Here is a 52439-nt window from a genome sequence, read left to right as displayed (position 1 = left end):
TGAATGGTATGAATGGCACTCCCCCTGCTACCCCGGCAGGTACGGACAGGTTTTCAAAACTCTGCCTATCTTCGGAAGACCGGGGTACTCATCCTAAGCGCATTTCTTTTCCATACCCTCCTGTGTCAGTACCCACAGAAAAACACTCCGTTTCTTTCCGCTTTAAAGGCCGGAAAACGGTCATTTAAGGGATTGTGTATATGCCGAACCGGGTCCGGTATGCGGTTTACCTGTTCCCTTTTGCCGCTTACCGGCTTGCTTATGAAATCACATACAACTGCTTAAGCGGCTTACCGGGTTATATTTACGGCTTAAGGGAACGGGTGTGAAATCCTAAGAGATCCGGTTTGCGGCATACACAGTTCCGTTGACTGTTTACCGGGTTGCCTGTGAAATCATACGCAATTGCTCAGGCGGCTAACCGGGTTTCGTTTGCGGCTAAAGGAAATGGGTACGCGGCCTAAGGGATTTCGTTTGCGGCATACACAGTTGCGTCGACCGTTTACCCCCTAGCTTGTGAAATCACACGCAATTGCTTAAGCAACTAACCGGGTTGTGTTTACGGCTTAGGGTAATGGATATGAAATCGTAGGGGATCCTGTTTACAACAAACGCAGTTCCGTTGACCGCTTACCGGGTTGCTTGTGATATCATAAGCAATTGCTTAAGCAGTTTACCAGGTTACCTTTACCGCTTAAGGGGATGGGGACGAAATCATAAGGGATCCTGTTTGCTGCATACGTAATTATTTATGCCGCAAACGTAACCTGGTTCAGTGTATACACAATCCCTTAAATGGCAAAAACCGGCCCCGGATTATCCGGTCGGGGATACGATATGCCGGTCCCGTGACAGAGGCAGGCCCTTCTTTACAGGGAGGTTACCCGTCCTGAACTTGCCGGGAAGCCGGCAGTGATACCGTCTGTTTGACAGTTATGTTCCTACCGGTATCGCACTGGCAGAAATGCTTTTGGTTGTAACCCCGGGGTTTTACCGAACGCGGACTGCGAAGCCAGAGATATTCGCAATACCAGAAGGAGCGCACACCGTATCCGGATTTTCACAGTGATAATAGCCTGTTGCTCAACAGTAATAATACATGATAACCGGAGAGTGGATCGTTTAACTTACGAAACAGTACTAACTCCGGATACCTTGCTACCGGACAAAGTAGCTGTAAAAAGAACTGCTTGGAAATACAGACTACCATTATCTCAAAGAACACAAGTGTAAATATATGAAAATCAAACTCCCATAAGTGGGCGCCAGTGAACAACCCCTAAGCTAATCAACTCCGGTACTAAAAAAACTCAATCCTTTCCCCGGTTGAAAAGAAATCCCAGGGGTAGAATTAAAAAAAGAAAGAAAAACTTGCCGGTCACCACGCCAATAATGGTCAGGGCGGCGGCTATAAGCATGATGATCTGAGATGTTTTTTTGTTTTTGAACATGATAAAGCGGTCAATTAGATGTAATGTACGGGGCCGTCTTCTCCGTTTCAAAAGTATTGCTTTTTGCAGGAGAACCCAAGCGAGGGGCACATACATTTTGACGATCTTTCTCCACGGGTATCTACCAATAAAAACCCTCCGGGATTATTATATCCGGGAGGGTTACTTTATAAAACCATGCTTTATTTAATTCCTGCTACGCGACGTTGTGGTTTGTCTGCCGGTGCTACCGGAAGTCCGTGTTGCAGTATTGCTCTGTCTGCTGGCCGGAGTGCTGGTTTGTACTCTGGTCGTATTTTGTGAAGCAGCATTGGCATTGCTTCGGGATGTGGCATTGTTTCTGCTTGCATTGCTGTTTACACTGTTTGTCGTGCGGCTCTGCCGTGCAGTGGTACCGATACTTCCCGATGTGCTTGGGGAAGTACTGTTCCTTCTTTCGGTAGCAGCAGTTGTACTGCTACGGTTTGTACTGTTCCCGGTCGTAACGGAACTGTTGCGCTTTGTGGTAGGCGCAGTGTTATTTTCCATACTGCTCCTGCTTGCTTCGGCACCGGTAGCAGAGCTTCGTCTCGCAGTGCTGCTATTGGTATTTGCAATGGTAGAAGTTCTCCTTGCGGTGGAAGCATTGTTCCTCAAAACGGCATCATCTCTTTTGTAAGTAGTGCTATTAGTACTGCTTCTTCTCTCCGTATTGCTATACGAGTTGTTTATAGCAACCCTTCCGTTCTGATAGTGCACCCTGCTCCCCGGCAGGTAAAAATCCCTTCGGCTGTTGGAATAAGATCTGCTGTTTGTATAATGGGACTTATGATAGGTGTAATTATATCGTACCGGGGCGTAATATCTTCGGTACGGAGTGGTGTAAACCACACTATATGTATAGTACGGAATCGTATAATAGGTATGCCATGGCCTGTAAACATACGTTCTGTTAAGCGCGTTGATATATCCGGTATAATGTGTATAGTGACCAAAATTGTCATAATGCACCACCAGTCCGCCTATCTGAGTGAGATAACGGTCGTTATAACGGATAAATACATTCCCGGCCCTCATAATACGACCATAATCGTCATAGTAAACAGGAACATTTTCTATCTGGATCACGGCTCCGTAGTGGTCATATTGAACATACGGATCGTAATTATAGCCCGAATTAAAATTTATGGCTACACCGGGAGAACCAATACTTATCTGTGTACCTCCGCCACCCAGGTAGGTAAAATCGAATTGTCCGTCAGGAAAGACGGAAAACTCTACATTACCCTCTACGAAAATAAAGGGGGCGCCGGTATACGAACGATAATTATCTAAGGTTTCCGCTGATGCTTTTACGCCCGTACCCAGGAGCATAGAAGCCAATAGTATAAATATATTTTTCATAACGTCCATTTTTAAAGGATTAGTAATTGTTTGTTGTGGCCACAATTACTTTATAGCAATAGTATACCAAACGTTGTGCCAAAAATAATGGCGTTGTGTAACTGTTTGATATTCAGGTTTTACTTTTTAAACCGTAGAGATATACATTTAAGGGGCGTTCTCCGGATTACTTCTTTTTACATAGAGAAGAAGGGAAAGTAACCCGTTCCTGTTTTAATCCTAAATTTCATGTCTTTATCAGAAGACAGTGCTGTTTCATGAAAATAAATTCTCTCAAAAACATAATAATTCAATAAATAATAGAAAAAAATATGTAATCGGTAATTATTGTATTGTTTTTTATTTACATTTGTATAATGTTCATATGTATGAACATATTGAAATCAACCTATAACTTATTCACAATGACACCATATAAAATCAGGCTTTGGAGTATCGGTTTCTTTTTCTGTCTGGTTCATTTCGCAAAGGGACAGACGGGAAACATAGCGGGTGAGGCAAAAATATCCGCTTCTACCGCTTTATCCGAAACGTTCCTTCCCGAAAATGTAGCGGACGGGATCATTGGAATTCCGGGAGCAGGAGAGTGGGCTTGTGAAGGTGTTACTACGGATTGGGGTTATATACGTTTTCCGTGGATAGAACTTCGGTGGGACAAACCCAGGAAAATCAATCGTATCGTTTTATATGACCGTCCTTCCGAAAGCGAATTTACTGCCGGGGGCAAACTGGTTTTCAGCGACGGAAGCCTTATTTGGGTCAACCGAATGCCGGATAACGGGGAAGGCAAAGAAATAAAGTTCGATACCAAAACCGTGGACTGGGTGAAATTCCAGGTCACGGACGGTAACGGCAAAGATCTCGGACTGTCTGAAATGGAGGTGTTCGCAGCCCCGGAAGATAATAATGATTTTGTCTCATGGGTAGATCCTTATATAGAGACCAATCGCGGACGGTACCTGTTTTTTATTACCGGCTCCAGACCCTTCGGTATGGTAGGGGCAGCTCCTTTAACCCGGAACAAGAATCAAAACGGAGGTGGCTATAACTATAATGACGAATATATCCTGGGGTTTGAACAGATACACAGCTGGATGCTGGGCGGCCTGGAGATTATGCCGGCCCCGGCGGTTATAGATCCTACCAAAGGGCAGGAGGGGTGGAAGTCGGCATTCCGTCATGAAGATGAAATCGTGCAGCCCGGATACCAGCGGGTCTATTTACGCGATCACCACATATGGACTGAACTGACCGCTACCGAACGGGTGAGTTTTTACCGTTTTCGTTTTACCCGGGATATGGAAGCCCAGGTATTGACCAATCTGGGCGGATATGTCAGTAATGTACAGATGGAAAATGCCCGTGTCTCGCGTGTGTCAGATACGGGAATAGAAGGATATTTCAGCACCACAGAACGCTTCTGGGGCGGACCGAAAGATGTTAAGGTGTTTTTTGTGGCCGAATTCGATAAACCTTTTCAAAGGTTGGATGGCTGGACAGGTACAAACCGTATCAAAGATATTCGGGAGATAGAAGGGGACAGTACCGGGATTACGGCGATCTATGACGCTGTTGCCGGGGACGAGCTGCAAATGAAAATCGCTATTTCCTATACCAGTGTAGAGAACGCCAGGAATAACCTGAATACGGAATGTCCGCATTGGGACTTCGATAAGGTTCACAGCGAATCCGCCAAAGTATGGAACGATTGGCTGGGGAAGATCGAGGTAAAAGGAGGAAGCAGGGAACAAAAGGTTAAATTTTATACCGATCTGTGGCATGTGCTTCTCGGCAGGCAAAAGATCAATGATGTCTCCGGCGATTATCCCGATCGTACTTCCGGAACCCGCGAAGGCACCTTTACGGATGCTGAATTCAGAATAAAGACGTTGCCGAAGGATAAAAACGGGAGCCTTAAATTTAATATGTACAATTCCGATGCCTGGTGGCTTACACAATGGAATTTAAATGTGCTGTGGGGGCTTGCGTGGCCTGAGGTCATGGATGAAATGTCCGCTTCCATGGTACAATATGCCGTCAACGGGGGCCTTCTCCCCCGGGGCCCTTCCGGTGGCGGTTATTCCTATATCATGACCGGGTCTCCCGCGACCAACCTCATTGCCGCAACTTTCCAGAAAGGCTTACTTACCAAAATAGATAAACAAACGGCTTATGATAAGGTAAAAGAAAACCTCCTGCCCGGCGGGATGCTCGGAGATGCCGACGATATCCGGTTTTACACGGAAAATGGCTACTGGCCCGAAAATGCAGGCATTACCCTGGAAGCGACTTTTCAGGATTATGCCCTGTCACAGATGGCAAAAGCGCTTGGGAAGAAAAAGGATTACAACTTCTTCAGCCAAAGAGCAGCCGGATGGAAAACCCTTTTTAAACCGGAGCAGAAACTCATTTTTCCCAAAGACCGGGATGGAAATTTTATGCATAACGATCCCCTTTCCGGCGAAGGCTGGATAGAAGCCAATGCCTGGCAGGCTACCTGGTCGGTATCGCACCAGATCGATGAACTGGCTTCGCTTATGGGCGGAGAAGATGTTCTGTGCGAAAAGCTCAATCACGCTTTTGAAATGGCAGAAGATGATGATTTTGTCTTTGCTTACAATGATGGTTATGTGAGTTATGCCAACCAGCCCGGTTGTTCCAATGCCCATGTTTTTAATCATGCCGGGAAACCGTGGCTTACCCAATACTGGGTACGGAAGGTCAAGGAACAGGCATACGGAGGTACTACACCGGACCTGGGTTATGGCGGCCACGATGAAGACCAGGGACAAATGGGAGGCGTCAGCGCCCTGATGGCCATAGGGCTTTTCAGCCTGGACGGCAATGTTTCCGAAAACCCGGTGTACGATATCACCAGTCCCGTTTTTGATGAAGTGGTGATTAAACTCGATACGGATTACTACAGCGGAACCGAATTCAGGATCATTACCCATAATAACAGTGCGGATAATATGTATATCCAAAAAGCCCTTTTGAACGGAAAAGAACATACGAAGTTCCGGTTTCCGCACCAGGTTTTTCAAAAGGGAGGAAGCCTCGAACTTTACCTCGGACCAGAACCTAACATGCAATGGGGAACTAAGGATTAAAACCGAAAATTAGTATCAACCAAAAATCTGTTTCTTATGGAAATATACCGATTAATAAGGGCATGTGTCCTGTATCTGCCCCTGCTTTGTTTCGGATTATCCCTGCAGGCCTATGCTTTTCCGCAGCAGGAAAAGACAGTGGTCACCGGAACGGTCCGGTCTGCCGAAGGAGAGGTCCTGGCAGGGAGTAATATTGTGGTAAAGGGAACGAATACCGGTACCATTGCGGACTTTGACGGGAACTTTGAAATCGAAGTTCCCGACAGTAATGCCATATTGGTATTCAGTTATGTAGGATTTGCTTCCAGAGAAGTGAAAGTGGGGATGCAGACCACAATTCAGGTGGAACTGGAACCCGACATGGGAAAACTCTCTGAAGTTATTGTCATCGGGTATGGTAGTCAGCGGAAATCGGACGTTACCGGAGCGGTTTCGTCTATAAGCGCCAAAGAACTCCAGGCGGTCCCGGCTTCCAGTTTCGAACAGGCCCTGCAGGGCAGGGCTGCCGGCGTACAGGTAACCCAGGCCTCCGGAGTACCCGGGGGAGGGACCAACATCCGGATACGGGGAACGAGCTCCGTAAATGCCAGTAGCGAACCATTATACGTTATAGACGGAATGCTCGTAAACAGTGATGCCAACGAAACGTCGGCCGGTAGCAGAGGGCCGGGGACGAGTCCGCTTTCTTCTATTAATCCCAATGATATAGAATCAATCGAAATACTGAAAGACGCTTCCGCAACAGCCATTTACGGTTCCAGGGGAGCCAACGGGGTCGTATTGATAACGACCAAAAAAGGAAAAGAAGGGAGAGAAACCATAAGTTTTAATGCCTATCACGGCGTACAGCAAGTGGCTAATAAGCTCAATCTCCTCAACGCGCGGGAATATGCGGAACTTGTCAATGAAGCGGAGATGAATACCGGCAGAAATCCCGTTTACGTAAATCCGGCATCACTTGGAAAAGGCACCGACTGGCAGGACGAACTTTTCAGGGCTGCACAGATATCCGATTACCAGCTCAGTTTTTCGGGAGGAGATGCCAAGACCAGGTATGCGCTTTCCGGGGGATTATTTACACAAGACGGTATAGTCACAGGCTCCGATTTCCAAAGATATTCTTTCCGGGTAAACCTGGAACGGAATGTAACGGACAAACTGAAAGTAGGGAACAACCTTTCCTATGCGAGAATTACATCCAACGGGGTGCTTACGGGACCCGGGCAGATCGTACCCGGGGTAATTGCCAATGCCTTGCAGATCAATCCCGTATTGCCGGTATACAACCCGAATGAACCGGGTGGATATACCTTTGAACACGACCGCAAGGATGCCGTGGCCAACCCGGTGGCAGAAGCCAGGGAATACGAGTCGAAAACCGTAACTTCCAGGCTTTTGGGAAATGTGTTTGCCGAATATGCCCTGACGGAAAACCTCGATTTCCGGACCAGTTTCGGTATAGACCTGTTACACACCAAAAACAGCGCTTTCGGACCTAACTTTCTGAAACGTACGGAGAGCAGCCGTGGTGAAGCCTCGATCTCTACCCTGGATGCACTTACCTGGCTGAATGAAAATACGCTTACTTATAACAAAACCTTTGAAGGCGGGGATAACCTTACGGCTCTTTTAGGGTTTACATTGCAGGAATTTCAAAACGAGTCCCTTACCAGCATAGCTTTCGGTTTTCCCGATGGCCGTACAGGGTATCACAACCTTTCCGCAGCAGAAAACCCGCAGCCACCTGTCAATAGCGAATCCCGATGGGCATTGGTGTCTTATCTCGCACGGGTAAACTACGTTATGGATAATAAATATCTCTTCACTCTTTCCGGAAGGGTAGACGGATCGTCCAAATTCGCAAAGGGAAACCAATATGGTTTCTTTCCCTCCGGGGCATTTGCATGGCGGGTGATCAATGAAGATTTTATGAAAGACTCGCAGCTTTTCAGCGATCTGAAGTTGCGGTTGAGTTACGGGGTTATCGGCAACCAGTCCATAGGACCGTATAATTCGCTTGCCCTGGTAGCCCCTTTCGGTGAAGGTGTTTTTAACAACGGTCCCGGAAGCCCTGATGTATTTTACGGGCAGGAGCCCAGCAGCTATCCCAATAGCGACCTGAAATGGGAAACCACACGGCAGGCCAACCTGGGACTCGATATGGCATTCTGGAACGGCAAGCTGCGGTTTACTGCCGAGGTATACGATAAGAAAACCTCCGACCTCTTACTGGGAACTCCCATTCCCTTTACCACCGGGTTTCAGAATACGTTGTTGAATGTAGGAAATGTACAGAACCGGGGTTTCGGGCTGGAAGTAGGCTCGGATATTCTTAACGGACCGTTCTCCTGGAATGCTTCCGGAAACTTTTCCGTCAACCGGAATAAAGTGACCAACCTGGCCAGGGAAGAAGATATCAATCTCCTGGTAGCCGGTAGTATATTGAGGGAAGGGAAACCCATAGGGACTTTCGAAGGCTATGTTTTTGACGGGATCTACCAGACCAATGAAGAAGCTGCGGCAGGTCCGGCTCTGCGCGGACAGACACCGGTTGCGGGAGATCGTAAATACAAAGACATAGGCGGCCCCGACGGTACTCCCGACGGATTTATAGACGAACACGACCGGGCTATCATAGGAACCGCTCAACCCGATTTTACCTGGGGACTGAACAATGAATTCTCCTTTAAGAATTTTAGTCTCAGTGTTTTTATACAGGGAAGCCAGGGAAATGATATGGCGAACATGAACCTGCTGAACCTGGAAAATATGAACGGCCAGCAGAATGTACTGGCAAAAGCGGGCAAAAACCGCTGGACACCGGATAATCCGGGTAATGTTTATCCCCGGGCATCCGGAAATGATTCCTTTAACAGCACTTTCTCTTCTGCTTTTGTAGAGGATGCTTCTTATGTAAGGGTCAAAAATGTAACGTTTGGGTATAATTTCTCCCAAAAATGGATGGAACATATCGGGGTGAGCACTTTGCGTATTTACGCCAGCGCGACCAACCTGTTCACCTGGACGAACTACAGCGGTTACGATCCGGAAGGTAATGCCTATGGCGGAACCACCAATATTGTTGGAGTAGATGACGGTAACTATCCCCAGACAAGAATGTACACCTTTGGAATTAACCTTGGATTTTAACATAAAAAGACATGATGATGAAATCAACAAATAATTTTCCGGTAAAGGTATGGAGCAGTGTACTGTGTGTATTTCTCCTTTTTTCCTGTAGTGACTTCCTGGAAGAAAATCCAAAAAACCAGGTAGGAACCAGTAATTATTATACCACAGAACAGGATGCCCTTGCGGCGGTAAACTCCATATACGCCAATCTCGGTTCTTACGATGCTTCCCGGGGTAATACCGCCGGGATATATCACAGTACCTTCTGGGTAACACAGGGACTGGCATCTGACGAAATGGACAACAACCAGTTGGGAGCACCGCAGTACGATCAGCTTGCCACTTTTACACATAATGCCGATAATGCTGCCCTGCAGGAAATATGGCAGGTACATTACAAGACCATTTATCTTGCCAATGTGGCTATAGACCGTATTCCGGCTATCGAAATGGACGAAACCCTTAAAAACCGTTTTATTAACGAAGCTAAATTCCTCCGGGGATTGCTCTATTTCAACCTGGTACGCATGTTCGGAGATATTCCCCTTGTTATTACCGAAGAAACGCCGCTAAACCCGGAAGCCGCTCCGGCAGATGAGGTCTATGCCCGGATAATTCAAGACCTTACCGATGCGGAAGCCCTGCCTCCGGATGGCGAAATACAGGAAGGACGAGCCACACAAGGAGCAGCACAAGCATTACTGGCAAAGGTATATGTGCGCACAGGAGAATATCAGCTTGCTTCGGAAAAAGCCCTTGATGTCATGGATTCCGGGTTGTATGGGCTTTGGGACCGTTTTAAGGATGCTTTTCGTATAGAGAACCGCGGGGGGAAGGAAGCCGTTTTCTCCGTAGGGTTCGGAGACGCGGGCGGAGCCATTTCTTTCTGGGAAGTGGGACAGTTCAACGTAAGACTGTTGCCGGCAGCCCTGAGCGCCGAAGTAGACGGGATTTCCAATACACAGGGCTGGCAGATAGCCAATGCGAATATGTATAACACTTTCGCCACTTCCGACGAACGTCGCGAGGATACATTTATGACCAGTTTTACTGCTTCCGATAATTCTACCGTAAACCTGGACCACGTGTACATCGATAAATACTGGGACGTGGACGCAGACCCGACCGCAGGGGGATCTTTCAATGATTTCCCCGTGATCCGTTATTCCGATGTGGTGCTTACCTATGCCGAAGCACAGGCCAGGCTCGGAAATTTTGATGTAGCCAATGATTACCTGAACGACATAAGGCAGAGAGCTGACCTGGGAGAAGCGGAAGCGGACAATATCGAAGGCTTTGTAGACCTGTTGGTAGAAGAAAGAGGTAAGGAGTTCACAGGCGAAGGGCAACGATGGTTTGATCTTACCAGGCTTGGCAGGCTCAGACAACGTGTGGAAGCCGTAAAAGGGATTTCGGTAGGAGAACAATATAACCGGTTCCCCATTCCGCAACGCGAAAGACTGGTAAATCCCAATTTACCACAAAACCCCGGCTTTTAGTACCGGTATGCCAACCTATTGTTCAACCAAAAATACTGTATATGAAAACCAGAATATATCACCTGATTTTTCCCGCGATCTTTGGATTGCTGGTAAGTTGTAACGAAGATGAGCAAGGCCCGGAAGATTATTACGATCAGGGAAACTTCCTGGTTAGCCTGGGAGCGGAAAAAACACCCGGACAAGGCCAGTACCGCAGCCGCCTGGAATCCGGGGATACCCTGAACCTGGCAGTGCTTGTGGAAGCACCCGAAGACCTGGAAAAACTCGAAATAACCAAGACGATAAACCTGCAGAAGGATACCGCATTCGGACAGGAAGGAGTATTGCGGGTGGATGCTTCCGGAAAAGAATTCAGTTATACGTTTATCTATATTCCCCCGGTGGAAGATGTGGATAAACTGGTAGGGTTTAGTTTTAAAGCTGCCACATCCGGAGGGAAGGAAAGAACCAGTGACCTTACTGCGAATGTAACCCTTAGTCCGCGGGATAACCTTCCGCGCCGCAGGTGGGAGTGGAAATCCATTCTGCATGTCAATAATGAAGACGATCCGAATTCTGAAGTAATAGAAGATTGTGAAAAAGACAATGCCTATCTTTTCAATGCGGATGGTAGCATGAGCCTGGAATACGGGACCGATACCGGCGCCGGGGCCTGCGCCTTTGACGGGCTGAATGTTTTCAGCGGCTGGTACATTACCGAAGACGAACAGCATTTTATCATGGAAAAATACAATGTTTTTACGCCCAATACCATTGTAGCCGATACGTTTGCAATAAAGACGCTTACCGTAGAAAAACTGGCTTTGGAACTTACGGTAGATCTGTCCGAACTGGGACTCCGGGAAGAAGAAGTTTTCCTGTATACGTTCGAAGCAGCCCAAAGGAATGAATCAACGACCTCGGGGCAAGCCCGCGAGGTATTCAAATGAACAAACCTTAGCCCATTTCGATGCAGAGTATTGGAGAATTAGACCCATTTAATGGGATTAAACCAAAAGATGACAACCAAAACAATGTGTATAATGAATCTTAAAAAAAGAAAATATATAAGCATTTTCGGCGGGATATTTACCGTTCTCTTTACTTCCTGTAAAGATGATACCCGGGATAAAAATACAGAAGATGATCCTTCTCCGGAAGAAATCACCTTTACCGTAGAACGGGCGCCGGAATGGACGGCGGTATTTAAAAGAGATTCCGGCTGGTTCGGCGGGGACGGTATTTTTGCCATACCTTATTCCGGGGAAGACAACAGTAAAGAAGCAGATAGTATTGTTTTTCTGTTCAGTGACACTATGGTCGGGGAAATCATCGGGGATTCCCTGGTGCCGGGTTACAGTATGGTGAATAATTCTATGGCGCTGTACCGCAAAGGAGATGTCCCGGCAAGCACATCGTTTTTCCTGGCTAAAGACAGCGAAGGAAAAGCTACGACCATGTTAGTGCCGGATACGGATAATGAAGAATACTACTGGCTGGGCGACGGTTTTGTAAACAGGAAAGCAGGAGGAAAGCTATATGTATTTGCCTATCGCATCCGCAATACCCATACGGACGACCTGTTGCCGTTCGAAGAAGTGGGGAACGACCTCCTGGTAATAGATGATAAAAGCAAAATACCTTTTCAAAAGCCCCGTTCCTCGGAGATACCCTTTTTTACTTCCGGGGATGATTCGGGTAAGATATCTTTCGGAGTGGGAATATATGATGGAGAGGAAGAAGAATATGTGTATGTATACGGTGTTCGGGGACAGCACAAAGAACTCGTATGCGCCCGGGTAAAATATGAGGAAATAGAAGATTTCAACGCCTGGGAATTCCGGAAGACAGACGGCTGGACCCAAGACAGGGAGCAAATGACTGCTCTTGCGGACAGCGTATCTAACGAGCTTAGCGTATCCCGGCTGCCCAACGGGCATTATGCCCTTATCTACCAGTACGGGGGAATTTTTCCGAATATATATATGCAAACCGGGGAAGCTCCCTATGGCCCGTTCGGAGAAGTAAAAGAAATATGGAATACTTCGGAGGACATAAGCGATCCGGACCTTTTTACATACAATGCCAAAGCTCACCCGGCAATTTCTGCGGAAGGAGAATTACTCGTAAGTTACAATGTCAACAGTTTTAAGTTTTTCGATGTTATCGGAGATAACCCACACCTGTACAGACCGAGGTTTATCCGTATTAAATTCGACTCCGGGAACTAAAATAAGATACATGAAGGATCAAAATAATAATGGGGGAACATCCCGAAGCTATATTATCCGCATAACCGTAGTGGCAGCCCTGGGCGGATTGTTATTCGGGTATGATACGGCGGTGATAGCAGGGGCGATCGGCTATCTCCAGGAGAAATTTTCCCTAAGTCCGGCCCTTGTGGGCTGGGCGGCCAGTAGCGCCATTTGGGGGTGTATCCTGGGTGCGGCAGTAGCCGGTTACGTCAGCGACCGTTTCGGCAGGAAGAAAGTACTTATTATCACCGGGCTGTTATTTTTTATTTCGGCCCTCGGATCTGCCGTTGCTTCGGACCTGAACGGTTTTATAATAGCGCGGCTTGTCGGCGGAATAGGAGTGGGGGCAGCTTCCATGTTGTCCCCGCTATACATTTCGGAAGTCGCCCCGGCAAAGTTCAGGGGGCGGTTAGTGAGTGTATATCAACTGGCCATTGTATTCGGTATCAATATTATTTACATTGTCAATTACCTGATCTCCGTTTCCGGAAGCAATGCGTGGAATGTGGAATACGGGTGGCGATACATGATAGGCTCGGAGGTTATACCGGCCATAATCTTTTTCGTACTGCTGTTCACCGTACCCGAAAGCCCGAGGTGGCTTATGAAAAAAGGTAAGGATACAAAGGCCGGAGAAATACTTTACCGGATAAACGGAGATAAGGCAGAAGCTATCCGGAAAGAGATCCGGAGCACCCTCAATATGGAATCTGGCAGGTGGAGCGACCTTTTCGGCAAAGGATTACGACTGGCCCTTATCGTTGGGGTCATCCTGGCCTTGTTTTCACAAATTACGGGGATCAATGCCGTTATCTATTTCGCTCCCGAGATATTCAAAAGCATAGGTTTTGCAGTGGAATCGGCATTTTACCAGACTATTTTTATCGGGATAATCAACACGGCTTTCACTTTTGTCGCCCTGTGGCTTATTGACAAAACGGGACGTAAAAAACTGTTATTGTGGGGTGTGTCCGGAATGGTACTGTGCCTGTTTGCCATAGGTATTTGTTTTTATTTCGAAATCACCAAAGGCCCCTGGCTTATACTGTTTGTTCTGGGGTTTATAGCGTGTTTTGCATCTTCCCTGGGGCCTATCCCCTGGGTGATGATCGCCGAGATATTTCCCACTAAGATCAGGGGGATAGCCATGTCGTTCTGCACATTAATTCTGTGGATAGGCGTCATACTCATTACCCAGCTTACCCCGGTGATGCTGGACAGCCTGGGAGGAGCCTTTACTTTCTGGATATTTATGGTTAATTCCGTATTCCTGCTGCTCTTTACCTGGAAATTTGTCCCCGAGACCAAAGGGAAAAGCCTGGAACAGATAGAAAAAGGCTGGATCGAATCCGATGAAGAATAGTTTATGAAATGCCTATTAACATAAGTTTCATAATACCGTTCTGATTATTCTTAACAGAATAAGGCCCGACTTATGAAAAACGAATTAAAAAATTAACAGATGATAAGTGTGAATATCGGCATCGATATGGGAGGAACCCGTATAAAAATGGGACTGGCAGACGAAGAAGGGAATATCCGGGAAAGCCGGTCTTTCGATGCCAGATCAGGACGTAGTCTGTACCATGTGCTGAAAGACCTGTCAGTTCCGGTAAACGAACTTTGTAACAATAAGGAATACCGTGTAAAAGGTATAGGTATAGCCTTTCCCGGAATAGTGGATGCCGGGAAGAACACGGTACTGTCGGATTACGTAAAATACCCGGGTGCAGGGCAGACGGATTTTGAAAGCTGGGGAAAGGAAAACTGGGGATTACCCGTAGCCCTGGAAAACGATGCCCGTGCGGCCCTGTTGGGAGAATGGCAGTATGGTGCGGGAAAGGGGTGTGACAATCTCGTAATGATCACCCTGGGAACGGGGGTCGGATCGGCAGTACTCATAGAAGGAAGATTGTTGCGGGGCAAAAACTTTCTCGCGGGGAACCTGGGCGGACATATGAGTATAGATTATAACGGGCCGGAATGCAATTGCGGTAACATCGGATGCGTGGAAAGTATGGCGTCTACCTGGGCATTGAAAAAACACCTGGAAAAAAGTAAGGATTATGCAGGGAGCGCCCTGTACCATGAAGAAAACCCGGATTACGAAAGTATTTTCCGTTTTGCACGTTCCGGGGACAGGATGGCTATGGAGGTGCGGGACAAAAGTATAAAGGCATGGGGAACCGGTGTTGTAAATCTCATTCACGCTTACGATCCGGAAAAAATAATTATCGGGGGAGGTATTATGAAAAGTAAAGAAGATATACTTCCGGGAATAGAAAAAATAGTGGAAAAACACAGCTGGATACCATCGGGAAGTCTGCCTATAGTGGTTGCCAGCAAAAAAGAAACAGCAGGAATATTAGGAACAAGTTACATATTAAACAATGAAAGGAAAAAAAATAACATCTAATTACGACAAGTATCCCAGAATACGGGTTAGTGGAAGCAAATACGAATGTATACGTGGCTGGGAAGCTATATGCCGTACTATAAAAGACAAAGCAGGAGACAAGGGGAAGATCGTTATCGAAATCTACCAGGGTGTCGATACCGAAGAGATAAAGACAGCCCTTAAAAAAGTATTCGGTTCCTGCAAAATATACGACAGTACCGATGCGATGAAACCTGCCCCGGAAATTGAGAAAATGGTCTATCCCTATGTTACGGACGACAGGGTCTTCGGGTATATGACAGACCTGGACCTAAAAGATTTTTTCGATCCTGAGAATTGCCGGAGGTTACGGGAAGAGACCGGAAGAAAAAGTGACGGGATACAGGTTGTACTGGGTCCGGGAGCGAGCTTTTGGTGTGACAAAAATGATCTCCTGGTATATATGGATATGCCCCGGTGGGAATTGCAGCTTCGTATGCGCAGGCATGAGGTGAATAATCTCGGGGTGTTCAATAAGGAAGAGGAATTTGCTTTACGGGTCAAACAATCCTTTTTTGTAGATTGGAGAGTGCTGGACAGGCATAAAACAGCCCTTTTTGAAAAAACAGATTTTTTTGTCGATACCGTCCGGTCCTCAGATCCTAAGATGATTTCCGGTAAAGCGCTGAAGTATGCACTGGAAACAGCCAGCAGGCAACCTTTTCGCGTTGTCCCGTTTTTCGATCCGGGGCCCTGGGGCGGGCAATGGCTGAAAGAGGTCATCGATCTCGACAGGAACAAATTGAATTTCGCCTGGGGATTCGACTGTGTTCCGGAAGAGAACAGCCTGCTCTTTGATTTCGGGGGAATTACTTTCGAAACGCCTTCCATAAACCTGGTGCTCACCCGTCCGGAACCGTTACTGGGGCAACAGGTCTATGAAAAATTCGGCGCCGAGTTCCCCATACGGTTCGATTTCCTGGATACGATGGAAGGCGGAAACCTTAGTTTACAGGTACACCCGACCAAAGCATATATAAAAGAACAGTTCGGTATGCCCTATACCCAGGACGAAAGTTATTATATCCTCGATGCCGGGGAAGGTGCCGAAGTGTACCTGGGTATCCGGGATGAGACTGATCCGGAAAAAATGATCGCGGACCTGAAGAATGCCCGGGAACAGGGCGGAACTTTCGATGCGGGAGCCTATGTGAATAAATGGCCTGTAAAGAAACACGATCACTACCTGATCCCCTCGGGCACGGTACATTGTTCGGGAGCAAACAGCGTAGTACTCGAAATCAGTGCCACTCCGTATATTTTTACCTTTAAACTGTGGGACTGGGGTAGATTGGGACTGGACGGAAAGCCAAGGCCGATACACCTGTTTCACGGCGAAAATGTTATCGACTGGAGCCGGAGAAAGCAGTGGACAAAGGACAACCTGGTAAACCGTATCGAAGAAGTAGCACAAGGAGAAGGCTGGAAAGAAGAAAAGACCGGCCTGTACGTTTCTGATTTTATCGAAACGCGACGGCATTGGTTTACCGGAAAAGTACCGCACAACACCGCTGGCAGTGTCAATGTGATCAACCTGGTGGAAGGGCGGGAAGCCACGGTAGAGAGTCCGGAAGATAAGTTTGAACCTTTTGTGGTACATTATGCGGAAACTTTTATAATTCCTGCTGAAGTCGGGGATTATACCATACGTCCCAGCGGAGCGTCCGAAGGTGGAGAATGTGCTACCCTGAAAGCTTTTGTGAGAGCATAATAGAACAAACAAATTTAAAAGACCGATGATAAGATCCCTATTGTTATTGCAGTTTATCCTGGGCATTTCTTTTACCGCCTATGCCCAGGAACTTCGATTGCCCGCATTTTTTACCGATAACATGGTATTGCAACGCGATGCTCCGGTAACCTTATGGGGATGGAGTACTCCCGGGCAGGAAATACAGGTAGAAATAGATGGGGTGCAGCAGAATACCAGGGCAAATAAGGAAGGAAAATGGAAACTGCAATTACCCGCTTTACCGGCAGGAGGACCGTATTCCGTCAGCATAAGTGACGGGGAGTCGAGTATAGAATTGGAAAATGTTTTGATGGGAGATGTATGGCTTTGTGGCGGGCAATCCAATATGGAATGGCCGTTGATACAAACACCTTACCGGGAATCCGATACTGTATGGCTTGAAAAAGGACAAATAAGGCTCTTAAAAGTAAACCCGGAAACGGATTACCGGCCGAGAGAGGATATAAGTTCTTCCGGTTGGATGGTTCCTGACCCGGACAATATTGCAGGATTTTCCGCGGTAGGGTATCATTTCGGGAAATTTGTTCAGCAGGAAAGCGGTGTCCCGATAGGCCTGATCAGTGTAAACCTGGGAGCAACAGCCATAGAAACATGGATGAGTAACGAAGCCCTGGAAGCATTTCCCCAGTTTAAAGAGGAAATAAAACATACGGGAAGTTTTGCCGATGTCCGGAGGGCATTTGAGAAAAGCAAAAAGCATTGGTATAACAAGTATTATTACACCGGGCCCGGGGTAACCGGAAAATGGTACCTACCGGAAACAGATATCTCTTCCTGGGATACCCTGGAAGTTGCCGGCAATACCTGGGAAGAAGAGAAAGCCCTGAAAGATTTTGACGGCGCCGTATGGTTTAGGAAGAGTTTTGACCTTCCGGAAGGGTTTAAAGGAGATTCCCTGCATTTACAATTGCTGCAAATCGATGATTATGATATTAGCTGGGTAAACGGACACCGTATCGGTGAAACGTTTGGCAGGCATAATCACAGGAATTACCAGGTACCTGCCGGTATTCTTAAAAAGAAAGGCAATGTACTGGCCGTACGTGTTTTTGATGCCGGGGGAATAGGAGGTTTTACAACTTCTGCTTTCTGGGGGAATAATATACTTTGGGGAAAGTGGCACTACAGGAAAGGATTACAGATCGATACCGGTAAATTCCCGGAACAGGAACTGGTCAACATTACTCCGTTTTCTTCCCCGGGGGTGCTATACAATGCTAATGTGGCACCCCTTACAAGTTCGCATGTAAAGGGAACGATCTGGTACCAGGGAGAATCCAATGCCGAAAGGGCGGCGGAATACAGGGAATTATTCCCTGCACTTATCCGGGACTGGAGAAATCATTTTAACAATGAAATGCCTTTTTTATGGGTGCAACTGGCGAATTACGGTAAAGAACCTGAAATTCCCGGGCCGTCGCCCTGGGCCGAACTCCGGGAAGCCCAGAGTATGGCACAGGCATTGCCGAATACGGGGATGGCGGTAACGATAGATATTGGAGAAGCCGAAGATATACATCCCCGGAATAAGGCGGATGTGGGTAAACGTCTCGGTGCTTTGGCTATGAACCTCGGTTATGACGGGAAATACCCGGCACAGGCTCCCCGGTTTAAAGAAACGGAGAAAAAAGGAGACAGTCTCCTGGTGCATTTTACCCTGGCTACGGATTCCCTGAAAACCAAAGACAAATACGGATATATACGCGGTTTCCAACTGGCCGGTAAAGACGGGAAATTTTATTGGGCCAAAGCTTTTTTACGCCGGAACACTGTAGTAGTATACAGCCCGGAATTAAAAGATCCGGTGGAAGTGCGATATGCCTGGAGCGATAACCCGGGACCTTTGGACCTCACGGATCAGAACGGCCTGCCGGCAGAACCCTTTCGAAGTGACGATCGGGAACTCAGTACCGATGGCATATTGTTCGATAGTAAAGCGCCCCGGTTTTAAAGGGGATCGTATAACAAATACGGTTAAATATGTAGGAACATTTGGATATGTAAAATTAGTATCTTTGTTTCTTTACAAATTCCAAGGGAAAAAGCAACAATGCAAAAAGAGAGACCTATTGAATTTAAAGTGGATCATCACAATGGCATTCCCCTGCATTTACAGGTAGAACAGTTATTGAGAGAACTTATTGAAAAGACCGAATACAAGGAAGGAAAGCTGCTTCCCAAAGAAGTGGAACTGGCCAAAATGCTGGGTATCTCCCGGAATACCGTGCGACAAGCTACCAATAAGCTGGAACATGAAAAGCTTTTGATACGCAAAAAAGGAGTGGGAACACGGGTGGTAAAACAAACACTTAGCACCAAACTGAGTAACTGGGCCAGTTTCAGCGAGGAAATGCACAGTAAAGGAGTGGAATTTGTAAATTACCAGATCAACGTATCGTGGACAGAAGCAGACCAGGAAGTGGCCGCTGCTTTACAGATAGAAGAAGGCAGGGAAGTACTCCGTATGGAACGTCTCCGGGGACTGGATAAAGGCCCTTTCGTAAACTTCATTTCCTTTTTTCATCCCCGTATAGGTCTTACGGGTAAGGAAGATTTTTCCCGTCACCTTTATGAAATTCTGGAAAGGGATTACGCTACTATTCCGTCCGTATCCAAAGAACGTATCAATGCGATCCCCGCAACCAAAAAACTGGCAGAATTACTGGATGTCAAACCGGGAAGCCCCTTGTTGTTCCGAAGACGCCTGGTGTGCGATCCGGGAGACCGGCCCATAGAGTACAATCTCGGGTATTACCGGGCGGATAGTTTTACTTATGAAATAGATATTAAACGTTAGTACACGCTTTTATATAAAACAGGAACAGGAGGCAAAGCCTCCTGTTGTCTTATGTTGCTATTTTGGGAAAATCAATATCCCTGGTTTTGCGAAAACTCTTTGGTGACATCGATGGTCTCCTGGGGAACAGGAAAAATTCTCAGGTACGGTTCAGTTTGTGGTTTCGCTGTGTAAGGGTTGTCAAATGTACCAAACCGTATCATCTGTTTCCTGCGATACATTTCCCAGTACATTTCGTACCCTATTTCATTATACAGAATCTCTTCCGTAAGAGACGTAACGGGCTTTCCGGGTTCATTGTTAAATAAGGCTTCCCTTGTTCTGCTCGTTTTGAGCATATTAATATCCGCCAGGGCCGCTGCATTTTCACCATTGCGGAAGTATGCTTCCGCCCGCATACAGTAAATACCCCCGAGACGATATAAAGGGATATCTACATTGCTATTGCCATTACCGTTTTCCGGATCAAATTCATATTTGAAAACCCTGACACCCTGGTTAATTTCCGTTTGTGAAAAAACAGCCTGTGACGGGTTGGAAAAATTGAGTGCCGGAGTGAAATCCATAGGCAGTGTCGTGGTTTTCTCCATATAAAGCATGCTTAGCTGTATCCTTCCGTCCGGGGTCATTACAAAATCTCCGTTTTCCGTAAGCGTAGGTCCGTATTGCTGCCCGGCAAGTAAACCGCGGTTAAAATGAAACCAGGGTAACCCGTTACTTCCGGGAACAATGTCTTCTGCGGGTACGCTGCCCGTGGTACCGTCATTCATAAACCAGGTACCGTCACTGTACTGGTAATACCGGTGAAAACGGGGGTCGTCAAAATTATCTTTCCAGGTATTGTAGAACTCTTCGGTTATACAGGAAGCATTCGTACCCCGGTTATTCGGAGAAGGTTTCTGGTTTCTTCCGACGGACATATAGGCAAAATCGTTGTCGCTGTTCCGCATGTTATCATTCTCCTGGACCACCACGAAAACCAGTTCTGATCCCCCCGAATTATTTATCGAGAAATTGTCAAAATAATTACTTTCCAGTTGAAAATTTCCATCTATAAGAAGAGAAGTATAGTGAATTACTTTATCCAGGTCGGTCCCGTCGTTATCAACAGCAGTTTCGCGGAAATTAAACTGGGAAGAGGTATTGTAACGATCTTTGTAAACCGCACGATTGAGGTACATATCGGCCAGTAAAGCATAGGCGGCCTGTTTGGTAAACCTTCCGTTATGTGTGGATTGTGCTCCGAGTTCGGCAAGTTCCGGGATTAGACCTTCGACTTCCGTAATAAGACTGTCTACGGCTGTTCCCGCCTGTAATATCCGGAGTTCGGCATCGGGTTCGAACGGGTTGCGGAAAGGGGCCTGGTTGAAAAGGTCCAGGGTGTGATAAGTGTAAAATGCCCACAGCCCCTTGGCTTCTGCTATAAAGAGGTCCCGATCTCCAAAACCTTCGTCTGCGTTTATGGCCTGAATGGCCGTAAGAGATTTGGTAATACCGCTTACGAGGTTATTCCAGGTTGAGGTAACCACATCATTATCGGGTTTCCAGGTAAATTCGTGCATGGCCCGCCATTTTCCGCCGTCTCCCCAGTCGCTTCCCCGGGTAGGCAGCAGGGCTTCGTCCGTGGAGTATTCCTGGAGTGCAAAAACGTTCCCGTGATCTACAAAAGTGGCATCGCCGAGCTTTCCATAGGCTGCCGCCAGAGAGCTTTCCGGATCGGCATTCTCATTCCCCAGTACTTCATCGATCACCTCTTCATCGAGATCCGTACAGCCGGAAAGGTTGAAGATAAACAGGGATAAAAAGAATATTCTTGATAGAGATATTAAATTTTTCATCATTATAATTTTAAAGTTGCACCGAGCATATAGGTTTTGTTGGAAGGATAGGTAGTGTAATCAACTCCTATGGACTGGTTACCGTCGCTGGACCGCGGACTGTTAACCAAAGGATCGTAACCGGAATATCCGGTTATGGTGAACAGGTTCTGTGCACTTACATAAATGTTAAGTCCCTTGATCCAGTTTAGTTGGTCCACATTAAAAGTATATCCGAGACGGAGATTGTTTAACCGGAGGAAATCGGATTTCTCCATGTACAAGGTGGAGAGTTGTGGAGTATTTTCCGGGTTGGCTCCGTCATTGTAATATTTGGCCAGCAGGTTACGGTCGGAAGCCAGGTTGTTGATATTCAGGGCCAGGTTGGTGTTGTTTACAAGGTATCCGCCTGTTTGTCCGATGAATGACATGGAAAGGTCGAATCTCTTATATTTCATGGCCGTATTGATACCAAAGGTAAAGTTTGGTAATGCTCCTTCGAATATTTGTCTGTCATCACTGTTAATAACCCCGTCGTTATTGATGTCTTCAAAAATATCGTTCCCTTGTTCATCGTATCCGAGATGTTTCAACATGAAAAAAGAACCGGCTTCGTATCCGCTTTTATAAATATTGGCTCTTACACCCGATAATCCCGGTCCGGCGATACTACCGGAATATACCTCGGATATCGGGAGGTCTTCTATGACATTGTTCAGCGTAGCCCCGTTGATATCGGCTGTCCAGGTAAATTCATCGGTTTTTACCAGTTGCGATCCCAATGTGAATTCCAGTCCCTTGTTGATGATCTTACCATCTATGTTCTTCCACACATTTGTGGTCGGGCTAAGAGGCTCGGAAGGGATATTCAGAATGGCATCGGTCGTGGTTTTGTTATAGTAATCGAGCGATCCGTAGAGTTTACTGTTCCACAGGCTGAAATCCACCCCAATGTTATACTGTGTCACCACTTCCCATTTAAGGTCCGGATTGGCTGTGCGGTTGATAACAATACCGTTTACGAGTTCCAGGTCGTCATACAGGTAATACCCTCCGGTAGCTGATTGGGAATAACTGGCCTGGGTAATTTTGTTCTGTACTTCCTGGTTACCTGTTTGTCCCCAGCTTGTTCGTAGTTTTAACTGATCCAGCATGTCGGTATCCACAAGGAAATCTTCCTGGTCCAAAGCCCAGGCCAGGGCAAAGGAAGGGAAGTATCCGTATTTATTGTTTTCGCCGAAACGTGTGGAACCGTCCGCCCGTAAGGAAGCTGTTGCAAAGTATTTGCCGTCGTAATTGTAGTTCACCCTTCCGAAATAGGATTGCAGTTCGTTCTCCTGGGCATATCCGCTTACGCCGGATTGTACCCCGGAATACCCGGGATTATTGGCCGGTGGTACGCCTTCTCCTTTCGGATCTATATTCTGGATAGAAAATGAAGTACCTGAAAAGTAGAATTTCTGATAAGAGAAACCGCCCAGGAGCTCAAATTTGTTTTTCCCCGTTTCCAGGTTATAGGTCAGGTAGTGCTCAAGCAACGTGCTTTGCGATTCCAGGTTATTCTGTATATAAGCTCCCAGCGGGGTCCTGTCTGTTACGTTCGGGTACATTGTAGAGTTACGCTCTGATGTAGAACGGTCAATACCGTAATTGAACTTGTATTCCAGTCCCGGCAGAATGCGAAATGTGGCCTGGATATTTCCCAGTACCCGTAAGGTTTTGGTTTTATCTTCAAACACGTCGAGCAGGTACAGGGGATTGTAGTGTGCATTCATGTTGAAGTTGGTATATTGCCCGTTCTCGTCAAACACGTTTCGGGTAGGGTTAGCCATCAGGGCATGGACGATCACCTGTCCGTCCGAACCGGCATCTGCCCCGTTCGGGATACCGTTTTCCCTGATTTCACTGGCGGTAAGGTTCATCTGCACTTTAAGCCTTTTGTCATCCAGGAAAGATTCTTCTGCGTTTACCCGGGCAGTGGTCCTTTTAAAGTCATTGGTTTCCACGATACCTTCCTGTTCCATATAAGACAATGATGCGTAGTAATTTCCGGAATCGGTTTGCTTGGAGAAAGAAAGGTTGTGGTTTTGGGTCATTGCGGTGCGGAACAATGCGTCCTGCCAGTCCGTATTCCCCCCGTGATCGTAGGAAGGATCGGTAATCGCTTCACGGTATTGATTTGCACTCATCAGGTCCATTTTTTTTATGACCTGGGAAAAACCCGCGTAGGTATCATAGGTAAGAAGAGCATCTCCCTTTTTTCCCTGGCGCGTAGTGATAAGGACTACCCCGTTAGACCCCCTGGCCCCGTAAATAGCGGCAGCCGAGGCATCTTTAAGGACGGTAATAGATTCGATATCGCTGGTGTTGAGGAAATTTAAGGGGTTTTTGGGAGAGGAACTTCCCAGCCCGAAGTTGGCACCACCGGCACTTACGTTTTCATTACTCAACGGTATACCGTCTACTACAAAGAGTGGCGTACTACCACTTCGTATAGAGCCTATACCCCGTATGGAAACGTCAATACCCGCCCCGGGTTCTCCACTGGAGTTAACAATACGGACTCCGGCTACTTTCCCCTGGATGAGATTATCCGGGGAAATATTGACGCCCTGTTTAAAATCTTCACTGGATATCTGGCTTACGGACCCGGTAATGTCTTTTTTTACCTGGTTACCGTACCCTACTACCACAACTTCTCCCAGCTCGGAAGCATCCGGTTCCAGTTGAATGGTTATGGAAGTATTTTCTACAGCAACTTCCTTTGTCTTATAACCAAGGTAGGAGACTTGCAAAACCTGCCCGCTTTCGGCACGTATTTCAAATTCTCCGTCAAAGTTTGTTGTGGTTCCAATAGAAGTACCTTTTACCACAACGTTAGCTCCGCCCAAAGGGATGTTGTTTTCATCAACAATAATACCGTTTATGGTTTGTTGTGGAACGATGCGCATATTTCCGGTAAATGTATAGAATTCACCAGCTTGTCCTGTCCTTGGCGATAAAGCAAGAAAGCCCAAAACAAGTATGCTCTTTAATTTTGAAAAAGTAGTTTTAGAATACATCAATTTTTAGTTATTAGTTGTATGATAAATCATCTTACTCCACAATTATGTATGATAATCATGGCTTTCCGGATCAAAAAATGTCTTTGTTTTTGGTTACATAGAGTTGGTTTTTTTATACGATCGGTTTTTAAATTTAAGGGGATATAGGGTTATTACCACAAGGCAGTTTGGGAACATGGTATTAAAAGGCTTTTCGGAATATCGATGCGCTAAGTAAAAAAAGCCCCGGATGACAAACATTTTGAAATCGTTATCTTATGATTAATTTCTGCAAGAGATATTTACCTGTTATTAAAATTCGTCTCTTGGGAATTAAGCTTAATTTTACATTCGGGAAGGACCGGAAGAACCTTCGGCAGGAGTAGCTGACAACAGTTTCACGGAAAGATATTTTTTACTTTACCTTTTCTTAATTTAAGCTCTGTATTATTGCCGAACTTGTTTTGTAAATCTAATTTCCTCCTCCTGGTATTATGAAATACTTTTTTAAGACCGTTTTCATCTGGATAGCTGTAAGCTTTGTTTCCCATGCACAAACAGATGCCCTCGGCATTAATAAAATACAGCTTATCGGATCGCATAACAGTTACAAAAAGGCGATAGCTCCGTCCCTGTTTCGTTTTCTGAAGGAAAAGGATACCACAGGGGGTATAGCGGGACTGGAATACGAACATGTAAGTATAATCCGCCAACTGGATATGGGGCTGCGCAATCTGGAACTGGATGTGTATATTGACGATGAGGGAGGGAAATATGCCTATCCGAAGGGATTAGAACTGGTTGACGATCAACCTGCATACGATCCGGATGGTAAAATGAAACTACCCGGGTTTAAAATGCTGCATGTACCGGATATAGATTTCCGCAGTGAATATTTGACGCTGGAAGATTGTCTGGTGGCTTTACGCATATGGTCGGAAGGGCATCCCGGTCACACTCCCGTATTTATTACCCTTGAGGCCAAGGATGGAAATGCCAATCGTTTCGGAACAACTCCCCAAGCTTTTGATGAAGTCGCTTTTCACCGGTTAGATAGCGTACTGTTGAAACACCTGGGAAACAAACACCTGATTGTGCCGGATGATGTAAGGAGAAGTAATACCACCCTGGAAGAAGCTGTTCGGAAACAACAGTGGCCTTCCCTGAAGGAGGCAAAAGGAAAGTTTCTTTTTATCCTGGACGATAAAGGGAGAAAAAGGGAGCTTTATGTAAAGGGGCACTATGCCTTGCAAGGTCGCGTTTTATTCATTAATGCAGAACCCGGAACTCCCGAAGCGGCAACGATGATAATCAACGATCCTTATGATAACCGTATCCGGGAACTGGTAAAAAAAGGATATATTATCCGTACCAGGGCCGATGCCAATACAAAGGAAGCCAGGCAAAATGATTACACCCGTTTTGAAGCAGCGCGGCGATCGGGAGCGCAGATTATTACTACCGACTATTACCTGCCCGGTCGTCTTTTCGACTCATCTTATAAAGTATCGTTCGGAGACGGGACCTATTTCAGGATAAATCCTTTATTTTTTAAGGAATTCTGATTTCACCTGGCGGAACCGGAAGCTATTTTATTGCCTTTAGTTTACCCGAATCCAGGTGTATCTCAAAACGATCGGCCGGAGCGCCGTGTGTAAAATGATAAAGACATTCGAATACGGTCTTTAATTGGTTCAGGAACTCCGTATCAACGGATAGCTTCCCGTATGCTCCGGCTAGAAAATTATAATGTGCAATACGCTCTTCCGGAATATCTTTAAGTGCAAGCACATCCGCATTGCGTAATTTATAGAAATCAAGCAAAAGGTCGTTCCCGTCCCATTTTCGGAAATCTTCGGATGTTAAACCGGCATTTTGTAATTGCAGGTGTATTTCCTTTTTTGTAAAAGCTGCTGTTTCGGGCAGTACGGACAGAAAATCTGTACCCTTTCGTATCCGAATGGAGTCGTAGAGCTTTTCCGGCCAGTCCTTTGCAAAACGGAGCCTTACCAGTTCTTTAAGATGCCACAGCGTGAAATCGGAATACTGTTCTGTCCGGAGAATGGACTTGTCCCAAACAGGTTTCTGTTGGTCTTGCAGGTAATCGTATTCCAGGGAATACAAGGGGAAAAGCGTCCGGAATTCCGGGACTTCGAGCAGGGAAACGGTTTCTGCTTCCAACGGTTGTCCTTCCCTTATGGTCAGTATTTTATATCCCGGCATATAGGCGGCAGGGGAGGGAGACTGTATATTAACGAGCCAATTCCCGTCTTCATATGTTCTTATACCGGTGTCATTTATATGCATATGCCCCCCTACATGTATCCGTAGCCCGGCTTTGGCAAAAGTTTCGGCAACGGCTTCCGGAGGAACGCGTTCCAGTTGCCATTTTTTTCCTCCGAAAAGTTTTTCCAGGAGGGGGGAGGCATCGTCATTAAAGTCGATCATGGGAAAATGGCTGAAGGCGATAAGTGTTTTGTTCTTTTCCCTGGCCTGGGCAGCTATTTTTTCCACCCAGCGGATAAGGTGTTTTTTATGTGTGAGTACGTTTTTATATCCCGTCCCTGCACCGGAATAGTTTTCCGCTACGGAAGGATCTGCAGAAGGGTCTTTCGGGATGTGGACATCCCCGTCTATGGCAAGCAACCATATACCGGGTACCGGTTCAACAATATAGCTGGCATCCGGTACCGTGAAGCCCGGAATGACGTCGTAGGTGCGGTTTTGCAACAGGGCTGCTTCCTGCGCCTGTTGGAAAGAATACGTATCCGGGGTGTAATTGCTGAATGGTGTTGCCCAATAGAGATATTCCGGGGAAGGAGAAAAACCGAAATCTTTCAGGCTTTCCATGATGTCTTTGTAGCCTGACTTGGCAATATCTTTGGAAACGATTAGAGGTAATCCATATTCTTCCGTATTTTTCACAAGATCTTTCTTGCTGGTGATTACCTGGTTTTGTCCGCCCTGGCCCAGAAAATCATTTTTTCCTGCTTCCTGGCGGAATGGCCCTACCGGGTCGTGATTTCCGGTAGTGATAAAGAATTGTATACCGTACCGGTCACTGTATTTTTTCAGGATGCGTTGCAGGCCTCGTATATGAACCGCTTGTCCGTCATCCGAGTAATCTCCCGGAAGTGCTACCAGGCGAATACCTCTCCCCGCTATATCGTCGAGAGCGCTGAGGAAGGCAAAATAATTCTCGTTAAATATACGGGTGGAATGCAGTTGCGAACCCATAGTACGCAAAAGTATATATTTCCCTGTTTCCGGATGGCGTATACCCCGGTAATCCGTATCGGTAAAAGTGCCGTAGAGGTCCTGGAGGTGCACATCGGCCAGGAAGGCTATTTTAACGTTGTCGGGAGAAGGCTGTGGAAAGCCGGGTATGGTAACAACCAGTGATACCAGAAGCGAAAGAAGAATACGGTGTTTCATGGTGCTATTATGGTGATGCGGAAATCGTTTTGTACAAAAATGCGGCAACTTCCCGGCTTATCCGAAAGATCCGTGATAAAATTTTTGTTATTTTTCAGGTACCCGTTTCGGGTTTAAACTCTTCAGTTTATTATAGCAATATAGCTTTGATAATTCGTCGGTTTGTTATTTCAGCTATTTCGACAGGCTTCAATACAGCACCTCAAGGGAGCATCCGGCCGGGATTGGGACGAGGAAAACCAGGTTCTCTATTATCGGGAGGAGTAAACCGATTTTCCTGGAAACCCGATATAATATTTTCTTACCTCAAACAAGGAGTTACGTCACTTTTATTGCGTGGTATTTATATGTAAAGGGCATGGGTACGATGCCTCTCATAAATCCCTGAAAACCGGTGTTTTTATATGAAGTGTTGCTTAAAATGCTAAATTTTAATATATTGCATACTCTATTTATTCAATATTTGATTTGGTATTTTTATTTATTTAACCTTAATTTTTAAGTATTATGTCATTTAAAGCAACATTATCTGTTGGCGGCAAGAAAGTGAATATCTTGAACGTTAACTACGATCTGGCACAGGAAGTAGATGCCACAGGACGTCCTTCATCCGTAACCCGGGGAGGAAGAGTTTATTTCACGGTAGAATCCACGGGAGATTCTTTTTTCTTCGAATGGATGACCAATAATTTCGAACGTAAAAACGGAACTATTACTTATCTGAAACGCGACACCGATGCCAAACTGAAAGAGGTAAATTTCACGGAAGGTTATCTGGTGAAGTACAAGGAAAACTTTGACGCATCAGGAGACAATCCTCTTACGGAAACCTTTACCGTATCCTGCAGGATGCTCGACTGCGGCGGAGGTAATCATACCAATGAATGGGTTTAAGTATCCACCATTCTTTTAATTTATTAATATAAACGAGCAAATCAAATATTGCCAAGGGGGATGGCGGTAGCCTCCCCCTTTTATTAATTGTATTTTCTCCCTTCGGAGCCTATCCGTAACCGCCTGTCCTGAAAATAACGGTTTCTGACGTTATTCAATTTTCGGAAGGTATAGCTAAACGTTCATTTTCCGGAACCGGTGTACCCAGGTTTGGGGAGCTATCGGTGTTCCACTGTATTTTTTGCATCCTGGGCGAACGTTTTTTTCCGCAGCCTTCCCCGGGATTGGAATTAGCGTGGTACAATATCCAGTCTTCCGTACCGTCGGGCGATTTGAAAAAGGAATTATGTCCGGGCGCATAAACGCCATTAGCTTCGGACCTGCTGAAAACGGGTTCGGGGTGCTTGGTCCAGGAGGCCGGGTTCAGAATGTCTTCGCCTTCCAGTTTTAAGAGTCCCAGGGTATAATAATCGGTCCAGCATCCGCTGGCGGAGAAAACGATAAATATATTGCCGTTGTGTTCCAGGTATTGGGGGCCTTCGTTAACATTTACATGCGGAGGATTTGTCTCGTCCTGCAGGTCACCTTGTTTTTCCCAGGCATAGGTGGGTTCGGCTATCAACACCCGTTGCCCGTCGATAGTCCAGGGATTTTTCATTTTGGCGATGTAAATGTTTTGCTGATGATTGGTAAGGCCTTCCCAGCCGGACCAGATCATGTACAGTTCGTCTTTATACGTAAAAACATTACCGTCAATAGCCCAGCGATCCGGCCATGCCGCTATTTTGCCTTTAAATTCCCATGTTCCCCTAAAAGGGTCTTCGGAGGTGTTTTCCAGTACATACATCCGGTGATTGTTATTGTCCCCGTCGTCAGCGGCAAAATATACGTACCACTTGCCGTCTATGATGTGAAATTCGGGAGCCCATATCTCTTTGGAATAGGGGGTGCCTTCCGGGGGTGTCCAGATCAGTTTGCTTTCCGCATTTTTAAGATCGGCAAGGTTTTTGGTTTTCCAAAGCACAAGTTTGTTTCCCGTGGTGTGGGTATAATAGTAATATCCGTTGTGGTAGGTACTGTACGGATCTGCCCCCGAAGGCAGCAGGGGATTGATAAATGTTTTTTGCTGCCCGAAGAGGAGACTGCCATACATAAGTAATATTACAAGTGTTATCTTCTTTTTCATGTTGATTTTGATCGTTTTTTTTAAAACCGGGTCCCGGCTTTACTTTTAATTTCTTTCTATTCGAATTTGTTTACCAGCAGATCGTACTCCTTTCGGGAGATGGTGATCATACAGCCATGTCTCACTTTGGCCGGGAGGGTGTATTTGTCCCAATCACTGAAAAAAGTATACCCGGAAGCCTGGTACCAGGGGCCGTTGAGGTTATCGGCTATGGATAGACCATAAGATACCCCGGGGTATTGTTCATAATAAAGGTACCATATTTTTCCGTTTTTCCCCGGTTCAGGGTATGCCAGTAAAGTCCGTTCAGACTCACCGTATAGTACAGGCGGCCGTAGTCTTCGTGTGTCATATGTGCGAAGAGATATGCTTCGTTAGCGGCTTTTTCTCTTTGGGTAACCTGTCCCGGCGGATCGGGTTGCTGGGCGTTACAGATATAAAAAAAGAATAAGGCTGGTAAGAGATATACTATGCGAACGGTTCGTCTCATGGTTGTGTTTATCGGGCGTTAGCTTCTGTCGTCAGCCTGGATATGAGTTCGGTTTCTGTTTTTTTGTATGGTCTTCCGTCCGTGTGAAAAACCTCGTGGAACCAGAGTTTCGGTTCGGCGGTGTACTGTTTTGTCCAGCTGTCCCACGGGTATTTGGTCTGTGATTTTCCGTCTACAAGTCCCCAGTTATACATCCCTACATTGTATTTCCGTGCAATGGGCAGAAAGCCTTCGAAAGTACTACCGTTAGGCCTTGCCATGTATTCGGTACACAACATAGGCCGACCGTACCGCTGTAATTGTTTTATTTTTTTCTCCAGGTCCTCCGGGTGGTCGTAATTGTGAAAGGTTATGATATCCGATTGTTCCACTTGTAGTTTGTGCATAGGTTTCATTTGGTTATGGGAATCCCAGTCCCCTGTCCATACCCCGGAAGTAAGCGGCTGGCTGGGGTTGGCTTCCCGTGCCCAGACAAATACCTTTTCCAGTAATGGCAGGACAAGGTCTGCTTTATTAGGGATTTCTACTTTTTCATAAGAAGGCCCTGTCATGTTATCGGGCTCGTTCCATACGTCCCATCCTAATATGCGCTTATCGTCCTTAAATCTGCTTACGGTTTCTTTGACATATTTTTCCAGCCTCCCGTACTCGCTGCTGTCCTGCAGGACTTTCTGTCCCGGGCTCTGTACCCATCCGGAGTTGTGTACGTGTGGTTTGGGCTCCCGTTGTTTCCCGGTTTCCGGGAAGGGGTCCCAGCAGGAATCGAACAAAACGAACAGGGTGCGGATATGGTGTTTATCGGCAATGCCGAGGTACTCGTCTATACGGTAATAAAATCCTTCTTTATCTTGTTTGTGAAGCAGATCGTGCAGATATACACGCATGGTATTCATCCCGATGGATTCCGCCCACCCGAGTTCCTTGTCTATGGTTTCCGGGTCGAAGGTGTCTTCCTGCCACATTTCAAGCTGGTTGATGGAAGTACTGGGATTAAAATTAGCCCCTACAAGCCAGGGTTGTTCCGCATACCATTGGTTGGCCTGTTCTTCGGACCAGATGGCACGGGCCATAATTTCCGTTTTTGTTTCCGGTTCGGGTATTTCCTGTTCCCGGGTATTGTTTTCTTTATTCTTACAGCTTATAAAAGCGGTTAATACTATGGCCGATATCCAAAGCCTGTAGGTTTTACTGTTTGAGATCATCTTCATTGTATATAATATATATAGCCCTGATGTTACTGTTGTATTTTTTCAGGACGGGTTAGTAAATCAATATCCGGGATTTTGTTCGAGGTTGGGATTGTTTTCCACTTCCACCTGGGGTATAGGCAGGCGGATGTCCCTATCCGGGCCAACAGCAATGGTGAAATTACCATCAAAGTCTGGCAATGTCCCCGTATTTGTTCCTTTAACCACTATATTGGCAAATGGAACAGGTTCCCCTTTTGCTGAGGTCACACTTCCCGAAACTTCCACGGCATTCTGTGCAAGCATATGCTGTGAAAGCAATAACACGGGGAGTAATAACAGGTATTTAAACCCGGAAAGATGTGTTAGAATAGCTTTCACCTGTTCATATTTATTGTTGTTTAACAGTCAGACCTGCCTGCGGGCAGGCAGGTGGAATGCCCTAATGATCATTTTCGTCCCGAAAGCTTTCGGGAGGTTTGCCGAACTGGTTCATGGGCATTTCATAGAATTTCATTTTGAATTTTTTTAAAGTTTTGGTTTTAGTGAAACAATTTGTAGAAGTAATGTTTTGATCCTTAAATTTTTGAAACAGAACAAAATTTACACAATTGTTATTTGGTTGAAATTTTAGTGTTTATTTTAGTGATTATTAAAAAAGACCGCCGTGATTTTAGTAAATTAACTTTTTCAAAGTAGATTATTTTATTTCGAAAATCGGCCGGGGAGCCGTCCCAATTTTTATTCAAAAGAGTTCAATTTTCCGATAATTCCCGGAAACGCTGTAGTTTGAAATGATTTGAAGAAAAATGAGATGATTTGTATAGGGATATTTGCGGTGAAATGAATTGATTTGTAGAGATATGAGGATGCTTTATTTGTTTTTGATATGTTGTTTTCTCGCAATGGATTTGCGGGCCCAGACTTATGCTTTCAATAAACTAAAAGTAGAGGAGGGGCTTTCGCATAACTCGGTGATCTGCATGTTACAGGACAAACGGGGATTCTTATGGTTTGGCACTAAAGACGGGCTGAATCGTTACGACGGGTATAACTTCAAATTATTTCAGCATCAACCGGGCGACGAAAAGAGTATAGGCAGCAATTTTATACGGTGCCTGCACGAGTATGATAACTACATCTGGGTAGGCACGGATACGGGATTGTTTCGTTATGACGAGAAAACCGAATCGTTTGTATTGATTGAGAGTACCAAAAACCAACCTATACTCGATATCGAAGGAGATGTAAACGGGAACCTTTGGTTTATTGTGGCCGGTAACCTGTATAAACTGGATATGGCTACGGGAGAGGAAGAGAAGTTCAACCGTTTTTACGCTTCGTTTGTTACATGTAATGCGTCCGGAGAAGTATCGGTTTCCTCATCGGAGAAATTATACCGCTTTGTTCCTGACAATAATTCTTTTCGCATAATAGACCTGTCCGATTCGGACGGAGGAAGAGGAGAATTGATGATCACCGCACTTTCTTCCGGGGGCAAAGATTCCCTGTGGATAGGTACAAAGAACCGGGGCGCTTTTCTTTATAAAGAATCGGAAAAACGGTTGATAAGCCTGCTGAAAGATAGTGAAAACCCCCTGTATGTAAGGGATTTTCTCAAAAAGGGAGATGAAGAATTATGGATTGCCAGTGAATCGGGTGTTTATATTTACAATCTCAGAGATCGTACCTATCAGAATCTCCGGAAGAATTATAACAATCCGTATTCTTTATCGGACAATGCTATATATGAACTGGTGCTGGACAGGGAAGAGGGCATTTGGATAGGTACTTATTTCGGCGGCATCAATTATTACCCCAGGCAATACACTCCCATGCAGCGCTATTTTCCCAAGGTCGGTGAAAATTCGATAAGCGGTAACGCGGTACGGGAGATCAAAAAAGACCGTTTCGGGCATTTGTGGATAGGGACCGAGGACGCAGGGCTTAATCGTTTTGACCCGGAAACCGGGAAATTTATCAACTATTCTTCCGTGGGAGAGAAAGGGCCCCTGTCCAATTATAATATTCACGGATTATTGCCCGTAGGGGATAAACTCTGGATCGGTACCTTCGAACACGGACTGGATATCATGGATATACCGTCCGGAAAGATCATCAAACATTTTGGTTCCGGCGATGACGAAGGGCATCTGCGAAGCGATTTTATATTTTTTATTTATCAAAGCAGGAACAAGGATATTTATGTCCTTACCTCTTCCGGCATCCACCGGTACCTTCCGGAAAAGGATTCGTTCGAAGTTCTACAAGGCTTTCCGGAAGTGTATCATTATACCTGTTTTGCCGAAGACCATAACGGGGTATTCTGGGCCGGGACTTACTGGGACGGGCTGTTTTACTTCGACCCGAAGACAAAAGACAAGGGGTTTTTCAGGTACGACCCCGGTAATCCGAACAGTTTGAGTTCTAATGTAGTAAACGGTATTTTTGAAGATTCCGAAAACCGCCTCTGGGTGACTACCGAAAACGGGCTTAACCTTTTGCGTGAAGAGACGAACGATTTTCGCAGGTTTACCAAAAAAGACGGTTTTCCCACCAATGTCACCTATTCTATTCTCGAAGATGAAAATAAAAACCTTTGGATAAGTACTTCCAAAGGCCTGGTAGAATTTACCCCGGAAACAGAAAAGCTAAAGATATATACCAAATCCAATGGCTTGTTGAGTGATCAGTTTAACTACAGTTCTGCTTTCAAAGATGAGAACGGGGAGATGTATTTCGGAGGGGTCAATGGTATGATTCGTTTTAACCCGGACACTTTTCTTCCGGACAATTCCCATCCCCCGGTATATATTACCAATATTCGCATAAATAATAAAGAGGTACGGGTGGGAGAGGAGGGGTCTCCCCTGGAAAAATCTATTTCGTATTCCAATCATATCACACTCGATAACAAGCAATCTACCTTTAGCCTGGAATTTGCTTCCCTGAGTTATACCGCCCCGGAGATGACCCGGTACTGGTATAAACTCGAAGGGTTGAATGACGACTGGATTGCACTGGACAAAAATCACGAAATAAGTTTTACCGAACTGCCACCGGGCGATTACAGGTTTAAGGTAAAAGCCGTGAACAACCACGGGGTATGGGGGGAAGAGAACAATGTGCTGGAAATAAAAGTATTGCCTTCTTTCCTGGCCAGTAACACGGCATACGCCATTTACACCCTGATACTTTTGCTCGCTTTTTATGCGCTCTTGCGGTATTATCACCAGTATACGAAAAGCAAGAACAACCGGAAGATCCGCCAGCTGGAAAATGAAAAGGAGAGGGAAATCTACCAGGCTAAGATCGAGTTTTTTACGAATATAGCCCACGAGATCCGTACTCCCCTGACACTTATTACCGGTCCGCTGGAAAAATTGCTCAAAGGAAACTACAAATCACCCGAAATACCCAAAAACCTGGGGATAATGGAAAAAAATACGTCCAGGTTGTTAAACCTTGTAAACGAGTTGCTGGATTTCCGGAAAACGGAAATGAAGCATGTAAAACTGAGTTTTGTAGAGGTGAATATCAGTGAGCTCCTTGAAGAAACCTATATACGGTTCAGCCAGCTTATCCAGGAAAAGAGCCTGCGGTTTGACCTGCTGAAAGATGATAATGACATCTATGCTTTTGTAGATGAAGGGGCAATAAAGAAAATACTCAGCAACCTGTTTTCCAATGCCATAAAATATTCGAAAAGCCGGGTTCGGGTATGTCTGAAACAGGGTGAAACGGAATTCAGCATTGAAATAGAAAACGACGGGCCCGTAATACCTGTTCATTTGAAGAAGCGTATTTTCGAACCGTTTTTCCGGCTTCCGGGGGAGGCCGAAAATACCGGGACGGGGATAGGCCTTTCCCTGGCACATTCCCTGGCCGAACTGCACAATGGAAGCCTTTATATCGACGAACAAAAGCAATCGGTAAACGCATTTATTCTCAGAATACCTGTTCACCAGGACGAAGAATTTAAAACATGGATAGCAGACCATGAGAAATCCGGAAATCGGGATACAAAAGCACAGCAACCCAATCTGAACAGGCAGCTTCCTCTTATTCTGATAGCGGAAGACAATAAGGAACTGGCCGGTTTTATTTACGGCGAATTGTCCGAAACCTATAATGTGATCCTTGCCGTGAACGGAAGAGAAGCCTGGAAGATGATAACGGATTACGAGGTGCAGCTGGTCATCAGTGATGTGATGATGCCCATATCGGACGGAGTGGAGTTGTGCCGTCTTATAAAAGATAATACGGAAACCAGCCATATCCCGGTGATACTGCTTACGGCCAAAAGTGCTTTGAATGCCAAAATAGAAGGGTTGGAATCCGGCGCGGATGCCTATATATCCAAACCTTTTTCTATGAACCACCTGAAAGTGCAGATATCCAATTTGCTGAAAAACCGTAAAACCATACTGGGCCATTACTCCAGTTCGCCCCTGGCTCACCTGAAGTCGCTGGCTACTTCTAATATGGATAAAACTTTTATATCCAAACTTGACAAGGTCATAGATAAAAACCTGAAAGATCCGGATCTCAATATAGATTTGCTGGCGGAAAACATGCATATGAGCCGATCCACATTGTACCGGAAAATAAAAGAAGTATCTAACCTGTCGCCATACGAACTCATCAATATAAGCAGGCTTAAAAAAGCCGCCGGGTTATTGAAGACCACCGATATGAAGATCTATGAGATCTCGGAAAATGTCGGGTACAAATCCCAGACAAGTTTTGGCAGGAACTTTCATAAACATTTCGGCATGACCCCCACGGAATATGTACACCAGGGGACGGACAAAGACGAGAAACAGGATTTTCTTCGTTAGTGTATCTGTATATCCCGATCGTAACCTGAAAAATAACGGAGATAGAAATATTACACGACATATTATCCAAAGCCAGATTCGGTTATGATCATTGGGGAGTGCCGGGTATCATTGTCCTGGTCATCTTTGCTGTTTTCGTTTATATGAAGAAAGAAACAGGGAGAGCTAAACTGGAAAAACTACCCATCGGGGAGCGGGAAAAGATTCGAAGGAAACAGGAAGATATCAAGGCACTGGGTACGGGGATAGGGTGTATCCTGGCCATTATTGTAAGTCTTGTACTTATCATCCTCGCTGTTTTTTATTCCTGAGAGGGAAGTGCAACCTTCTTAGCCTTGCCTTTGTTGTATTTCATGCCGGCAGGCAGGGTGATTTCCGTATTTTTTCCCTTATCTTGGTTCACAGATTACCAGTTTGTATGAGAAGTAACCGGATTTACATACTAACCGTTCCCTTATACCGGGAGAAAGACGATTATTCCCGGAAAGATACTAATACCCTGGCCCCGCTTTACGGGTTGGTACTCGGTGGCGGGGAAAGTAGCAGGATGGGGAGGAACAAGGCTTTGTTGCGGTACCATGATCAACCCCAGTTTGCTCACGTCGCTCAACTGCTCGATGTATTTTGCGACCGGGTGGTGATCTCTTCCAATACTGCACTTCCTGAAAAATATATAAAAAACAGGACGCTTCTCCCCGATGAAGCTGATTATACCGGTTGCGGCCCTCTGAGCGGGGTGCTTACTGCCATACGACATTTCCCCGGGAAATCCTTTTTTGTACTTGGCTGCGATTACCCGGCACTTGCCCGGGGCGATATGGAACAGTTGTACAAAGAACGTTCCCCGGAATACGATGCGGTTTGTTTCTATCACCCCGAAAGCCGTATCGCCGAACCGCTGATTACCATCTACGAAGCAGGTTGCTTACAGGATCTGCATCTTTTTTACCGGGACGGAGGGAAGTCACTGCGCAGATTCCTGGAAGGAAAAAAGATGAAAAAAGTTACGGCTGCAAATCCGCAGGCACTGAAAAGTTACGATACACCGGAGGATTTTAATGCGTTTATCCAAGGCTGATCTGCCCGGGATAAAGGAACTGTGTATTCACAGTTTTTTTGTAATTTACCGGTAAGATTGAGCACAATGAAAAAAACAAGTGTTTCTTTTTCAAAAATTAAGCGGTTTCGGGATGGAGAATTACAGGAGCAGGACGACCTGCTTGCCGTAGAAGAACCGATGGAGATCCGGCTGGATCACGGAAGTGCATCCGCCAGGACATCCAAAAACATAGCTGTTACCATGCGTACTCCCGGCAACGATTTTGAACTGGCGCTGGGCTTTTTGTTTACCGAGGGGATCATCCGGCATCCGGACCAGGTGAAAGCGGTACGTTATTGCACCGATCAGAACCGGGCAGAGCATCCCGAGAACATAGTCCGGGTGTATCTCAGGGAAGATGTGCAGGTGGATTTACAACAATTGCAACGCAATTTTTATACGACCAGCAGTTGCGGTATCTGTGGCAAGGAAAGCATAGAACAAATACATCTTCTTTGTCCTGTACAACAGCCTTCACATTTTATCATAACCCCGGAACAGGTATTGCAATTACCCGGCAAATTGCGCGGAGAACAAAGCGCATTTAAGTTCACCGGGGGAATCCATGCCGCGGCTTTGTTCACTGACCGGGGAGAATTATTGCTTTTGCGGGAAGATGTCGGCAGGCACAATGCCCTGGATAAATTGATCGGGGCTGCTGTGTTTGGTCAGAAACAAGGTGTAAACCTGAGCGCTTGTGCTTTGCTCTTAAGTGGCAGAGCTAGTTTCGAACTCCTTCAAAAAGCGGCTATGGCGGGTATTCCCGTAGTCTGTGCCGTAGGGGCTCCCAGTAGCCTGGCGGTAGAAACGGCAAAGCGGTTTAACATCAGCCTTGTCGGTTTTCTGCGAGAAGACCACTATAATATTTATCACGATACCGGACGGATTTTACATAGTATGACAACATCCTAAATCGGGAAAGTCCATAATGGGCATGGAACAAAAAAATCATACTTCCCGGAAGCTTTCGGGATAATATAAACAAGCCAAATCAATAACTTACAAATTTTTGTACAGAGATGAAAATACGAATTAAAGGGGACAGTGTGCGGTTGCGCCTGACGAAGACCGAAATTTCCGATCTGGAAAACCGGGGATTTATAGAAGAACAAACCAGGTTCGGATCAGGTGTTTTCCGTTACCGGTTAGAGCGCAAACAGGATATTGAAGATCTTGCGGCGAATTTTGAAAACAATACCGTTACGGTTTTTATCCCTGCGGAATATGTAACGGTCTTGTTTGAAACCGATAAGGTGGGTTACGAAAACAATCTGCGGACCGACGGAGAAAACCGTTTATTTCTCCTGGTGGAAAAAGACTTTCAGTGCCTGGACCGGACATTGGAAGACCAAAGCGATATGTATATCAATCCGAATAAAACCTGTTAAAAAAAGTCTTATGGAACATCGGGAAGAATCACCAGCCGGTAAGGAAGCCAAGAGGACACAGGCCAACCCGGAAAACCCGGAGACTTTTGAAAATCTTAAAGTAACCAGGCCTAAAGATGTGGCTGTAGGATTTCCGGCGGTGGTTTCATCTATGAAACACGTGTTCGGTGAAATGGGGCCTGCCCGTGGCATGAAAGCCTTGTTGAACCTGAACCAAAAGGGAGGTATAGATTGTCCCAGTTGCGCCTGGCCCGACCCGGACGGACACAGGAGTGCTATCGGAGAGTACTGCGAGAACGGGGCCAAGGCCATAGCCGAGGAAGCAACTACCAAGGCAATTTATGCCGATTTTTTTGCCAGATATTCTATAGTGGAATTATCGGAACTCGATGATCTTCGCATCGGAAAAAAAGGGCGTTTGGCGGAACCCATGTATTTACCCGAAAACGGAACACATTACCAGCCTATCTCCTGGGAAGAAGCTTTTCAGGTTATGAACAGGCACTTAAATGCACTGGACTCTCCGGATGAGGCTACCTTCTATACGTCGGGCAGGGCCAGTAATGAGGCGGCTTTTCTCTACCAGCTGTTTGCCCGCGAATACGGAACCAACAACCTGCCCGATTGCTCCAATATGTGCCATGAAAGCAGCGGGGTGGCGCTTGGCGAAAGCCTGGGTATCGGTAAAGGCTCGGTGACGCTGGAGGATTTTTACCGGGCAGAGGTCATTATCATTTCCGGGCAGAACCCGGGGACCAATCACCCGCGGATGTTGAGTGCCCTGGAAAAAGCTAAACGGAATGGTTGTACTATCATATCTATCAACCCGTTACCGGAAACGGGACTTATTGCCTTTAACAACCCCCAGGAAATAGGGGGGATGCTGGGTATAAAGCAAAAGCTGACCGATGTTTTTCTCCAGGTCAAGATCAATGGCGACCTGCCGCTGATGAAAGCCCTGATGAAGTTGATGCTCGAAGCGGAGAGAAAACACCCCGGAACCGTTTTTGACCGCGATTTTATACGGGAACACACTTCCGGTTATGACGAGTTTATCCGGAATCTTGACGGCTATAACCCGGAAGAGCTGAGTGAAGCCTGTGGTATAGGTATGGAGCAACTCCGGGAGGTAGCGGGTATACTGTGCAAAAAGAGCAAGATCATTACCTGCTGGGCCATGGGGCTTACGCAGCATAAAAACTCGGTAGATTCCATTAAAGAGATCGTCAACCTGCTTTTGCTGAAAGGTAGTATAGGCAAACCCGGGGCCGGGACGTGCCCGGTGCGGGGGCATAGCAATGTGCAGGGCGATCGTACCATGGGCATCTTCGAACAGCCTTCGCAGGAATTACTGGATAGCATAGAAAAGAATTTTGACTTTCACCCGCCGCAGCATCATGGTCTTGATGTGGTCAATTCCATTAAGGCCATGCACGAAGGCAGGGTAAAAGTGTTTGTGGGACTGGGCGGAAATTTCCTGTCCGCTACTCCCGATACGGAGTATACCGCCGAAGCCCTGCGCCGTTGCAAGCTGACCGTACAGGTAAGCACCAAACTAAACCGCAGTCACCTGGTAACGGGTAAGGAAGCGCTTATCCTGCCAACCTACGGCCGTAGCGATATTGACCAGGTCAACGGCGAACGACAGTTTGTAAGCTGCGAAAATTCTATGGGCGTGGTACAGATGAGCGAAGGAAAACTTCAACCCGTGAGCGAACACCTGAAGAGTGAACCGGCTATTATTTGCCATATGGCCAAAGCAGTCCTGGGAACCAGGTCAAAAGCAGACTGGGATAAGTTCCTCACCCACAACGATCATATACGCGATGCCATAGAGGTAACCATACCCGGGTTCGGGGATTACAACAAAAGGGTACGTGAACCGGGCGGATTTTACCTGCCCAACAGCGCCCGGGATAAGCGTTTCCCCACGGATAACCTGAAAGCGAAATTCAACGTGGCCGATGTGGTTCCCGTCTACCTGGAAGAAGATGAATTACTGATGATGACGATCCGGTCGCACGACCAGTTCAATACTACCATCTATGGTTTACAGGACCGTTATCGAGGTATTCATAACGAAAGAAGGATCATTTTTATGAACAGGAAGGATATTGAAAAATTTGATCTTAAAGACCGCGAAGTCGTAGACCTGTTTAACTTCCACGGCGGGAAAGAGCGTATAGCCCGGAAATTTATCGTCGTAGCCTACGATATCCCGGAACAATGCTGTGCTACCTACTTCCCGGAAGCAAACGTACTGGTGCCTATAGATTCCGTGGCGGACAAGAGCAATACGCCAACCAGCAAATCGGTGGTGCTGAAGGTGAGGAAGCATGTGGGGCCGGATATTAGAACTACCGTGTAGGTTGTTGTTGGGGGCAACTATAAAACATGAGGAAGATTTTATAATTTTCTGACTACAATGAAATACTGATCGGAAGTTTTAGGTAACTTCTCATTTTTAAGTATTTCAAAACCCTCAGCTGTTAGCAATCCTTGCAGGTCGGTAACCTCAAAGGATTTGATCCGGGGAACAAATCCCATTCTTCCCAGCATTGACAGGCAACCGCTTAAAACAGGCTTTTCTCCCATACAGGGAGTTACGGATATTATCAAACCACCCGGTTTTAAAAGTTCTTTTATTCTTTGAACAACGATTTGTGTATCTTCTACCAAATGCAGGATATAGGAAGCCAGGACCACATCGAAGGTGCCTGTCTTTAATCCTTTATCAAAAATGGTCGCCTTAGTATATTCAATATTGTGTATTTTACGGGCTTCTGCTTTGGCTTTTGCATTTATTATCATTTTTGATGATATGTCAATGGCATGGACCTTTTTAACGGAACTTGCTATTTCATTGGAAATAATCCCTGTTGCGCAGCCAAAATCCAGGATGATATCGGTTGGCTTTAAACAGCCTTTCAGTTTTTCCGTAATTTGCAGGTATGTTTCCTTATCCTTTTTCTCTTCCCGGTCATAACTGCTCGCGGCCCTGTCCCAGAATTTTTCTGCTTTATATATGGAACTTTTTTTCATTTTAAACGATGTTGAAAAAACACACATCATGTTTTTCGGATGAATTACCTTTTTGATATTTCTTCGTATAATTTCTCTATTTCAGACAGATCAGGTTCTTTTTTCATCCATTTGATTCGTTCTTTCTGCGTATCCATCCATCGGTATAACCAACTGATTCCCCATTTTTTGTAATAAGTATCGTTTTGTTTATAAATGGGGTCCGTTAAAGATTCTTCAAAACCTGTGATATGATAACCTTCCTGCTTTACCCTGTTCAGTATCGTAGGCAGATAGTCTGCATTAATTGCATTGTCGTGACATAAGTAAATATGCTTTACCTGGCGATTGTAGACTGCCTGTGCCATTGCTTCGTAAAATTTGATCAACGCTATAGTCTTTTCAACATATCGCGTACCTATCTTTTCGGCTTTTTCCACTTGCCCGTTATCCAGGTAGTATTGATATACATAGTTGAACATCCAATCGGAGCTTTCTACTGTAAAAGGTGCTGTCACATACCCTTTTGATTTTAATATATTGCTTATTTGCACATGCTGAACCGAATCTTTACCCAGGTCATTAAAAGGAAACCTGAAGTATCTTAAATCCTTGTTGTATTTTTTCGCAAAGGCCCGGGTTAAATCTTCTCCCTTTTCTATATCAATAACAAAACTGTCGGGTCCGACATCCGAATACCTGGAATGACTGTACGTGTGGTTGCCTATAGTGGCCAGGTCATTTTTAATCCACGCATGAAGCAGTTCTTTGTTTTGACCGATCGAATCTGTTTTATAAACCTTGTCTTCGTTTATAAATATGGTAAACGGAACATCCAGGGAATCCAGCAGATTCAGTAAAACCGGGTTAAAATTATCTTCCAGGTATTTTGAGGTATTGGGAACGTCATCAATGGTAATGGAGATCGATTTTTCCTGGGAAAAGGATAGCTGGTTAATAATCAATACTAAACATGCTGTTGTTTTAAATATGTCTTTATGGCATTTCATATCGTTGAGTTTAATCGTTTGAAGAAAAGTTACCTGCCCGTATCTTTTAGTTATTCCCGGTCCTTGATCTTTGCAATGATACTTGTATCTACCCGGTAAATGCCCTGATTACTGGTAAAGAAAAAATACTTTCCGCCCCGGCTGACAAAAGGGACAGGATAACCAAACCGTATGTTTTGAATGTTTTTAATCTGTCCCGAATTTGCCGTTGATCTGTCCCAGTATTTTTTCCGGATCGTACCCGATACCTTTTTTAAAAACCGTTTCGACTTTCTCAATGACAGCAGCATCTTTTTCCAGGTTCCCGTTGAGAATGACAAAATCGGCTCTTTTACCTGCCTGAACAGCTCCTATATCTGTACGTTCCAATGCCCTGGCTCCATTGCCGGTTATGATCTGAACAGCTTCTTCCGTGGAGAACCCGGCTTCTGTAAAAAGTTGATAGTTTCTTTGATCTCCATATCCCGGGAGAACATGCCTACCCGCATCTGCACCACTGCACAAAAGCCCTCCCATTTTATAAAACTGGTATTCAAACTGCATAATCTTTTTTAATCTTTTTTCCCGGGTCAGATCATTTATTTTGCGATCGAAATTTTTTCTTCTGTTCCTGTATTGGTCCACTAAATAGAGGGACATGGCCTTTATTGTTCTTTCATCTGCATATGCCCTGTTGGGTACGCTAGCTTCATATATGGACATCGTAGACGTTAAAAACACATGGTTATCAATCATTAATTGCTGAAGCTTCCTTACTTTGGGGCTGTTAATAATCAGTTCGTCCATGTATTCCCTGCCGCCATTGCAGACACCGGGATCTTTACCAGTTCTGAAATCGCTGGTACTGTTCAATCCGTGTTCTATGCCGTCTATTCCGAGCCTGGTGGCCTCTTCGAATGCTATGGAACATAAGTGCCCCCTGACCTTACCATTGTTTTTATGCGCTTCGTCAAGAATGATTTTCAGATCATCAGGATCCGTATTCCGATAGACTTTAAACCATTTGACACCTTGTTTTATCCAGTGTTGCATGGTATCCCGGATATGCTGTTCACTTCTGGGGATTACCATATTAGGATTTCCTCCTTCTCCTGTAATAAAGGGTGCACTTGTAATAATATCAGGGCCGATCCGGTAGCCCAGGACTATTTGTTTGGCCAGTGCTATTTCCTGTTCCGGAGAAGCTGCTCCGCAGGTTTGTATGGTGGTGACCCCGGAAGCGAGGTATAGTTTTGAAGCCACATTACCAACAAAAGGAAACCCCGGAATATGCAAATGATTGTGCATGCCGATAATTCCGGGAATAATGGTTTTTCCCACCAGGTTTATAACCGTAGCTCCCCGGGGAATATCAATTTCCGCATCCGGACCAATGGCCCGGAAATATCCGTTGTTGATAACCAATGTTTGATTTTCCTTTATTGAGTTTCCCGTGCCGTCAATTATCGTGGCATTGGTTAAGGCCATTATTTCGGTATGGTATTTTACATAGGAAAGAAGACTGTCCGAAAGCTTTTCTTCCTGGTATCGGGTAGCCTGAAGATCGGAATGTGCCAAATGATCCGTTTCCGGTTTGTTTTTGCAACCTGTTATAAAAAACACAAGTGCAAAATAGCTATAACATAAAAGGGTGGTTTTCATTAAATTTAATTGTTGTTGGTTGGCAATTTATATACGTCTGAAACAGGGGGATGTTCGCTTGTGGATTGTCAGAGAGGTGTTTGGTGTATTCTTTTCAGTTGTCAATCCTTTTTAAGATTAGTCGTGAGATGTTGAAGTTTTAATAAATGGTTTATGCCTGTTAAAAGCAGCAATAGTAAGACAACCAGGAATGGGGTTTTGTTTATCTGCAATTCAAAATCCAGCAAAGTGAATTTCGGCAATAATCCCGAATACAATAAAATAAGAGAAACTATCCCGGTTCCTGCAATAGTTAATACCGCATAACGAAACGATGGTATACCGGGCCAATTCGTGAGAGACGGGGAAGCTTTTTCCGCTTCGATTTTCAGCAGTAATTTGTCGGTAAAATCTTCTGAAGTATTTACGGAGCTCTTTCGTACCAGCTCCCTGGCAATTCTTTCTTTCATTTATATTGAATTTATAGATGATTTTTCTGTTAATCGGTTCATTGAAATTGATTGTTTTTCTTTCGCCCTTTTTTTACAATAAATCATTTAACTGGCTTCCCAATAAACCTTTAAGGGCTTGTTCCATGTTCTTCCTTCCCCGGTGCAGGTCCACTTTAATTTTTGAAGGACTAAAGCCCGTGATATCCGCAACTTCTTTCAAATTAAGATCACACAGATAAAAAAGCCTTAAAACAAGGGACTCATCCGGTTTTAGCCTGTTTAAGGCCAGGATCACGTATTTCTTCTGGTCTTTTTCTTTAAGATTCCGAATGGCGGTTTCCTCACCTGTAAGTGATTCATTTGGGTTTATTTCATTTAATTCCAGGTGGATTTTATGGGATTTCAATGCATTATATGAGGTATTGATAACAATACGGTAGAGCCAGCTTGAAAAGGCGGACTTATGCTTGAAATCCCCGGCTTTATAAAAAACTTTCATAAAAGCTTCTTGGAGCACGTCTTCGGCCTTTGCTTTGTCTTTTAGAACAGAGCATGCCAGAGAAAGGGATACATCTTTATACTTATCGACCAACTGCCTGAATGCCTGTGTATCGCCTTCCTTTACCCTGTTAATTAACGCAACGTCCGTATCTGTATTGTTAGCGGTCAAATTTTCTTCTTAAAAAATGAGCAGCTACCAATCCTATAGCACCACAAATTAAAATAGTGCCCCAAACCAACAGGTCTGTCGTGTCTTCCGAAAGCTCCATTGTTGTAAAAATCGTTGAAACCATAAGGCCACCCCCCAGTCCGCCTATAACACACCCCAGATCGATATACTGTAATTTTCCGGAAGTAGCAGGGGATGCGAGACCCTTTTGAATCATTGCTTTTTTGGTCAGGTAGGTATATTTGGCGATAATAAATACCACGACTACTATTCCTGTCATTAATATTAATGCCCCTAATGCGTCTTGATAGTTTTCCATGTCGTATGTTTTGTGTTAAAGATAAAGATACCGGTAAATTATGCTTTTTTTCATATACCATTAAAACTGCGGGCCTAATATTTTGGAAAGGCTTTCCAGGAAAGGCACCATTTTATCGCTGTTTGTAAACACGACCAATCCGTATTTTTGCTTGGGGACAAACATGGCGTAGGCCTGGAAGTCATGGTTGTTTCCGGTGTGTAAGTGCATCGTCCGGTTTGGCGTCTGCTTTTGTGCAAATCCCAGGCCCCAGCCGGTTTGCCCCACCTCTTGTTTTAATGGATTATCTGCTTCGAACCGTGTTTGCTCTTTCAGCATTTCCTCAAAACTTTCCGGTTGCAGCCCCTCTTGCGTTAACATGGCAACGATAAATTTTGCGTATTCACCTGCCTCACTGTGTAAACTGGAATATGCGTTAAAGGTGGAGCCATCCCAATACCCGGGTTGCGGACTATTTGCCGTAGGATTCCCTTTTTTATCATGCCCGTATACTTTATGTTCGGCGAGATAATCATCCCAGACAAAAGTGGTATGTGGCATCTGTAAGGGGATTGTAACTTCATCCCGGAAAATTGCATTCAAATCCGCTTTCCATCCCACACCGTTTTGCATCCCGATTACGGCTGCCAGATATTGATAGGCCTCACCGGAATACATAAAACCTGTCCCGGGCTTAAATGCAAGCTTTATAGTTTGATCATTGGCATGATTTGGAAACCCCGTCTGATGAGCGAGTACCATTCGCGCCGTTATTAGTTTGGCATCTTTTTGAGATTCCGGTGCAATGCCCGGATGTGGCAAATATTCATGAAGTGGTTTATCGAGGTCTATTTTTCCTTTTTCTACCATTTTCAGTACAAAGTAGGCAAAAATCGGTTTTGAAAGAGACGCACCTTCAAAAATACTCTGTTTGTCTACAGGTATCCCGGTCTCATTATTACTCACGCCCAGGGCTTCTTGATACACCACTTCGTTGCCATTGATTATGGCAACGGACAAGCCGGGAATTTTTTCAAGGTCCATTATTCTTTTTATTCCCGATGTAAGTTCCACACTCTTCACGCTTTTGCCATCTAACGTGGTGATGTCTTTGCTTTGTGCACCGGCTTTTAGTATTGTCAAACAACATAGAGCTATGCGTATAGCTTTATATATAGGTAAGCTTTTTAAAATATTCATCTTGTTTTGAATTTATGTAATTATTTACGCTGTCAGGTGAATTCACATCTATTGGACAAGACGACTCTGAAAAAGGTTACAGGAATGTATGGTTTGCACAACAAATCTTATGGAAAAGGCGAAAATAATTATGCGAATCACGGATGTTTGAGCCGATTAGGCTACATAATCGGCTCATGAAGTATAACAGGCGAATAAAAACTCACCTTAATCCAAGGGGCTTGTGGTTTTCCTAAGAAATATTTTGTTATTTTTATATCCTCCGACAGGAATGCCACTCAGGGCAAAAGTGACCTTTACAACTCAAAAGTAAACCATAACCAAGAGTGGCGGTAAAGGCATTTAAGAATGGGATTTTACAGCTTTTTTAACCCGGTAGTTTGAAATATATCTCTATACAGCCTCCGGCATCACTTTCAAAATATGTATCCGGTTACTGGGTACTGGAAGGTAATGCGTCTAAGGCAGAGCCTTTTGTGGAACGGGTAATGGCAGATGGTTTGGCGGCACTGGTATTTCATTACGATGGTGTATTCGACGAATTATTTACGGACAATAGGGCCGAAAAATCCATTATTTCCGCATTCAACGGACCATCGCAACAATTCAGAAGATATTCCATTGACAGGAACTTCGGTATTTTTGGTGTTGATTTATATCCCTATACCATTCCTTATCTCTTTTCTATTCCCGCTACCGAACTAAAAAACAGTATGCTGGATTTAAAAACATTATTGGGTAAGGAAGAGAATGGCCTGGAAGAACAGATCATGTCGGCTAAAGACCTGGAATCCAGAGTAAGCATCGTATCCCGTTTTCTGGAAGATAGGTTACGTAAGGTTAAACCTGTTTCCCCGGGTATCTTTGAAACTATTAACTATATCATCAAAACCAATGGTATCGTTGAAATAGATACGCTTTCGCAACAGAATTTTTTATCCGTAAGACAATTTCAACGAAATTTCAAACAGTTCTCGGGCTTTAGTCCTAAGACCTTTTCACGTATTATCCGATTCCAAAATGCGTTGTCCCAACAGGGGAAATCCGGGAAAACATTAACACATATTGCCCTAGATGCAGGTTATACGGACCAATCTCACTTTATCAGGGACTTCAAGGAATTTTCTGGGTTAACACCAAAAGAGTATTTTTATAAAACCCGTAAAAATCCGGTTTAACGCACCGGAAGTTTTACATTCCTCCTGGTAACAATCGGGATGCCCCGCGGAGACTAACTTCATAATGTCGTATTTATCCAATTTTCAAAAAAACGGCCTGCCTATTTTTGTTTTAGAAATTTAAACGACAGGCATGAGAATTCCCAATGGGCAGCAGGCCCTTATTCCCTGTTTAAACAGGGATCTCTCTATTAAATAAACGGATAATCTTATGAATTTGAAATCGGTATTTCAGGCGGATGTACGCAGAGAATTAATAAGCCGGATTAATTCTTTAACCCCGGAAAGTAAAGCACAATGGGGTAAAATGAACGTCTATCAAATGACCAGACACTGCACCATCTGGGACGAATGGATACAAGGTAAAAACAATGTGGTGTACAAGCAGGATCTTTTGGGCAGGATATTCGGCAAAATGGCCTTGAAAAGCAATGTTAAAAATGACAAACCATTAAAAAGGGGAATGCCTGCCGGTAAAGGTTTTATAATTAAGGAAAAAGAGGGTGATGTGGAAAAACAGAAGAAAATATGGGCCGGTCTTGTTTCGGAGTACGCACACTTTAATAACCCCCGGTTTATCCACGACTTTTTCGGTAAAATGTCTGAAGAGCAAATCGGCATTTTTGTTTACAAACACACGGACCATCATCTGAGGCAGTTCGGATGTTAGTTTAAGTGATTTGCAATAGAAATTTTTAATACAAATGTTCAGGATAACGCAGCAATCCATAGCTGAATTCGCCTGTTCGTTTTCTCTTCGTCCATGTTAACAATGAAAGATCTCCGAAAAAAAATAGCAGTAGCATCCGTTTTCTTTTCATTTGGTTTGGGCTTTGCTTCATGGCCTTCCCGAATTCCCACCTTTCAGGATATGTTGAATTTAAACGATCTTCAGTTGGGGGCTATTCTCTTTACGCTTCCGGCAGGCATTTTCATTTCGCTTCTTGTCTCCGGCTGGCTGATTGCAAAAGCAGGCAGTAGAAAAACTATTGTATTTTCCACGATTCTTTTCTGTATGTCCCTTATTTTAATCGGTATTTCCACATCCATTACCGCAATAGTAGCTGCCCTGTTTGTCTTTGGTATAAATTCCAGTTTGCTCAACATAGCCGTAAATACTCAGGCCGTTTTACTGGAAAAAAAAGATCACAGGAATTACATGCCTTTTTTTCATGGGCTCTGGAGTATTGCGGCTTTCCTGGCTGCTGCGATCGGAGCGATCGCAATTGCTAACCAAATAGGTCCTTCACTTCATTTTATTGTAATTTCAATCGTCTGTCTCGTACTGTCCACCGGTAATTTTCTGTATCTGGTCCGGGATAGTAATCCGGCCAAAGACCAACAACCATTTACATGGAGCGCCGATCCTTTTATCCTCCGAATGGCGGGAATAGCATTCTGTTCTATGCTTATAGAGGGAGCCATGTATGACTGGAGCGGTGTTTATTTTAAAGATGTCCTGAATGTTAAAAGCAACCTGGTCGGAACCGGCTATTCGAGTTTTATGATCTCCATGGCAGGGTCAAGGCTCCTTTCGTCTTTATATATTAACAAATGGCCGATTGCGAACACGCTGTTACTTTGCGGCCTGGTTACGGGCACAGGCCTGGTCTTTGCATTACTGGCTTCAAACCTCTCCGTCGGAATATTGGGGTTCTTACTTATCGGTTCCGGTATTTCACCTATAGTACCGCTACTTTACAGCTCCGTGGGCAAATACGAAAAATACACGGTTAGTAAGACTTTGGCTTTTATTACCAGTATCGGATTTGCCGGGTTGTTAATAGGCCCCGCAATTATTGGCTTTATTTCGGAACTCATAGGGCTAAAAGGGAGTTTTTTCTTCTTGTTGGTTTTGGCTGTTGTTATTCTTTTGCTCTCCCTGAGATTACTGTTTTTCAGGGAAAAAGAAAAAACCTGATTTTTCACCTCTTTTATTTACAAGCGTTGGAGAAGAGGAGGTGTAATTTTGGTGTAAGCGTTTAGTTTCCTTTTTTGACGATTTATTTGGGGAGAAGTAAAGGTGTACGGTTTTGAGAGGGAAAAGGGCTATTTAATGATTTCCATCTTTAGTAAAATTTCGAGTAATATCCTATATTTTGATAATTTTCTCAAATTTTTACTAAGGGTATAGATTTTCGATGTTGAGCCGATTAAATCTTTTAATCGGCTCATTTTTGTTTATTTTTTGATCTGATAAAGCTGTCTGCCTATGTAATCTTTTGGAAGTATAGACTTAAGAATCCATGAAAATGGCTTTTTATTCAGTCATTTTAATTTCAATAGTTTGTCTTTTTTCGGGTGGATTTTTAATACGGATGGTTATTTTAGAATAACTCCACTCATTATTTACCTTGTTAGCCGAAATATCCATACGGGCTTTACCTTTGGACCCGTTTATCCGTATGGTGGAATGTACTGTATTGTTGTTATTTCCGTATTGAACTTGTCCTTCTATGATAGCCATTTTATCAATAGGTTCCATTTCCCCTAACAGATCTTTTACCCTGGGATCTGAAGCTGCTTTTTTAAGCGCATTCTCATAAAGGTCAGTGTCGTTGTAAGCTTGTACTATATCAGAGGTAACTCCGGATGCCCCGGACGAGAAGAAAATATAAATTGCAATTAAAGCCATTCCGCAAGCCGGTGCGAGCCATTTCCAGTTTCGTTTCCACCAACTTTTATGTTCGATTAATTGGTTATCCATTTTTTATTTGACTTAGGGTTGTGATGTGGTAAAAACTTTTTGTTATTACCAACTTTTATGGGAAAGACGATTATGTATGGATTTTGTTACGTGGGGTATTGAAATAGATAAGAATATCTATGCATTTTTGAGCCATAGAAAAGAAATATTAATACGGAAGTTCACAACGTTATTATGAACTCGTTTAAACTTTTTTTAAAAATAAAAAAGGGTTGAAGATATTTGTGTTGCGAAACATACAATTATCAAAACCAACCCTTTATGTACTCTGTACTTGACAAAGATACGATAGAATTGGAAATAGTTCCTTACATACCTAAAACTCATCGAGGATTTGCCCCGACCGTTCCATTGGTTGAGATTGTTAACGCCATCCTCTACAAGCTCAAGACCGGTGTGCAGTGGCATCAAGTGCCTGTAAAAGCCCTTTTTGACAGTAAAGTGCTAAGTTGGCAATCGGTTTACTACCATTACCGGAAATGGTGCTTGTGCGGTTTTTGGAAAGACTGTTGGGTGAGCTTCCTCAACCGCCATAAATCAAAACTTGACCTTTCCAGTGTGGACCTGGATGGCAGTCACACCTCGGCCATCAGGGGCGGGGAACAAGTGGAATACCAAGGCCGTAAGAAGCGCAAAACCACCAATGCCCTATACCTTAGCGAAAGGCAGGGACTACCTTTAGCTATGTCTGAACCTGTTGCCGGCAATCATAACGACCTGTATAACATTGAGGTGCAGTTCGAAGTAGTCACTGGTACTCTGGAAGATGCTGACCTCCGTGTGGATGGGTTGTTCCTCAATGCTGATGCGGGCTTTGATTCCAAGGATTTCCGACAGGCTTGTGCCCAAAAGGAAATCAATGCCAATATCTGTTTCAACAGGCGTAACAGTGACAAGGACAGAGATGACTATTTTGACAAAGAACTTTATGACCAGCGATATGCCATCGAGCGAACCAATGCCTGGATGGACAGTTTCCGGTCATTACTAAACAGGTTTGACACCACCGTGGCAAGCTGGACAGGGTTTAACTATCTTGCTTTTATTGTGTTAGCTTTGAAAAAGTTCAAACCCATCAAAAAGAAAAAAGTTTAAACGAATTC

The 52439-nt window shown here is 44.9% G+C and carries 40 protein-coding genes; 23 read left to right on the top strand and 17 right to left on the bottom strand.

Annotation, left to right across the window (positions count from 1 at the left end):
- The coding region (locus tag ACVBDU_RS00200) for a hypothetical protein (protein ID WP_447177765.1) at positions 1 to 188 on the top strand (188 nt) is incomplete at its 5' end.
- Between the two features lie 1122 nt (positions 189 to 1310).
- Here ACVBDU_RS00200 and ACVBDU_RS00195 read toward each other — a convergent pair.
- Together ACVBDU_RS00195 and ACVBDU_RS00190 are read right to left on the bottom strand one after the other, a co-directional pair.
- Positions 1311 to 1451 carry a hypothetical protein gene (locus ACVBDU_RS00195; protein WP_447175782.1) on the bottom strand — a complete coding sequence of 47 codons (141 nt, stop codon included), beginning with the start codon at positions 1449 to 1451 and terminating at the stop codon, positions 1311 to 1313.
- Positions 1452 to 1637: 186 nt separating this feature from the next.
- The gene (locus ACVBDU_RS00190; RefSeq protein WP_447177764.1) at positions 1638 to 2834 is read right to left on the bottom strand and encodes a hypothetical protein; all 1197 of its coding nucleotides are present in this window, start codon (positions 2832 to 2834) and stop codon (positions 1638 to 1640) included.
- 404 nt (positions 2835 to 3238) lie between these two features.
- Between ACVBDU_RS00190 and ACVBDU_RS00185 the strand changes: the two genes are divergently transcribed.
- The 10 genes from ACVBDU_RS00185 (at position 3239) to ACVBDU_RS00140 (ending at position 19799) form a co-directional block, all read left to right on the top strand.
- Positions 3239 to 5944: a GH92 family glycosyl hydrolase gene (locus ACVBDU_RS00185; protein ID WP_447177763.1), complete on the top strand. Its 2706-nt coding sequence runs from the start codon at positions 3239 to 3241 to the stop codon at positions 5942 to 5944.
- 36 nt (positions 5945 to 5980) lie between these two features.
- A complete protein-coding gene (locus ACVBDU_RS00180) occupies positions 5981 to 9094 on the top strand; it encodes a SusC/RagA family TonB-linked outer membrane protein (protein WP_447177762.1) in 3114 nt (1037 codons plus the stop codon).
- A gap of 17 nt (positions 9095 to 9111) precedes the next feature.
- Positions 9112 to 10575: a RagB/SusD family nutrient uptake outer membrane protein gene (locus ACVBDU_RS00175; protein ID WP_447177761.1), complete on the top strand. Its 1464-nt coding sequence runs from the start codon at positions 9112 to 9114 to the stop codon at positions 10573 to 10575.
- 41 nt (positions 10576 to 10616) lie between these two features.
- Positions 10617 to 11507, top strand: a complete 891-nt coding sequence (locus ACVBDU_RS00170; RefSeq protein WP_447177760.1) for a hypothetical protein — start codon at positions 10617 to 10619, stop codon at positions 11505 to 11507.
- A gap of 93 nt (positions 11508 to 11600) precedes the next feature.
- Entirely contained in the window at positions 11601 to 12788 is a 1188-nt protein-coding gene (locus ACVBDU_RS00165) for a DUF5005 domain-containing protein (protein WP_447177759.1), read from the top strand.
- 10 nt (positions 12789 to 12798) lie between these two features.
- Positions 12799 to 14175, top strand: a complete 1377-nt coding sequence (locus ACVBDU_RS00160; RefSeq protein ID WP_447177758.1) for a sugar porter family MFS transporter — start codon at positions 12799 to 12801, stop codon at positions 14173 to 14175.
- A 99-nt stretch (positions 14176 to 14274) separates the two neighbouring features.
- The gene (locus ACVBDU_RS00155) at positions 14275 to 15228 is read left to right on the top strand and encodes an ROK family protein (RefSeq protein ID WP_447177757.1); all 954 of its coding nucleotides are present in this window, start codon (positions 14275 to 14277) and stop codon (positions 15226 to 15228) included.
- Positions 15203 to 16960, top strand: coding sequence for a class I mannose-6-phosphate isomerase (locus ACVBDU_RS00150; RefSeq protein ID WP_447177756.1), 1758 nt, complete (start codon positions 15203 to 15205; stop codon positions 16958 to 16960). The genes ACVBDU_RS00155 and ACVBDU_RS00150 overlap by 26 nt, the downstream gene beginning before the upstream one ends.
- 25 nt (positions 16961 to 16985) lie before the next feature.
- Positions 16986 to 18953, top strand: a complete 1968-nt coding sequence (locus ACVBDU_RS00145) for a sialate O-acetylesterase (RefSeq protein ID WP_447177755.1) — start codon at positions 16986 to 16988, stop codon at positions 18951 to 18953.
- 99 nt (positions 18954 to 19052) lie between these two features.
- A complete protein-coding gene (locus tag ACVBDU_RS00140; protein WP_447175771.1) occupies positions 19053 to 19799 on the top strand; it encodes a GntR family transcriptional regulator in 747 nt (248 codons plus the stop codon).
- 71 nt (positions 19800 to 19870) lie between these two features.
- On the opposite strand, the gene ACVBDU_RS00135 is transcribed toward ACVBDU_RS00140, so the two are convergent.
- Positions 19871 to 21640, bottom strand: coding sequence for a RagB/SusD family nutrient uptake outer membrane protein (locus tag ACVBDU_RS00135; RefSeq protein ID WP_447177754.1), 1770 nt, complete (start codon positions 21638 to 21640; stop codon positions 19871 to 19873).
- Positions 21640 to 24678, bottom strand: coding sequence for a SusC/RagA family TonB-linked outer membrane protein (locus ACVBDU_RS00130; protein ID WP_447177753.1), 3039 nt, complete (start codon positions 24676 to 24678; stop codon positions 21640 to 21642). Before ACVBDU_RS00130 ends, ACVBDU_RS00135 begins: the two co-directional genes overlap by 1 nt.
- Before the next feature lie 476 nt (positions 24679 to 25154).
- On the opposite strand from ACVBDU_RS00130, the gene ACVBDU_RS00125 reads away from it, so the two are divergent.
- A complete protein-coding gene (locus tag ACVBDU_RS00125) occupies positions 25155 to 26225 on the top strand; it encodes a phosphatidylinositol-specific phospholipase C1-like protein (RefSeq protein ID WP_447177752.1) in 1071 nt (356 codons plus the stop codon).
- Between the two features lie 22 nt (positions 26226 to 26247).
- Here the strand turns inward: ACVBDU_RS00125 and ACVBDU_RS00120 are convergent, their stop codons facing one another.
- Positions 26248 to 28095, bottom strand: coding sequence for a metallophosphoesterase (locus ACVBDU_RS00120; RefSeq protein ID WP_447177751.1), 1848 nt, complete (start codon positions 28093 to 28095; stop codon positions 26248 to 26250).
- 507 nt (positions 28096 to 28602) lie between these two features.
- On the opposite strand from ACVBDU_RS00120, the gene tssD reads away from it, so the two are divergent.
- A complete protein-coding gene (gene tssD / locus ACVBDU_RS00115) occupies positions 28603 to 28989 on the top strand; it encodes a type VI secretion system tube protein TssD (protein WP_447177750.1) in 387 nt (128 codons plus the stop codon).
- Between the two features lie 154 nt (positions 28990 to 29143).
- Here tssD and ACVBDU_RS00110 read toward each other — a convergent pair whose 3' ends face one another.
- The 4 genes from ACVBDU_RS00110 to ACVBDU_RS00095 form a co-directional block, all read right to left on the bottom strand.
- Positions 29144 to 30175 (bottom strand): glycoside hydrolase family 43 protein, encoded by a 1032-nt coding sequence (locus ACVBDU_RS00110; protein WP_447177749.1) that lies wholly within the window; start codon positions 30173 to 30175, stop codon positions 29144 to 29146.
- A 208-nt stretch (positions 30176 to 30383) separates the two neighbouring features.
- The gene (locus tag ACVBDU_RS00105) at positions 30384 to 30665 is read right to left on the bottom strand and encodes a hypothetical protein (RefSeq protein WP_447177748.1); all 282 of its coding nucleotides are present in this window, start codon (positions 30663 to 30665) and stop codon (positions 30384 to 30386) included.
- An 8-nt stretch (positions 30666 to 30673) separates the two neighbouring features.
- Positions 30674 to 31867: a glycoside hydrolase 5 family protein gene (locus tag ACVBDU_RS00100; protein WP_447177747.1), complete on the bottom strand. Its 1194-nt coding sequence runs from the start codon at positions 31865 to 31867 to the stop codon at positions 30674 to 30676.
- A 66-nt stretch (positions 31868 to 31933) separates the two neighbouring features.
- Complete coding sequence (locus ACVBDU_RS00095) at positions 31934 to 32233, bottom strand: carboxypeptidase-like regulatory domain-containing protein (protein ID WP_447177746.1); 300 nt, start codon at positions 32231 to 32233, stop codon at positions 31934 to 31936.
- Positions 32234 to 32715: 482 nt separating this feature from the next.
- Here ACVBDU_RS00095 and ACVBDU_RS00090 point away from each other — a divergent pair, with 482 nt between their 5' ends.
- From ACVBDU_RS00090 to ACVBDU_RS00065, 6 genes are all read left to right on the top strand, one after another.
- Positions 32716 to 36693, top strand: coding sequence for a hybrid sensor histidine kinase/response regulator transcription factor (locus ACVBDU_RS00090; RefSeq protein WP_447177745.1), 3978 nt, complete (start codon positions 32716 to 32718; stop codon positions 36691 to 36693).
- Positions 36694 to 36836: 143 nt separating this feature from the next.
- Positions 36837 to 37004 carry a hypothetical protein gene (locus ACVBDU_RS00085; protein ID WP_447177744.1) on the top strand — a complete coding sequence of 56 codons (168 nt, stop codon included), beginning with the start codon at positions 36837 to 36839 and terminating at the stop codon, positions 37002 to 37004.
- Positions 37005 to 37111: 107 nt separating this feature from the next.
- A complete protein-coding gene (mobA, locus tag ACVBDU_RS00080; RefSeq protein ID WP_447177743.1) occupies positions 37112 to 37771 on the top strand; it encodes a molybdenum cofactor guanylyltransferase in 660 nt (219 codons plus the stop codon).
- Between the two features lie 66 nt (positions 37772 to 37837).
- Complete coding sequence (gene fdhD, locus ACVBDU_RS00075; RefSeq protein WP_447177742.1) at positions 37838 to 38704, top strand: formate dehydrogenase accessory sulfurtransferase FdhD; 867 nt, start codon at positions 37838 to 37840, stop codon at positions 38702 to 38704.
- A 107-nt stretch (positions 38705 to 38811) separates the two neighbouring features.
- A complete protein-coding gene (locus ACVBDU_RS00070; protein WP_447177741.1) occupies positions 38812 to 39180 on the top strand; it encodes a DUF7009 family protein in 369 nt (122 codons plus the stop codon).
- A 10-nt stretch (positions 39181 to 39190) separates the two neighbouring features.
- Positions 39191 to 41548, top strand: a complete 2358-nt coding sequence (locus ACVBDU_RS00065) for an FdhF/YdeP family oxidoreductase (protein WP_447177740.1) — start codon at positions 39191 to 39193, stop codon at positions 41546 to 41548.
- 38 nt (positions 41549 to 41586) lie between these two features.
- On the opposite strand, the gene ACVBDU_RS00060 is transcribed toward ACVBDU_RS00065, so the two are convergent.
- The 7 genes from ACVBDU_RS00060 to ACVBDU_RS00030 all read right to left on the bottom strand — a co-directional run bounded on the left by ACVBDU_RS00060 (position 41587) and on the right by ACVBDU_RS00030 (position 47394).
- Positions 41587 to 42249 carry a class I SAM-dependent methyltransferase gene (locus ACVBDU_RS00060; protein ID WP_447177766.1) on the bottom strand — a complete coding sequence of 221 codons (663 nt, stop codon included), beginning with the start codon at positions 42247 to 42249 and terminating at the stop codon, positions 41587 to 41589.
- Between the two features lie 17 nt (positions 42250 to 42266).
- On the bottom strand, positions 42267 to 43211 hold the full coding sequence (locus tag ACVBDU_RS00055) for a polysaccharide deacetylase family protein (RefSeq protein ID WP_447177739.1): 945 nt from the start codon (positions 43209 to 43211) through the stop codon (positions 42267 to 42269).
- A 186-nt stretch (positions 43212 to 43397) separates the two neighbouring features.
- On the bottom strand, positions 43398 to 44852 hold the full coding sequence (locus tag ACVBDU_RS00050; RefSeq protein ID WP_447177738.1) for an amidohydrolase family protein: 1455 nt from the start codon (positions 44850 to 44852) through the stop codon (positions 43398 to 43400).
- Positions 44853 to 44953: 101 nt separating this feature from the next.
- Entirely contained in the window at positions 44954 to 45301 is a 348-nt protein-coding gene (locus ACVBDU_RS00045; RefSeq protein WP_447177737.1) for a hypothetical protein, read from the bottom strand.
- Positions 45302 to 45374: 73 nt separating this feature from the next.
- The gene (locus tag ACVBDU_RS00040) at positions 45375 to 45953 is read right to left on the bottom strand and encodes an RNA polymerase sigma factor (protein WP_447177736.1); all 579 of its coding nucleotides are present in this window, start codon (positions 45951 to 45953) and stop codon (positions 45375 to 45377) included.
- Positions 45943 to 46272, bottom strand: coding sequence for a hypothetical protein (locus ACVBDU_RS00035; protein WP_447177735.1), 330 nt, complete (start codon positions 46270 to 46272; stop codon positions 45943 to 45945). Before ACVBDU_RS00035 ends, ACVBDU_RS00040 begins: the two co-directional genes overlap by 11 nt.
- Before the next feature lie 60 nt (positions 46273 to 46332).
- A complete protein-coding gene (locus tag ACVBDU_RS00030; RefSeq protein WP_447177734.1) occupies positions 46333 to 47394 on the bottom strand; it encodes a serine hydrolase domain-containing protein in 1062 nt (353 codons plus the stop codon).
- A 437-nt stretch (positions 47395 to 47831) separates the two neighbouring features.
- Here ACVBDU_RS00030 and ACVBDU_RS00025 point away from each other — a divergent pair, with 437 nt between their 5' ends.
- The 3 genes from ACVBDU_RS00025 (at position 47832) to ACVBDU_RS00015 (ending at position 50550) form a co-directional block, all read left to right on the top strand.
- Positions 47832 to 48629: an AraC family transcriptional regulator gene (locus tag ACVBDU_RS00025; protein ID WP_447177733.1), complete on the top strand. Its 798-nt coding sequence runs from the start codon at positions 47832 to 47834 to the stop codon at positions 48627 to 48629.
- Positions 48630 to 48840: 211 nt separating this feature from the next.
- Positions 48841 to 49299 carry a DUF1569 domain-containing protein gene (locus ACVBDU_RS00020; RefSeq protein WP_447177732.1) on the top strand — a complete coding sequence of 153 codons (459 nt, stop codon included), beginning with the start codon at positions 48841 to 48843 and terminating at the stop codon, positions 49297 to 49299.
- Positions 49300 to 49401: 102 nt separating this feature from the next.
- Positions 49402 to 50550, top strand: coding sequence for an MFS transporter (locus tag ACVBDU_RS00015; RefSeq protein ID WP_447177731.1), 1149 nt, complete (start codon positions 49402 to 49404; stop codon positions 50548 to 50550).
- A 339-nt stretch (positions 50551 to 50889) separates the two neighbouring features.
- Here ACVBDU_RS00015 and ACVBDU_RS00010 read toward each other — a convergent pair whose 3' ends face one another.
- Complete coding sequence (locus ACVBDU_RS00010) at positions 50890 to 51336, bottom strand: cytochrome c oxidase assembly factor Coa1 family protein (protein ID WP_447177730.1); 447 nt, start codon at positions 51334 to 51336, stop codon at positions 50890 to 50892.
- A 261-nt stretch (positions 51337 to 51597) separates the two neighbouring features.
- Here ACVBDU_RS00010 and ACVBDU_RS00005 point away from each other — a divergent pair, with 261 nt between their 5' ends.
- A complete protein-coding gene (locus ACVBDU_RS00005) occupies positions 51598 to 52431 on the top strand; it encodes an IS5 family transposase (RefSeq protein ID WP_447177729.1) in 834 nt (277 codons plus the stop codon).
- Positions 52432 to 52439: the final 8 nt, after the last annotated feature.

This window comes from Sinomicrobium endophyticum (assembly GCF_052983315.1).
The sequence above is the reverse complement of the archived record's forward strand: the minus strand, read 5'-3'. Positions and strand labels throughout refer to the sequence as shown.

Bases quoted from the DNA above. Each gene is read 5' to 3' on its own strand.
- ACVBDU_RS00195 (WP_447175782.1), bottom strand. From the start codon at position 1,451: ATGTTCAAAAACAAAAAAACATCTCAGATCATCATGCTTATAGCCGCC.
- ACVBDU_RS00190 (WP_447177764.1), bottom strand. From the start codon at position 2,834: ATGAAAAATATATTTATACTATTGGCTTCTATGCTCCTGGGTACGGGC.
- ACVBDU_RS00185 (WP_447177763.1), top strand. From the start codon at position 3,239: ATGACACCATATAAAATCAGGCTTTGGAGTATCGGTTTCTTTTTCTGT.
- ACVBDU_RS00180 (WP_447177762.1), top strand. From the start codon at position 5,981: ATGGAAATATACCGATTAATAAGGGCATGTGTCCTGTATCTGCCCCTG.
- ACVBDU_RS00175 (WP_447177761.1), top strand. From the start codon at position 9,112: ATGAAATCAACAAATAATTTTCCGGTAAAGGTATGGAGCAGTGTACTG.
- ACVBDU_RS00170 (WP_447177760.1), top strand. From the start codon at position 10,617: ATGAAAACCAGAATATATCACCTGATTTTTCCCGCGATCTTTGGATTG.
- ACVBDU_RS00165 (WP_447177759.1), top strand. From the start codon at position 11,601: ATGAATCTTAAAAAAAGAAAATATATAAGCATTTTCGGCGGGATATTT.
- ACVBDU_RS00160 (WP_447177758.1), top strand. From the start codon at position 12,799: ATGAAGGATCAAAATAATAATGGGGGAACATCCCGAAGCTATATTATC.
- ACVBDU_RS00155 (WP_447177757.1), top strand. From the start codon at position 14,275: ATGATAAGTGTGAATATCGGCATCGATATGGGAGGAACCCGTATAAAA.
- ACVBDU_RS00150 (WP_447177756.1), top strand. From the start codon at position 15,203: ATGAAAGGAAAAAAAATAACATCTAATTACGACAAGTATCCCAGAATA.
- ACVBDU_RS00145 (WP_447177755.1), top strand. From the start codon at position 16,986: ATGATAAGATCCCTATTGTTATTGCAGTTTATCCTGGGCATTTCTTTT.
- ACVBDU_RS00140 (WP_447175771.1), top strand. From the start codon at position 19,053: ATGCAAAAAGAGAGACCTATTGAATTTAAAGTGGATCATCACAATGGC.
- ACVBDU_RS00135 (WP_447177754.1), bottom strand. From the start codon at position 21,640: ATGATGAAAAATTTAATATCTCTATCAAGAATATTCTTTTTATCCCTG.
- ACVBDU_RS00130 (WP_447177753.1), bottom strand. From the start codon at position 24,678: ATGTATTCTAAAACTACTTTTTCAAAATTAAAGAGCATACTTGTTTTG.
- ACVBDU_RS00125 (WP_447177752.1), top strand. From the start codon at position 25,155: ATGAAATACTTTTTTAAGACCGTTTTCATCTGGATAGCTGTAAGCTTT.
- ACVBDU_RS00120 (WP_447177751.1), bottom strand. From the start codon at position 28,095: ATGAAACACCGTATTCTTCTTTCGCTTCTGGTATCACTGGTTGTTACC.
- tssD (WP_447177750.1), top strand. From the start codon at position 28,603: ATGTCATTTAAAGCAACATTATCTGTTGGCGGCAAGAAAGTGAATATC.
- ACVBDU_RS00110 (WP_447177749.1), bottom strand. From the start codon at position 30,175: ATGAAAAAGAAGATAACACTTGTAATATTACTTATGTATGGCAGTCTC.
- ACVBDU_RS00105 (WP_447177748.1), bottom strand. From the start codon at position 30,665: ATGAGACGAACCGTTCGCATAGTATATCTCTTACCAGCCTTATTCTTT.
- ACVBDU_RS00100 (WP_447177747.1), bottom strand. From the start codon at position 31,867: ATGATCTCAAACAGTAAAACCTACAGGCTTTGGATATCGGCCATAGTA.
- ACVBDU_RS00090 (WP_447177745.1), top strand. From the start codon at position 32,716: ATGAGGATGCTTTATTTGTTTTTGATATGTTGTTTTCTCGCAATGGAT.
- ACVBDU_RS00085 (WP_447177744.1), top strand. From the start codon at position 36,837: ATGAAGAAAGAAACAGGGAGAGCTAAACTGGAAAAACTACCCATCGGG.
- mobA (WP_447177743.1), top strand. From the start codon at position 37,112: ATGAGAAGTAACCGGATTTACATACTAACCGTTCCCTTATACCGGGAG.
- fdhD (WP_447177742.1), top strand. From the start codon at position 37,838: ATGAAAAAAACAAGTGTTTCTTTTTCAAAAATTAAGCGGTTTCGGGAT.
- ACVBDU_RS00070 (WP_447177741.1), top strand. From the start codon at position 38,812: ATGAAAATACGAATTAAAGGGGACAGTGTGCGGTTGCGCCTGACGAAG.
- ACVBDU_RS00065 (WP_447177740.1), top strand. From the start codon at position 39,191: ATGGAACATCGGGAAGAATCACCAGCCGGTAAGGAAGCCAAGAGGACA.
- ACVBDU_RS00060 (WP_447177766.1), bottom strand. From the start codon at position 42,249: ATGTGTGTTTTTTCAACATCGTTTAAAATGAAAAAAAGTTCCATATAT.
- ACVBDU_RS00055 (WP_447177739.1), bottom strand. From the start codon at position 43,211: ATGAAATGCCATAAAGACATATTTAAAACAACAGCATGTTTAGTATTG.
- ACVBDU_RS00050 (WP_447177738.1), bottom strand. From the start codon at position 44,852: ATGAAAACCACCCTTTTATGTTATAGCTATTTTGCACTTGTGTTTTTT.
- ACVBDU_RS00045 (WP_447177737.1), bottom strand. From the start codon at position 45,301: ATGAAAGAAAGAATTGCCAGGGAGCTGGTACGAAAGAGCTCCGTAAAT.
- ACVBDU_RS00035 (WP_447177735.1), bottom strand. From the start codon at position 46,272: ATGGAAAACTATCAAGACGCATTAGGGGCATTAATATTAATGACAGGA.
- ACVBDU_RS00020 (WP_447177732.1), top strand. From the start codon at position 48,841: ATGAATTTGAAATCGGTATTTCAGGCGGATGTACGCAGAGAATTAATA.
- ACVBDU_RS00015 (WP_447177731.1), top strand. From the start codon at position 49,402: ATGAAAGATCTCCGAAAAAAAATAGCAGTAGCATCCGTTTTCTTTTCA.
- ACVBDU_RS00010 (WP_447177730.1), bottom strand. From the start codon at position 51,336: ATGGATAACCAATTAATCGAACATAAAAGTTGGTGGAAACGAAACTGG.
- ACVBDU_RS00005 (WP_447177729.1), top strand. From the start codon at position 51,598: ATGTACTCTGTACTTGACAAAGATACGATAGAATTGGAAATAGTTCCT.